Source organism: Nocardia arizonensis (assembly GCF_001310275.1).
GTDB classification, from domain to species: Bacteria; Actinomycetota; Actinomycetes; order Mycobacteriales; family Mycobacteriaceae; genus Nocardia; species Nocardia arizonensis.
The window spans coordinates 1-56909 of sequence record NZ_LGYZ01000087.1; the positions used below are offsets into that span (position 1 = coordinate 1).

A 56909-nucleotide genomic window follows, 5' to 3' on the forward strand; every position below is an offset into this window, starting at 1 on the left:
GTGGTCCTCGGTTGGCCTCACCAGCGGCGTCGTCCTGATCTTCCTCGCGACCCTGTTCGCCATGGGTACCCGGTTCGACGCCCTGGCCATCGGCGACGACACCGCACGCACGCTGGGATTCTCACCGGTCCGACTGCGCGTCTACGCTCTCGGCATCGTCGCGCTCGGCGTCGGCGCCGTGGTGGCGGTGTCCGGCGCGATCGGATTCGTCGGCCTGATCATCCCGCACATCGCCCGACTGTGCGTCGGTGCCACCCACCGCGCGCTCATCCCCGTCTCGGCCCTGATCGGCGCGATATTCCTGGTCGCCGCCGACGTCGTGGCCCGAATCGCCTTCGCCCCGCGTGAACTGCCACTGGGCATCGTGACCGCGGTCGTCGGCGCCCCGCTCCTGCTCGTGCTCATCAGACGCATGCGCGCAACCTCAACATAACCCTCTGTCCAGCAAAGGAAATGACGACAACAGTGAATACCCTCCACCTCCGCCGTCTCCGGCGGCCCGCCTTACTGTCGGCGACCGTCGCCCTCGTCGCGGGCATCACCGCGTGCGGCGGTTCCACATCCTCGAACGCGCCTGTGGCGACCCCGGAGTTCCCCATGACGATCTCGAGCTGCGGACGCGAGGTCACCTTCGACGCGCCACCGCAACGAGCTGTCACCGTCGGGTCCATCGCCGCCCCGATGATCGCCGCCGCGGGCGCCGCGGACCGCATCGTGGCCCGCACCTTCGAAACCTCCTCATTCCCCGGCCAATACGCCGACCGGCTCGCCCACGCCGAATTCGTCACCCCCAAAGCGGAACTGGCGCGCGAGGAGATCATCAACCGCGCCCCCGACGTAGTCGTCAGCTTCGAAGGAGCGGCTGTCACCGCGGATGATTTGGCGCCCATGGGCATTCCGCTGCTGGTGACGCGCGGCTACTGCCAGAATGCCGCGGGCAGCTTCGATGACATTTTCGCCGACATAGAGCTCTACGGACGACTGTTCGGCACCAAACAAGCCGCCGACGCCGAGGCCACGGCACTGCGCGCACGGGTGGCGGCGGTCGCCGACAAGCCGAAGAACGGGTCGGCGTCGCGCCCCGCTGCCGCGCTGATCCTCAGCCGCGACGGCTCGACCCTCAACGCCTACGGCGCCACCAGCACCGTCAACACCCAGATGGGTACGCTCGGGCTCACCAACATCTTCGGTGACGTCGCCAAACGCCAATTCGGAGCCAACACCGAGACGCTCATCCAACGCGACCCCGAAGTCGTCATCCTGCTCACCCAGGGCGACCAGACCCCCGAATCGGCCACCGCCGCGCTGCGCGCCCGCCCCGAACTCGCCTCGGTCGAAGCGATCCGGGACAACCGGATCATCGCCGTCCCCTTCGGCTACACCGGCCCCGGCCCGGTCGCCGTCGAAGGGCTCGAAGTGCTGGCGCGCAAGCTGGAGGCACTGCGATGAGCACGCCGACCCGCCTCGAGGTCGACTACGCGATCCGCGAAGCCCGCGTCGAGGACCTGCCCGCGGCCCGCCGGATCATGCTCGACACCTTCTACAATGTGCTCGGCTGCGGCTACATGCCCGAACACCACGAGGACGTCGTCGACCCCGCCAAGACCTATCTCGAGCATCCCGACCAACGCCTGTGGGTCGCCGTGCGTGACGGGCAAGTGGTGGCCACCACCGCGATTCAGGCACGCGGCCCGAGAAATCCACCCCATCCGGCCTGGCTGGCCGAACAGTTCCCCGACGGCGTCACGGCCCAATTGTTCCGGGTCTACGTCGATCCCCCGCATCAACGACGTGGACTGGCCACCCTGCTCGTGCGGGCTGCCATCGACTTCGTGCGGCACAACCCCAACCTGCGCCGTCTCTACCTCCACACCGACGCCAAATCGCCAGGAGCACTGGAGTTCTGGCGGACCTTCGGCACCATCATCCACGACGCGCGCACACCGGACGCGGTATTCCAGACCGTCCATCTCGAGATCCCACTGGACTGAGCGCAACCGGCGCTCGCACGGGTTGCCACAGCCCCTACCTACAGCGGCCGATATCAGCGACGCCACGGCGATCGGCGCGACTCTGCTGCGCCGTAAGCGGAGAGTTCATCGTGACGGTTTCGATCGGATGGGTGAACGCTCGGGCGGTATCGTTCCCGATATGTCCACCGCGTCTGTCCTTGTCGCGCGTCTGCGCGGCGCGATGACAGGCGCGGCGTCGGGAGCGGCGGCGTTGGCCGCCCACGGCATCGGCGGCGGCATGGTTCCTACCGACAGCACGCTGGTGTTGCTGGTGGCGGGATGCGTACTGGTCGGAGTCGCCGGCGCGGGACCAGCGGGTCGCCGGTGGCTAGTGCTGCTCACCCGTCACGCCGCGACTGTTCCCGATGAACGGTGTCTCGCGGCACCGGGGCAGAGTTCGCCGTCGCCTTCGTCTGCTGCTGAGTTCGGGCCTCGGGAACCGCGGTCCGCCGGTGACCGCCGGCCGCCCTGTGAGGCGGTCCCTGTAGGTCGCGCGGGTTCGCGCGCAACCACATCAGCATGGGGACGAGCCAGATCCACTGGTGCGACCACCCCAGCGGGAACAGGGCCGCCGCGACCGCGGACGGAACCCAGATCAGGACCACGCGATCGTGCCGGAACCGGGCAACGACCAGCGCGGCCGAGCCGAGGAGCGGCACCGCCGCCGCGATCCAGAGGGCCGAATCCGACGTCACCGCCCGCGAATCGACTCAGGACCGCACGAAGGGACTGATTCGCGACGGTGGCGACACCGCCGACCCGAAGGGAATGGCGACCGACCCGTCCCCGGTGCGGGCCGCCGCCTCGTACAGCTGCCCGTCGGCGGCCCAGCCGGGCGAGGACACGAACACCCGCAGGTCGCCCAGGTAGTAGTCGCTAGCGGTGACGATCAGGAAGACGGCCATCGCCGCGAGGGAAAGCAGCAGGACAGCCGCCGCCAAGACGGCTCGCCGCCGATCCGCCGCCGGATCGGGGAGCACACCCGCGTTCCGGCGGCTTGTCGGGTCGACCGGTCGCGGCGTCGGTGCGACCCGGCCGCCGTCGGCATCTGTGTTCGTCATCGAGACCTCTCGTCACGGCGTGACCGTCACTCATTGGTCGTCGGAAGACCGCTGGAGGTTCCCGTGGGTCCGGCGATATCGAGCATCCCGACGGCAACCGCAGTATCATGGATAGCTGCGGCCTCGTCGCTCGGCGATCACCGCACGGAACGTCCGATTCTCAGATGAGGGGAGTGTCGTGTCCGAAACCAAATTCGCTGTGGATGGTCTGCATTGCCAGGGGTGCGTCGGAACGGTCGAGAAGGCGATTTCGACGATCCCCGATGTCCACCGAGTGAGCGTCGACCTCGATATCGAGGGACTGTCGCAGGTCACCGTCGACGCCGATCACGAGCTCGGCGCCGAGGAGATCCGCCGCGCGCTGCGCAGCGGCGGAAATTTCACGTTGGTCTGAATCGGCGCGTCATCGGCGCGACCGCCGGACGGCGCGCGCCGATGACGGGTGCCGATGGACTTCGCCGCGTGCAGCCGCATCTCCCCCGCTTCGGCCACAAGTCCGCGACGGGATCATGGATCGCTTGCCGGTCTTTCAATCACACCGGTTCGACACGCCGCGAAGTCCGCGGGAGTCGCAGGACGACACAGGACCACCGGCGCCCGAGCGAACTCCCTCGTTCATAGTCGCGGCGCGATGGCTCCCGGTTCCCGATGGCTCCCGGTTCCCTCGGAATCGAGTCGAATCCGGTCGCCCGGCATCCGAATGCCGGAGGCCCGAATTCAATCGCGAATCCGGCGTTCGCGCGCCCCGAACCGAGCACGGGTGATCCGGCGACCATCGAACAGCCACGACAGCACCGGCACGCGCGACACCACCGCGTAGACGACCAGCGACCCCGACAGCGCGCCGACGATGGTAGACGACCATCGCGGCATCCGCGGCGCGCGCCGCGACGGCGTTCGCACCCGATGCGAGTCTGCTCATCGTGGTTGACACCACCGCTGTCATACCCGCGCCGACCACCGGGATGAGCTGGTGACGGGCAGCGGTGACCCATTCGAGGAGTTGTTCCGCCCCGGCGAGAACCCGCTCGCGACCACTAACAGGTTCGGGGAGTTGGTATTGACTCCTGTTGCAGTGCAGTATGTTTCGTCGTGGCAGTACCGTGGATCGTGGACGACGAGTTGTGGGCAGTGATCGAACCGCTACTCCCGGTGCGCCCTCCGGGGACACCGGGTCCCGCGCGGATGGACGACCGGCTGGTGTTGCAGGGGATCTTGTTCGTGCTGGTCACCGGGATCGGCTGGGAAGACCTTCCTCAGGAATTGGGGTTCGGGTCCGGGATGACGTGTTGGCGACGGCTACGCGATTGGCAGACGGCGGACGTGTTCGACGCCTTGCACGAGACGATGCTCGCCCACTGCCACCGCGCCGGGTTGATCGATTTTGGACCACCTATGGCGGCGCCTGGGCATGGAGACGATCGTGACCCGCCTCGGCCGGCCCCGCCGTGGCCGGCCCCGCGACATGACCACCACCGAACGCGTCCTGTTCGCCCTGGTCGCGAACCGGGTCCTGGCGCCGTCGTCGAAACTGGCCGCCGCGGACTGGATCACCAATGACGTCCACATCGACGGCTTGCCCGAGACCACCGATGATGCCTGCTACCGGGCGATGGACTGGCTGGGTTCGGTGACCGACGACCTCGAACGGCAGGTGTTCGACCATGTCGAGACCCTGCTCAACCTCGAGGTCGTGATCGGGATGGCCGTCACTCGTGACGGGATCCCGGTCCGCTGCTGGTCGTGGCCCGGCAACGCCTCGGATCAGGCCCTGATCCGGCAGGTGAAAGACGATATGCGGGACTGGACGCTGTCGAAGATCGTGTGGGTCACCGACCGCGGCTTCTCCTGCGCCGCGAACCGGCAATACCTCCGCCAGGGCGATCACCACTACATCATCGGCGAGAAGATGCGGTCCGGGAGCGAGGAAGTGCGGGCCGCGATGTCACGGCAAGGCCGGTATCTGGATGTCGCGGACAACATGCGGGTCAGGGAAGTCCGTGTCAGCGAGTCGGAACGGTTCGTGATCTGCTCCAACCCCGAAGCCGCGCAACGGGATGCGGCGATCAGGGAGAAGATGATCGCCCACCTGGCGAGTTGATCGACGGCAGCGACGCGCTCACCGACTTCAAGCGGGGTGAGCTGCGCGGCAAGATCAAGACAATGCCCGGGCTGAACCGGTTCCTGCGGGTCACGCGAGCCGGGAAGCTGCGGGTCGACGCGCGTCGAAAGTGAAGGCGGAAGCCAACTTCGACGGCAAGTACCTGCTGCGCTGCTCGGATTCGTCGTTGTCGGCGGCGGATATCGCGGTCGGCTACAAGCAGCTCCTCGAGGTCGAACGCGGCTGGCGGGACATGAAACAGATCCTCGATCTGCGGCCGGTCTATCACCGGCTCGAGGAACGGATCCGCGCGCATGTCGTGCTGTGCTGGCTCGGGCTGTTGATGATCCGGATCATCGAGACCAGCACCGGCGCGACCTGGTCGGCGCTGCGCCGCGACCTGGACCGGCTACATGTCGGCACGTTCACCGGCCCTGCGGGCACGTTCCGGCGGGCGACGGAACCGACCAAGCCCCAACGCGACGTGCTGACCAAGCTCGGCATCCCAGTTCCGAAGCAGATCGTCGAGCTCACGCCGGCGTCCTGACCAGCAGCGATACACGCGCCTAGAGACACGCTCTCCGGGCGCGTTTCTCCATGTCCGGGCAGGTCAGGGCATAAATCGGTGCTCTAGCCGGACCGAATTATGCGGAACCCAGGCTCAACCGTCTCCACGACCGCGGCATCCCCACTCGCGACACCCACAAACGAACCCGGACCTGACACAGCGAGAATCACACCGAACGGCGACCGCGACGTCCATTTATGCACAAGGTGATGTCCAAAAACCCCAGAAAAAACGGGAGTAAGGAGTAGGACCCATCTGCCCTACTCCTTTAAGTGGGTCTAACGCTCCACAACCCGAACACTTCGACCGTCGAAGGGCCAGCGATTCGGATCGTGCCGGTGGGTACCCGGCGGGGGTGAGAGAACGGCCCGGGTCCGGCCTGCTGGAGTTCGGCGCGGCGCGGGTCAGACACTGCTGGCGCGAAATCGACGCTATTTGTCGATGATTCGCAAGCACTACCGCCTCATTCACCGGACCCTGTCTGGTCGTCGTCGCATTCATCGGGTTGTCTTGTATCGGGAATGGCCTGAAGGGCTGTACGGAAGCGTGGGTGAGCCTGCACGAAGGCGAACCGTTCGTCGTAGATCGGTCGGAATACCACGGGCGCGATACTTCGGCTGGCGAGCCATGCCGCCACACCTATCCCGATGGGGATCGAGCCCGGGAAGAATGCCCACACCAGGGGGCGGACCACCGTCTGAAGGTCGGCTTCGAGCCCCGCCCAGCCCGCGATGATCAGGATCGCCAAGACGAGCAGATTCGCGGCCATCACTGTCGCCAGAACTGCGGCGATACGTCGGTAGCGGCGGCCGGACTGTTCGCAGCGGTCGCAGACCGGCCAGTCGCCGATCAGGATCGTCGACATCGGCGAAAGCTGTCGTGTCGGCCACCTTTTCACCGTGATGCGGGGGAATCGAGGGTGATGGCTGGAATCGTAGAAGCACACTCTGATCGGCGTCCGGGAACGTGCGGGGCGTCCGTGTCGACTACAGAGGTCGGGAAGTTGCTGGGCAACTTCCAATTCCAGTGGTTCGACAGTCCGCGACACCACGTCCTGATACAGCAATTTGGTGTGGGGTAGAGGTTCTCGGCATCGACGCAGCCGAACCGTCGCATCGTCGACACCGGTCCAGGGCCGCTGGTAAGTCATCGGTGGCGCACCGTTATATCGGCCGTCACCAGCGGGATCGCTTGCTCGATCGCGGTGGGTCCACGGTACTTCCTTGTTCATTCCAGCCAGCCGCTCCGGCGTCGGTCCCGATAGTAGCGATCGTCGTCATCGGGTTCGTCGGGGGTGACGATCTGTTCGCGATCGGGTTTGCGGGTTCCTGGAATCACATTGCGAGGTACCACGGGACCATTGCCGTTCGCCGATCCTGCTGTCGGTTCGGCCGGGGTAGTGGACGTGTTCGTCCGGGCCCCCGGCGTGGCCGATTCCGGTGTGCTGTCGGCGGCAGATGATGTGTCGGGGATCTGATTGCGGTAGGTGTCGAGTATCTGTTCCCCGGCTCGCGCGAGTTGCTGCATCTGTTCGGGTGTTCTACTCGCGATATCGGCGATGACCTTGGGCAGTGTGGCCTCGCTGAGGCGGGTGAAGGATTCGTTGTGGGCCAGATCGCGCAGGCTGCCTCGACCGTTCATGATCTCGCGTAACTGCTTTCGCAGGTCGTTGTCGATGCCAGGGCTGTCGACGAGGACTTTCAATGCCTTCGACAGGTGCCGCGACATACCGACATCGCGGCCGACCAGATCGAGCATCGGTTCGTCGTCGCGTGTTGTCATGACACACCGGGGTGATCGTAGGAGGCTGCGGGAAGCGCAGGGAGCTGTGACGCTTCCATCGCCGCGCTGATTCCGCCCGACATCACCCCGACCAATGCCTCCGAGGCGTTCACCATGTGCCCGAGGTTACCGATGACCTTCACTACCCGGGTCGCCATATAGACGGCCAGCGCTGCGGCGACTGCCTCGAGTGCCGCTGCGGCACCGGCACCGACTCCGGTGGAAGCCGACGCGACAGCCGCGGCTTGGGTGACCGCCCATTCGATGGCGAGATCGCCCAGAGTTTGCACGAGGTCGGCGATGCCGTTGGCCATCCCGTAGGAGGCCAGCGCATAGGCGGAGATCTCATCGGCGACCTTGCTCAACGCCCCGGCTTGGCCATCCAGAGCGGCAGTCAGCGACGAGAAGTACGCGCGTGCGCTTTCGGCGGCATTCCCTTGCCAGGATTGCTCCACATGGCTCATCGCAGCGTCGATCGCCTCGTGGTACGCCTGGTTGTAGGCGGCGAGGTTGCCGATAGCGTCAGCGGACTTCTGTAGTGCGACCCAATCTCCGGAGAGGTTGTTGGTGATCGTGGCGATGCAGTTGAAACCTCCGCCGTCCACGAACGGACTGGTCGCCATCGCGATCAAGTTGTTGAGGTGGTAGGTCAAACTCGTACCGTTGCCACTGATGACGAGTTCGACGTAGTCATGGATCGGATCAGAGAAGTCCGGCTCGGACAGTTTCTCGACAGGGTAGGAAGTCGTCGGGGTCATTTGCCGAGCCTTCCGTAGTAGGTGTCCATGTTCTCGGCTTGCACAGCGTCTGTAGTCCGGTACATGCGCGAGGCGTTGGTGAGTTCGCTGGACGAATCGTCGGTCACGACGCCCAAGCGCTCATAGTTCGATTTCAACTGGTCACACACCTGTTGGAGTTGATCGAGTACCGGCGCGAGTACCAAGCCACCGCTGCTCTGGACTTCGAGCCACCTCTGGGCGTAAACGACAGCCTGGCTGTTGTCCTCGGCGATCTTCCACAACCCACGTGCCGCCGAGTCCATATCGTCCGGGCTGACCCGGAATTCTTCGGCCATCAAAACACCTACCGATTCTGCGATCGTTGCGAACGAACAACCACTCCTGCAAGGTATCTGACGCTGCCCCGTGTCATTCGGTTCCATCGACTCGGCACCGGCCTGCCACAACGGGCCTGACCATGAGGAACCATCGACTACCGCACTCGCCACTCCCCTGCGCCCATACGATTTCGACAGAAGCAGGAGAAGTGGCGCATTTACACGACCCGGACGCGAATGCGCGTCACGAACGGACATCCGCTCTCAGAACATGTGACTAGCCGTCCCGGATAGTGCGTGCCCTGACTCACAAGAGCACGTGGACAGAAACGACGCTCATCACTGATCGAACCACTGCCAAGTGTTCGCGCAACGCCCACAAATGCCAAGCCGCAGGTCGATGACCTGCGGCTTCAACAGCGAGTGGACCTTGGGGGACCTTACTACAACCCTAAAAGCGCAGGTAGAAGCCCTGAAACGCAGGCGGAAGCCCTGGAAAACCTGATCCAGAAGCTACCCGACCCCACAACATCGGCCCCACCGCCTGTGGTGAGAATCAGACCCCGGCGGGCACGGCAACTCGACGCCGATGAAGTCGCGGAGCTGATCACCGGCTACCAGGCCGGAGCAACCGTGTATGAACTGGCTGCCCGATTCGGTATCGAACGGCGCACAGTCAGCAATATCCTCCACCGACACGAGGTACCGATGCGCCGCCGCGGGCTGTCCCCCGACCAGGTCGACACCGCCATCCATCTCTACAAGCTCGGCTGGTCACTCGCCCGGGTCGGCAACCATCTCGACGTCAACCACACCACCGTCCTGACGGCACTTCGTCGGCGCGGAATACCCACGCGGGATCCTCATGGGAGAGCGCGAGTGTAATCGGTGGCTACGCTATCGCCTCGTAAGGAGAGGTGTTCCGAGACTGCGGCCCGGATGACCGGTCGGTGGCGGATCGTGGCGATGAGCCCCTGGGGTAGAGATGCCATCGGCCGATGGAGCCGGGCTTTATCGAATGAGACGCGGACGGCCCGGCCAGCTCCGATTCATCGCCGTCCGCGGCTGGTTCGACGGCCGCCGGGCCCCGCCGGAGCACGGCGACCGCCGACGAGAAACCAGAACAGGCGGCTGGCCGAACCACCACCAGGCCGACCCGCTACACCGGGCGCTGTCATCGAAACAGATGTAGCGCCGGACTGCCGTGGCGGGAGAGACTTTCGGCGTGACCGGCACTGAGGGGCTGGTACTGCCCCACGACGCGCCGGAGCATCGCTTCATGAGGTATGTCCGTGCACCACATGGCGAGCATCGGCCGTTGTATCCACTCGTCCCGGCGACGCGGCCCGCTGCGAGTCGGCCTGGATCTGTCGACCCTGGGGGCCGAGCCGCCCGATATCGCCGACTTCGTATCGGTGCTGCGACGGCGCCCGGAAATCGAGCCCGCGTTCCTCGTATTCGGCGAGCAACACGACGATCTGACCGAACCGTGGAGGCAGCGCCTCGATTGCGCGATCGTGCATGTCGTGGACTATCACAGCTTCGGCGAACTGGAAAAGATCGCCGACGCGTCGCAGGTCTGGGTGACCACCTACACCGCAGGCGAGCAGACCTTCGGCGGCTGGTGCCCGTTCTTCGGCGTCTACGCCAACCTCGACGCCCTACAGTCGGCAGAATCCGACCTCACCGAGGAAGACCGCTACCGCGCCGCAGCGCTGGCGGCCGTGGCCCTCAAACTCGGGCTAGACGTTGTGGTGACCGAGGCGCCGACCGCGGGCCGACCCGAAGTCGCCGACAACGATATCGCCGCCATGATCACCCCTCCCGACCTGCTACCGATATTCGGTCACTATCTGCGCATGACGGGAAACCTGAGCCTGCGGTACAACCGAACGGGCGTCATCGTCTACGACGATCTGCGCGCCGGATCGGTCAGCGGGGTCTACCACATCGGGATCGAGAGCCACATCCCGCATCTTCGCCACCTGATGGTGGCCGCCCTGATGGGCAGGCACACCGATGTCGTCTCCGACCTCGGCTCGATCTCGGCACGGGCCCAGCGCGCGCTGCGCGCGCTCGACGAGTTGCTGGCCGCACTGTCGACCCACAACGGGCCGCACACACCTACCGCCGATACCACCGAGCGGGTCAGCGAGGCATTCGACCGCGAACTGCTCTACCTGACCGCAGTATTCGACACATTCGGCCGACTGTTCAGACGGCTGCACGACGGCCGGGGACCGAAGAGGAACGAACCCAAGAGCCTGCACTCTCTGCCCCTAATCACCAGCCACATCGTCGAGAAATACGCCGCCGGTGAGATCGTGGACCGGATCGTCGAATACAGAACCTACGCCTACATCACCTCGACACTGCGCAACTACATCCATGAGGCCGTACTGCCGACTGGGCCGGTACCGAGCCGTGGATACGGCAGCGCTACCACCATCGCCGTAAACCTCGACCTGCTCGACGACGTGAAACTCACCCAGCAACAGGTCGCCAAACTCGGCGTCTGGAAGGCCAGCACCACGGTCCTGTCGGCCGAACCGACGACCGTCGGCGACTTGGCCACCTTCGCGGTCACCTTGATGACCACGGCGCTCGCCTACGTCGACACAGTGATCGAATTGATCCTGTTCCACCACCCCACCGACCCCACCGCAGACGCCCACCCACTCCTCGGATGCGCGCCAAAAGACCTCCATATACCCGAGCCACGCCCGGACGAATTGCTCATCCGCAGCTACTTCGGCTGGTAATCGGAGCAGCGAAACGGCCGGCGCCTGCCGCACGAAGGCCCACCGCTGGAACTCCTTGCGGGTACCCCTGGGCACTGTGACCCCGGTCCGCGAGAGTTGTCAGTGGCGCGGAATATCCTGTCGCGCATGCGGATCCTGCACACGTCCGACTGGCATATCGGGTTCCGGATGCGTGGCATGCCCTTGCTGGCCGCTCAGCGGGTCATACTCGTCGGGGAGATCCCAGCACTCGTAGAGGAGTGGGAAGTCGATCTCGTGGTCGTCGCTGGCGATATATACGACAGAACCGATCCATCTGAGGCCGAGGTTGCTGTGTGTCAGGACGCGTTCGCCGCGATCCGAGCTGCTGGCGCGCAGCTGCTGATAATAGCAGGTAACCATGACTCACCGATCCGTCTGGGAGCCGGAGCAGTGTTCTCTGCCGCAGGCGGGTTGCACTTGGTGACCAGCGTGGCCGGCATCGGCAGGCCGGTGTTGTTCGACGACGAGCACGGGTCTGTCGCGGTGTACGGGGTTCCATGTCTGCAGTTCACTGGATCCGCGCTCGGTTGTGGTGCGGGCCGGTCGCACGCCGATCGCTGGCTTACCGCGATGACGCGAGTGCGTGCGGACCTGGCGGGCCGTCCGGAAGCGCGTTCGGTGGTGGTCGGTCATGTTCCAGTGGCCGACCCCACCGAACGCGGTCCGGAACGGTTGCGGGTCGGTAGCCGTCACACGGTCCCGGTCGAGGTGTTCGCCGGAATCGACTATGTCGCGCTCGGTGACCTACACTGGCCGCACGCGGTCTCCCGCGCGGTCCGCTACTCGGGCTCGCCTCTGCCCTATGTCTACGACTTCGGCCCGCGGCCCATCGATTTCGACCCGCCGAAATCGGTCTGCATGATCGACCTCGGCGCAGACGGGCTGACCTCGACCACCGAAGTCCCTCTACTCATGCCGTCTGGACTGGTCCGGGTCGAAGGCACCCTCACCGAGCTCACGGCCGCCACGCGGTCGCTGGACTACGTGCACGCAACGCTGACAGACGCCTTTCGGCCATCCGGGGCATGGAAGCAGCTACGCAGGCGGTTCCCGTTCCTGGTTCGCGCGGAATGGGTCGATCCCGTCACCGCGAGCGTGACTCCACTTCATCCTGATGAAGCCGAACCACACGCGTCCCTCGCCACAAGCATGCCTGTGACCGGCGAGCTTTGGCGCGGGTTCTACGGCGAAATGGACCAGCCGTGCCTACGCTGCGGCGCGCACCCTGGACGCCCCTGCTTCCAGATTCGCAGCGCCATCGGCGCCTCGACCATCAACACCTTCCATCGCGAACGCGGACTCGACGCCGCCGAACTGGCTCGGCTCGGCTATCAACCCTACGAGGTCGACGACCACGGCACCCACCGCCAGCTGTGGCGCACCGAAAGCCAGTGGCCAGTACACCGGGACGGCTGCCACACCCTACCGCCGACGCCGGCCGAACGGCCCGGCCTTGCCGAAGGTCGCCCGAACCGTCTTGGGATCTGCGCCGCACCGGGGTGCGCGGCGCCACTGAAACAGCGCCGCGGTGGCAGACCAGCACTGTACTGCTCCGGCAAATGCCGTGTTCGCGCCCACCGCGCACGCACACCGGTTCCCGCAACGTGACCAGCACGCGGCTTGAATTCGCCAGCGCAAGCAAGTGTGATGGAGTCCATCGGTGATGAAAGAACAGCAGTCGACGTCCCTGGCCGCCCTGGTCTGCGAGCAGCTCGACCAGGCGGCGGCACCGATCCGGAGCACTGGTGCGATGGTGATTTGCGGATTCCCCGCATCAGGCAAGTCCTCGGCCGCGCGGTGGCTCGCCGCGGGGATGGGCGCGGTCGTGTTGGACAAGGACACACTCGCACCGGCGTTGGAGGAGTCGGTAATGACGCGGCTGACCGGCGATCCGTTCGATCGCGATTCCGACACCTACCGCGAGGTCGTTGCGCCGGGCATCTACGACAGCCTCATCCGTACCGGCCTGACCGTGGCCACCCACCACCCGGTGGTGCTGGACGCACCGTTCCTGTCGACCATGCGTGCGGCAGGCGCCGCAGGACTTCCGTTGGGAGTTTTCATGCGACAGCACACCGAAGCTGAGGCGGACCTGCCGGTCGTGACCGTGTGGATAGACTCGCCCACCGAACAGGTTCGACAGCGGATGATCGCACGGGGTTCTGCCCGCGACGCACCCAAGTTGGCGGACTGGACTGGGTATCGGTCCGGTGTTCTCGATTCCGGAGTTCGGGAACTGGCCCGCACAGTGTGCGATCTCGTGATCGAAAACTGAACCGGATTCTGATCAGTACGCCGGGTTGTCACGGTGGAGTAGCGGAAGTATCGATCTCATGACCGTGTGGATCTCTCGCGCATGTTCGGGTGATGCTGAGGTCAGCGGTGGCCGGACTAGGGTCGGGAACCCGGGCAGCCGGGTCGACACCGCGGCTTTGGCGAAGGCGACATCGCTGATGGGTAGTCGTTTACGGGCGTCGGTGTAGCGGTCGAATTCGTGTTGCCGGGCCTGGGCACGCTCGATGTCACCGGCCGCCACCGCCGCTGCGACCGCTACCGGCAGCTCCGCGACCGGCCCTCCGGCGCCGGTGACCACCCCGGCCGCCCCGATCTCCGCGATCCGGGCCCCGATCCGGTCGTCACCGAGATACACCCGGAAGTCGGGGCCGATCTGCTGATACTCGTAGGTCAATGAGCGGTCCTTCCCGGAGTCTTTGATCCCGGTCAGCTGCGGAAACTCTCCGGCCAGCTGCGCGGCGAGCCGCGGTGGGATTGGTGCCTGGGTGTGGCGTGGGAAGTTGTACAGCAGTGTCGGGCGCAGGCAGTGCGGCAACACTGCGCGGAAGTAGGCCCCGATCCCGGTTTCGGCAGCCTCGGCGAAGAAGAACGGGTTCATCACCGCCAGCGCATCGGCGAAGTCGCTGGCGTGGCGCGCCAATTCCACGGCATCACCGACCGCGCATGCACCCACGTGCACGACCAGGACACCGCTCCACCTGCTTCGGCAGTGCTCGGCGACCTGGATCCGCTCGCGCACCGTCAGACTGGCGAATTCCCCGGTGGTTCCGTTGACCAGGACCGTCTCGACACCCGCAGCCCCAATCAGATCCAGATAGTCGCTCAACGCCGAAAGATCCAGGTGACCGCCACGTTGGTACGGCGTTACCGTAGCGACAATCGGACAGGAGAAGGATTCGGTCACGGCCCCCAGCCTCCCACGCTCTCCGCAGCGCATCGTGCGGACGAGAGGCTCGGCGAACGCCTCGGGACGTACGCCGTGCGGAGCATCTACTGTGCGCGGGCTGCGATGAGGTGGAAGAACCGTGCGGTATGGGTGTACGGAGCGCGGTGGGACAAGGTGAGTTCCAGCCGCTCGAGCTTGCTGTAGAAATCCGGGTCGGACTTGCGGGAGTCGTCGACGATGAGGTCGCAGACACAGCGGATGCCGTACCTCCCGATAACGCTCAGCTCCGCCGTGCGCAGGTCCGCCGCGACCCGGTCGGCATAGCAGGCGTGAGTTCTGGTGTCGTACGCGCCGCTGTACCGGGTGGGGCTATCCAGCAGCCACAGTGCTTCGTCCAGATCCAGGCCACGCACCGCACTCAGCAGTGGGTCGGTGTCAGCGTTGGGTGCTATCAGCGACAGCACCCCAGCCGGCCGAAGCTGGTCCGCCAGCATGGTTGCGGTGCGTTCCCTCTCCGGAAGGTACTGAAGCACGTTATGCAGTAGCACGACATCGAAGCCGTCGGTGCCCAGCGTGGCGCCGAGGGAGTCGATATCGGCCGGGTATGTGGTGATGTGGTCGCGGACGCCACGCTCGGAGGCGATCGTGTTCGCTTCGGCGAGGGACTGGGGTGAGGGGTCGGCGATGGTGACGTGGTGTCCGCGTCGAGCGAGTTCAACCGCTTCCACACCATTGCCACCACCGACATCGAGGATCTCCAGTCCTCGCTCGGCGGGCAGGTGCCGGACAAGGTTCGCCATCGCCACCGTGTACCGCAGCCTGCCCCATGGGCTGGCCTGCCATTGCTGGAACTCGCCCAACTTGTCGTCGAACATCATTGATTCAGCTCCTTCTGCTCACCGCGACCACCCCGATCAGGCGGCACCGCGCCGCGTAATTATCGTGCCGTTCCGGCGCCTTCGTGAGCAGGATCGGCGCAGAATCGTTGTCATGGAACGCATCTCGTTCGACATCGACGACTATGAACGGCGGGTTCGCTCGAAACCGTGCTTCATCTGCGCCATCGTCGCGGGACAGCACGACTCGAAGCTTGAGCAGATCGTTGCTGAGGACGATGAGAACATCGCGTTCCTGTCCCGGTATCCGACCCTGCCCGGCTACGTGCTCGTTTCGCCGAAACATCACCATGAGCATGTGGTTGACGACCTGGACGAAGACGAATATCTGCGACTGATGAGAATGGTTCGCCGCGTTGGGAGAGCACTGCAAACGGTGGTCCCCACCGAACGGCTATATATCGCCAGTCTCGGCAGCCAACAGGGCAACGCTCACCTCCACTGGCACGTTGCCGCCCTACCACCTGGAGTGCCCTACCGCGAACAGCAATTCCATGCCCTGATGGCGGAAAACGGAATACTGTCCTGGTCTCTGGAGCAGGCAGTCGAACTCGCCGGCCTCATCCGCGCCGCCTTGGCTGCCGACGGCACGAACTGAACCACCATGCGTCGAAGAATTCATATCCGCAGGTAGCTGAGTAACCGCCAAGTGTAGGACCAATCCCTAAATTGTTTTCCGATGGACTCGCGAAAAATATTGCTGTGGAAATCTTTTCGCTGAATTACCTATTGATGGTCTCCGGGCGCACATATAGCGTCGTATCCGCCAGAATTGAGACGCCCCGGCTGGTGGGCCAACACCAGACCGGGGCAGGTACGGAGAAAGGGCTCCGCAATGCAAAGTGTAATCATCTCGGTCGGGTCCGAGGTCGAAGTCGAGGCACCATACGACCGCCGTTTCCACGACGCGGCGGACGAACTCGGTGGCACACCCACCTCGGATGGTGAAGCGTGGCGCTTCTCCCGCAACGACGAAGAACGTGTCCGCCAACTATGCAGCACAATCTTCGGAGAAGACCAGGGCACGACCCCGGCGACGGACCAGCCGCTCGACCGCTCCGAAGTCGGCACCAGCGAGGCTTCGGAACTGCCTGTTGTGAGCACCCATCAACGGCGGGCGGACCTGCTCGACCGTCTCGACATGCTGCTCGACGAGGTCGCTGAGGTACATACCGCCCTGCAAGCGCTGAAGTAGGGGCTGGCCTGCCACACAGAAATCAGAGGGCTTCGACCGGTGGCCGATCAATCCACCGGCCATCGGTCGTCGGCTCTCTTCTGATGCTTCGTGTTCTTGCTGCTGCTCGGTTGAACGCTCCGGTTTGCATTTGGCAGCAGGTCTACGGTGGCTCGTTCAGGCGGACAGCTCTTCCAGCCGATATCGGGTCCATTCGATGGCGGCACCGCCGCATCGTTCGAATGCCGCGCAGTTGTCGGCGCGGTCGTCGATCAGAAGCGCCTCGCCGAAGGAGAGCCCTGCGGTGGTCAGCCAGGAGCCGAAGAAGGCTTCAGGGTCTTCGGATTTCAGTACGCCGGTGTCGCTCGAGCTGATGATGTCGTCGAATACGGCGGCAGCCTCTTTCAGCGTCTCCGTGCCTGATGGTTGTTCGTTATGACTGGACGTGACGGCGTGAAAGGTGCTGGTGAACGCGTCGATATTGTCGGTCGCCAGGACAACGGTCGAGTGGTACCGGGCGTCACGCAGTGCTCGGAGAAGCGACTGGTTTACGGGCATGTGGGCGATGTCGTGTGCGAGTTGCGTCAGGAGCTGGTCAACATCGAGGCCCGAGTGCGTGGCAGCGAGGTTGGTGAGGATGTCGCGGGAGCTGCGCTTTCCGCACATCCATTCGCGGCCCTCCCGATTGCCTGTCGTGAACAGCCGGTCCAGTTCTCGATTCAGAACAGCGTAAAGGGAGTGATCCGGATCGTCGGTAATGCTGTGCCAGAACGGTTTCCGGCACAGCACTCCGTGCCAATCGCAGAAGACGACGCGAGGAGGGTCCGCACTTCGCATAACGTCTGCGATGGTCTTGATCGCCGGGTGGGCGAGGGTCACTGGGCGTATTCCCGAGCCGCGGTCGCGCGGTCGAGCCTGTCGAGGGTGAGCAGGCCATCGAGGACTCGGTGGGCGGTGATGGCTTGGTCGGTGATGTGTCGAACGGTTTCGTCGCCTTGTTCGGAGAGGTGCACTCCGTCGGCCCACACGCTGGGTGCTTCGGCGGCTGGGGCCGTGGGGGTGGCGGGTGACCATCCGAAGCAGGTGGCGACATAGGTGATGTCGTCCCAGATGTCGACGAAGACCGCGTCGTGGTCGGCGGCGGCGCGGCGGGCGCGCTGGTTGTATTCGGTCAGATCGCCGTTGGCGGCGGCGACGTCGATGGTGGGGTCCCAGCCGATCGGGGGTTCACCGATCACGACGATCCGGCGGGCGCAGGCGCTGAGGAGCCCGAGGGCGGTGCGGATGTTGGTGTCGTATTCGCCGATGCCGACTGCTTCGCTCATCCGGCCTTGGTGGTGTCGCCAGACGTCGTTGAGGCCGACTCCGAGGACGGCGAGGTCCCATCGGCCGCCGGCGTCGACTGCGGCTCGGAGGTTGGTCAGGACGTCGCGGCTGGTTGCTCCTCCTTCGCCGTGGTTGTCGGTGGTGAAGGTGATCCATGGGTAGCGGGTGGACCATCCGGTGGTCAGGACATGGACGTAGCCGCGTTTGCGCCATTCGGTGACCGTGATCTGTTCGCCGATCTCGGGGAGATCGGCTTGGACTGCGAGGCGGGGGTTGTGGGCTTCGTAGTGTTCCATCAGGGATGTTCCGAACCAGCCGATCCGCAGTTGGGGTCGGGGGTGTTCGGGGTCGAGGGGTCCGGGGTGGCGGGCGGTGACGCGGGCGGGCGCGCCGACGGCGGTGGTGTTCGGCGGCACGGATGCGGTGACGACGGCGTTGGCGCCGATGCGGGCGTTTTGGCCGATGGTGACGCCGGCGGTGATCGAGACTTTGTTCGCGACGATCGCGCCGGGCTCGATGGTGACTGGAGCGGTGTCGAATCCGCTGGCCCACGGGGTGATGGGCTCACCCGGGGTGAGGGTGTCGGGGGTGCGGGCGCGGTGGTTGTGGTCGTGGATGTCGACCATGTTGGAGATTCCTGCGCCGCGTCCGATGTGGATGCGGGTCATGGCGGACAGGACGACGTTCTCGCCGAGGGCGGTGTCGTCGCCGATGGTGATGTGTCCGCCGGTGTTGGCTTGCAGGGTCGTGCCGCGGCGAATGCTGACACGGTCACCGATGGTGATGGTGGCGTCGGTGTCGACGACGAAGTCGACGTCGTCGGCGATGTCGCAGTCGGCGCCGATGTGTACCGCGTCGCCGTAGCGGGCGCGGACTCGGTCTGTGAGGGCAATCGAGTCGGTGTCGGTCACGCTGGTCATGATCCTTTTCTCGGTGGTCGGTGCTGTTGATGGGTGGGTGCCGATGGTGGTGTGGTGACGAGGTAGTCGCCGATCACGAGGGCGTCCAGGCCGAGTCGGGCGCCGCTGGCGAGTGCGTCGGCTGGGGTGTCGACGATCGGTTCGCCGGGGCCGTTGTAGCTGGTGTTCAATACGACGCCGATCCCGGTCTCGGCTTCGAGGGCGTGCAGGAGTCGGGCGTATTCCGGTTGGTGTGCGGGGTCGACGTGTTGTGGGCGCAGTGTGCCGTCGGCGTGGACGACGCCGGGGATCTGTTGGCGTGCTCGGGGTGTGGCCTCGTGGGCGACGATCATGAATTCTGCCGGGCCGTCGGGTGTGGTGGTCCAGCCGGTCGGGTCGAGCATGCTCGGTGCGAGGGGCCGCCAGAGTTCGCGGTGTTTGATGTCGCGGTTGATGCGGTCGCGCAGTCTGGTGGTGCGGGGGTCGGCGAGGATGCTGCGGGCACCGAGTGCCCGTGGACCGGCTTCGGCGCGGCCCTGGTGCCAGCCGATGACCTTGCCCTCGGCTATCAGGCGGGCGGCGGTCGCGGCGATATCGGGTGGGGTGGTGAAGTTCGCGCCGGCATCGTGCAGGGCGGTCTCGATGGCGTGGTTGTCGTAGGCCGGACCCAAGAAGGCGTGTGCTTGGCGAGGACCGGGCACTGTGTGGTCACCGCGGCGGTGCGCGACTTCCAGGGCTGCGCCGAGAGCGCATCCGGCATCACCGGCGGCCGGTTGCACGAACAAGGTGTCGGTGTCGGGGGTGCGGGCGAGGATGCCGTTGGTGGTGCAGTTGAGCCCAACACCGCCGGCCAGACACAGCGCGGTCGCGCCGGTTTCCTCCAGAGCGGTGGAGACGACGCTGATCAGGCAGCGTTGCAGCAGGAATTGGGCCGATGCTGCGAGGTCGGCGGCGAGGCTTTGGTGGGCGTCGTCCGATCTTGGTGCTTGGCGCGGGATTCCGGCGTCGGTGAATGCCTTGCGGTAGGCGTGGCGCAGGGCTCGGTAGTAGGTGAGGTCGGTGTAGCCGGCGGTGTGGTCGGCCTCGGGTGCGAGGCCGTAGGGGGTGAGGTCGAGGTGGTAGCCGTCGCGGGTGGGGTGCAGGAAGTTCAGGTCGATGGTCGGTTTTCCGTAGGCGGCCAGGCCCATCAGTTTGCCTGCGTGGGTCCAGTCGCCGAGCCCGGCGTGTTCGGTGGCGAATTGGTAGAACCAGCCCAGTGATTGTGTGAACGGGAAGGTTCGCAGGCATCGCAGACCGGCTCGGGTTCCGTGATGGATGCTGGTGGAGACACCGTCGCCGGAGCCGTCGACCACGATGACCGCGGCGTCGGCGACACCTGCGGGGTAGAAGGCGCTGGCGGCATGGGCGAGGTGGTGGCCGACGATGGTCAGTCGACGTGGTCTTTCCGGGCCGGTGCCGAGCGGTCCGAGGAGTTCAGCGATTAGGTCTGGGTCGGTGATCTCATCGGCGGGGTTCGGCCAGTACGGGTTCCAGGCCACCGCGATCTCGTCGATATCACCGCACCGGATTCCGGCCTGGGCCAGGCACCATGCGGCCGAGGAGGCGGCCGAGCGGGAATCGCGGTGATGCTTGATTCGGGAGAACCGTTCCTCTTCGGCGAACGCGACGGGTTGGCCGTCGGCGACGAGGCAGGCGGAGGCGTCGTGATGGTAGGGGCCGCCGAGCCCGAGCACGTATCCCACGCGGTCAGCCCTCCCGCACGGCGGCTGTGGACAGTGAGTTGCGGACCGCGCCATGGACGTCGGCGACCGTGATGGTGTCCATGCAGCCGCCGATCCCGCCGCAGGTGACCCGGTGTGCGCACGGGGAGCACGGCAGAGTCGACCGCAGCGCGGTGACATTGTCGGCGTGTTTGGGGATGACTTCGGCGCCGTTGCTCGGGCCCAGGAGCAGCACCACCGGCAGGTCGTAGGCGAGGGCGAGGTGGAATCCGAGGCTGTCGCCGGTCACCATCGCGTCGCAGAAGTCCGGGACCGCGGCGAATTCCTGCAGGGTCATGGCGTCGTGACGCACTCGGCCCACTCCGGTGTCCAGTTCTCGTAACAGCTGGTGGCAGGTGCGGGCGTCGGCGGGGCCGCCGGTGATGACCAGCCGGTGCCCGTCGCCGAGCAGTCGCCGCCCGAGGTCGGCCCAGTGACCGGTGGGCCACAGCTTGGTCGTCTTGGAGCCGCCGACGTTAAGGCAGACCCAGCCGCCGCTGGTACCTAGCCGCGCGGCGACGCGGGCTTTGGCCGCGTCCGGCACCGACAGCTGGTAGGGCTCGCCGGTGTAGATGTAGCCGGCGACCTCGAAGTACAGCTCGGTCCACGTCTTACTGTTTCCGCTGGTGCGGAAGTCGTTCCAGGTGTTCATGGCGAAGAAGTGCCGGGCCGCTGTGCCGATCGGATAGAGGCTGTTGTTCTCGCCGCCGTAGGCGAGGCCGGCGTGGTGCTCGGCGCTGATCCGGGGCACGAGCCCGGCCACGGCGGGGTGGCGTTCGAAGCTGTAGACGGCGTCGTAGTGTTCGGCGAGCACTGTGTGGGCGGTCTCGGTCTCCCAGGTCAGGACGCGGTCGACGTGCGGGATCATCTCCACGATGGGGGCGGATTCGGCGCCGACGAGCCAGGTGATGTGTGCGCCGGGGTGTTCGGCTTTGATGCGGGCCGGTAGTGGGGAGGCGATGAGCATGTCGCCCATCCGTTTGAGCATCACGATCAGGATGCGGTGGGTCACCGGGTCATACAGTGTGCACCCTGGGCAAGGACGCCAGTGCTTGCACGGCAGGCCGCCGATGAAATGACGACAGTCGGGTCGCCAGAAGAAGTCGCTGGTGGTCAGTGGCAGATCAGTGGCGTTCATGAAGTCCTCTCTTCCTGCCGCCACGCTCGGCGCAGCACCTCCTGCGCCGTATGGTCGGCCGCAGCGGCGTCGCCGATGCCGTAGCGGATGCGCAGGTCTGCGACGTTGCGGGCGACCTGTTCAGGGTGATCGCGGTGGATGAGTACGCGCGCCATGAGCGCGGCGAGTTCGTCGAAACCCGCGGCGTCGAGACCGGCGAAGGTCAGTTCCTGTGCTCCCAGCCGCAGGCCGGGCTCGGGCAGGTAGGGCAACGGGATGGCGTTGACGACGATCCTGGCCTCATACAGCAGCCGTGAGGCAGTATCAGCCGGGCACGTGGGAGCGATGTCGATCCACACCTGGTGTGATCGGGTGTATCCGTGGTCGGCCGCGCACACGGTGAACCCCTCTGCAGCGAGGGCGTAAGCCAGGCGGCGGGCGTGGGTGACGGTCGCGGTCGCGTAGTGGGTGGCATGGGCGGTCATCCATGCCGTCGAGATCGCCAGCGCGGCGACGTCGGCGGGGTGATGGTGCGATATCCATCCGGCGGCGTGGGTGTCGATCTGGTGGGCGAGGTTCGGATCGTTGGTGGCCACGATGCCCTTGCCGACCGGACCGGGCCAGGTCTTGTGGACGCTGCCACCGAGGCTGTCGGCGCCTTCGGTTAGGGGGTTCTGGAACGCGCCGCCCGCGATCAGGCCGAGGGTGTGCGAGCCGTCGTAATGGATCACCGCGTCCTCGCCGACCGCGGCCCGGATGCCGGCGATGTCATGGGGGAACAACGCCATGAACGAGTCGAGGTACACCAGCACGGGCCCGCTGGTCCGGCGGGCCTGGGAGGCCAGCAGCTCGAGGTCGACGCCCATAGTGGCTGGGTCGACGGGCAGGGGCTGCCAGTTCAACCCGAACCTGTGTGCGACGAACTGTGTCGAGCCGTGACCGCCATCGGCTTCGGCGAGGCTGAGCACGGTGTGTGCCGGCCCGGCCAGCGCCGAGAGCGCCACCGTCATCGCCGACAATCCCGAGACGGGTTTGGTGTTCACATGCTGGGCGCCGAGGAGTTCTCCGATGGCGTGGGCCGCTACCGATTCCAGCTCGGCGAGTTCGTCGCGTCCAGGCCACGCCCAGTGCGTGTCCTCGGCGCTGCCGAAGCAGTAGCGGACGGCGGCAGCGCTCACATACGGCAGCCGGGCGTCGGCGGGCATCTGGTTCTCGCTGGCGATCAGATGAAGCCGGGCTGCTGTCGCGGTTTCGAACCGGGCGAGCCGGTCGACGATGTCGTCGATGTTCACCGGCCAGCCACCTCCCTTGTGCGTATGCGGGCTTCGACCGGCCCCGCTGGCGCCCGGACCGGCTGGAATCGGCCGACCTCTGGTCGTCGGGCCGGCAGGTCGATCCAGTGTTCGGCCAGCACAGCCGCCGCCAGCAACAGTGTCGTGGCCTCGGCGAACCCGCGACCTGCACAGGCGTGCGGGCCGCGTCCGAACGCGAGCAGCCCCGCGGCGCGGCGCCTGCCCTCGGCACTGCGAAAGCGTTGCGGGCAAAACGCTTCCGGGTCCGGATATTCCTGCGGTAGAAGGTGGGTGACGGGAGCGCTGTAGGCGACGTGCCAGCCTGCTGGGACCAGATAGCCGCCGAGCGTCACCGGCGTAGTGGCCCGCCGGGTCGCGATCGTGTTGGGTGTATGGACTCGGGTGCACTCGGTCAGCACGTGCCGCAACTGCGGGATAGCGCCGTGCTGGAGCACCTGCAACGGGTTCTCGACCAGACTGCGGGCTTCAGCGGTGAGCGCGGTGGCGAGCTGGTCGTCGAGCGCGCACTCGACCAGCAACCAGGTAACCAGGCTGGCGGTGGTTTCTCGCGCGGCGATCAGCAGGGCCAGCAGATGATCAGCCAAGCTTCCGCCCGGGGCGTGACCGGCGGCGACCAGCTTCGAGGTCACCGACTCGGCCCTGCCCTCTATGCGCACTGCGGGCGATTCGAGCAGGGCGCGCAGTTCCTCGGCGGCGGCGAGTGCGGCGGCGTATGCCGGGTCGCTGCCGGTCGTGCGGGTCGGTGGGAGTTCGGTTCCGGCGACGAATCGGTCGAACAGGTCCGGCACCCGCTGTGCGATGGGGTCGTCGACGGCCAGGCCGATGATCGCGGCCAGGCACACTGCCATCGTGTAGTCGCGCGCCGCCTGATAGAGCTCGATGGTCGGCAGGGTGGCCCATTGGGCGACATGGCGGTGCGCAATAGCGCCGATTGTCGGCAGGTAGGCGGTGACCGCACCGTGGCGCAACCCGGTCGACAGGAAACTGCGCGCCCGCAGGTGTTCGGCACCGTGGAGGGTGAACACCGCTCTGCGGAACAGCGCCTGCACCGCCGCAGTGTTGTACACCCTCAGCGTGCCTGCGCGTTCCTGGTCGAACATCTCCCGCACCGAGTCCGGCCCGATGCAGAACACCGTCGGCGGCCCCGTCGTTGAGCCGACACCAAAGACGGGGCCATGCCGAGCGTGCGCAGCAGCCAGAATCTGCGGCAGGTGCGACCCTGGTGGTGGTTCGGCGATGGTAGGTGGCGGTTTCACGGGGTGGCCTCGCCGACGTCGAGGGATGCCGCGGTGCGGGCAAGGATCGCGTCATGGTCGAGGTCGACCGCTCGTATGTCAGGCCGGCAGTCGCAGGTGACGGGCAAATCGGCGAGGTCACCGGTGACGCTGTAGGACACCAGCCCGTCGACGATGCCGTTCGCGCAGCGCTCGCAGGAGTCCGGGTACACCGAGTCGAAGTCTGTGCCGCGCATGTTGATACAGGCCACCCGCACCGCCGCTTTGGCGTGCGCGCCGCGCACGGCGTCGACGACGGTCCACAGGTTCGGCGCCTGGTAGTGCCCGCGTTGGTAGAGCCACCACGCCACGGTGTTCGGTGCCAGCCTCGTCGGGCACACGGTGACTCCGCCGATGCCGAGCGAGGCCACGTACTCGGTGGAGGAGATCACGTCGGTGATGGCCTCGCCGTCGGTGAGGAACGGGGGCTTGATCATCAGGTACACCTTGGGAATTACGTGGTGTGCCTGCATCAACGCCACCGCGTCTTCGAACGACTCACGGGTGATTCGGGTGTTGACCAGGGTTTCGCGGACCAGCCGGTCGGCCGATTGCAACCCGATTCCCACCTCGAGCTCGACATCGCCGAGGGCCTCGACGAAAGGTGCCAGGGTCTCGGGCGTGAGGAATTGGGGCAGGCTTTCGACGACCAGGCGGCGCACACCAGTGACCGCGACGCGGCGGGCGATATCGAGCTGGACCTCGGCCGGTACCTCGCGGCGGGCGAAGAACGACCCGTCGTTGTAGAGGGCGAGCATGTCGTAGTCCGGCTCGTCATCGGTGCGTGCCAGCAGCGTGGCGACCTGCTCGCGCAAGCCCCGGGGGTTCGCGCCGTGCAGGCCGAAGTTGTTGTAGTTGGTGAACGGACACATGGTGCAGGTCGGCACCGAACAGCCGCCCGACATCAGGATCGCCTTCTTGCGGCCGTAGGTGGTGCCGTCGGCATCGCGGACGGTGTCGTAGCTGATGTACCGCGGCTCTTGGAGGTGCTCGACCGCGGTCACCTCGCGCAGCGACCGCGACAAGGCCGTGAGCCGGTGGCGTAGCGCCTTCTCGCCAGCGAGCACGCCGGTTGTGCTGGTAGACATTGCGTTTCCTCCGATCACAGGGACTTCACAAGCTCGCCGACGCCGAAGGTTTCGGCGCGGGCGTGGTCGAACAGGTCGCGGGCGTACCGGTGGATCACCTCGGTGTCCACCGGCTCCAGGCCAGGCAACGCGGCGCGCAGTCGCCGCATATCGGCGCACGTCCAGTACTGGTAGCGGTCACGGATCGGGTTCGGCACCCCCACCAGCGGCACCGGTGCGCCCGCCCACTCCGTACACCAGCCCAGCAAGGTCTCGAACCGGATCGCGGTCCCGGAACCGAGGTTGTAGACGCCTGCGACCTGCGGGGTATCGAGCAGCCGCACCAGCGTCGACACCAGCACCTGCACCGGCAGGTAGTCCCGCGCGGCGGTCAAGGTGTCGTCGAACAACCGGACCGGCCGCCGCGCCGCCACGGCCGTGACGATCTGCCACAGAATCGAGGCCATCGAGCTTTTGGATTCCTCGCCGGGACCGAAGACGTTCGTGTAGCGCAACCCCACGCAATCCAGGCCGAACACCGCCGCGCGGCGCAGCATCGACTGATCCAGGACGAGTTTGGATTTCGCGTAACAATTCAGGGGGCCCGAGCAGCGCCCACGATCCTCGGTGTCGGATTCGCGGGACGACGCCCCGTGCGGCACCACGCCGTACACGCTGCCCGAGGAGGCATACACCAGTCGTGTCCCGGAGTCGGTGCATGCGCGAGCCAGCCGCAGCGGCACCGTGGCGTTGGCCCACCGCAACCGCTCGTCATCTGCGGCGAGGGTGTCGCTGACCGCTGCCTGGTGCACGACCACCGCGAACTCCCCTCCAGCGATCCGAGCCAGCACAGCTGGGTCGGCAGCGTCCACGGTGATCGATTCCCACGGCCACGCCGTAGCCGCGGGATTCTGGTCGACTCCGGTCACCGTCCACCCGGCCGCATGCAGACCGGTGGCAACATGCCCGCCGATGAACCCGGCCGTCCCGGTGACCAGCACGGAGCGGGTCATGGCTGCATCACCCGCCCGGCGACAGCGCGTTCGATCAGCTCGCTCGTCGACACCCCTTCCAGGTACGGGCCGACGACAACTTGGCCGCCATGACGTTGCACCACGGCCGTTTCGGGTAGTTCGGTCGCTCCGTAGTCGCCGCCTTTGACCCACACATGCGGACGCAACCTTTCCAACAGCGCAGCCGGGGTGTCCTCGTCGAACACCAGCACCGCGTCGACGAAGGAGAATGCTGTCAGCATCGCCGCCCGCTGCGCTTGCGGTACCAGCGGCCGGTTCGGTCCCTTCAAATTGGCCACCGACGCGTCGCTGTTGAGCAGCACGATCAAGCAGTCGCCCATGGCGCGAGCGGCCTCCAGCAGCTGTCGGTGCCCGTCGTGCAGCACATCGAAACAGCCGCCGGTGGCCACCACCCGGCCACCGGCTGCGTGCACCCGATCGGCCACAGCGAACCCGTCACCCGCGCCATCCGGTCGCGGGTGGTTGCCCGCCGTAGCGCGTTGCCCGGCGACGTAGTCGGCCGCCGCTGTGACGGCGCGTTGCACAGCTGTCGACATTGTGCGATTACCGATCAGTTCACCGAGCAGCCTCACGGCGAACCGATCACCCGCCCCGCAGGTATCGCCTTGCTCCCGGCGTGGGGCCGGGAATACGTGCGCGGGATCGGTGTCGGCGCCGACCAGGACAGCGCCATCGGCGCCTCGGGTGACCACCGCGTACTGGCATCGCCATCGTGATCGAAGGCTGCGCGCCCGGCGGACATCGCTGTCGAGGTCGCCGGCCGCTCCGTCCTCGGCGGTGAGCAGATCGGCTTCCTCCGCATTCGGGACGATGACGCTCACCCCGTCGGTCGGTGCCGGGCCGTGACGATGGGGATCCCACACCACCGGCACACGCCGCGCCACGGTGGCCAGCAGTACTCGCAGTCGTGGTTGGGCGGCTACCCCGCGCCCGTAGTCGGCGACGAGTACGCCTTGTGCCTCGACAAGGGCGTGCGCGACCTCTGGGGGCGGATCGCCCACCGGCACCGCCGGATCGGAGTCGTCGACCATGACCAGGGTCTGTCCGCGTGCCCGCATCCGGATCTTCACCGGGGTCGGCGCCTCGATGCCCAGATCGATCACCGACACCCCCGCCTCGGTGAGGTCGCTGAGAATCCGCAGGCCGGGCTCGTCGGCGCCGATCGCGGTCACCAGCGTGACCTCGCAGCCATCGTGGGCGGCAAGGATCGCGGCCAAGCCTGCCCCGCCTGGTCGCCACTGCCGTGACACCGCGCTGAGCACCGGCACTGGCGCTTCCGGCGATACCCGCGTGACCTCACCGCACCAGTCACAGTCGGCCAGCACGTCACCGACAATCACCAGGCGCCGAGCGTGCTCAACCGTCGGCGGCGGGACGGACTCGGCGGTCTCTGCTTCGGTCGGCTGCGACGTCGACGGGGCGGATGCCAAAGCCGCATCGACCGCCGCACACAGTTCGTGCGCGATCAGAAGGTGGCATTCTTGAATGGTTGAGGTCGCCGACGAATCGACTGACACCACCTCGTCGCATACTCGCGCCAATACGCTGTCAGCGGGACCGGTCAAGGCGAAGGTGAGCATCCCTAGCTCGTTCGCCTCTGTGGCGGCAGCGATCACGTTCGTGCTGCACCCGGAAGTGGAAATCGCGATCAACACATCGCCCTCCCGACCGTGTGCACGGACCTGCCGGGCATACAACTGGTCGAAGCCGTAGTCGTTGCCGATCGCAGTCACCACCGCGGAGTCAGTGGTGAGCGCGAGCGCAGCGAGTGGGTTGCGCTCCGTCTCGAACCGGCCCACCAACTCAGCAACCAGGTGCTGCGCCTGCGCGGCGCTTCCACCATTTCCGACGGCTAGCACTCGCCCGCCGCGCCGTAGTCGGCTGGCTACCATCTGGCCCCACGACCGGACCTTGTCCAGATCGGTGCGTTCCAGGGCTTCGGACAACTTCGCGACGCGATCCGCGCCGGATTCGTTCATCTGTCTCCCCGCCTCGATCATGGTTACGGATCTCCTTGTCCATCAGCACATTTGATGCTCATTTGGGTTGGCGTTCGCCGGGGCTCACCTCGTCATCGCAGTCGCCCGACGGCGGCGCGGCAACACAGGTCGTCGGCCTGCGGCGGCTCCCAGCCGAGGTTGCGGGCACGACGCTGGTCGACGTCGTGGGGTGACCACCAACGGTGTGGCGCAACCAGCCCAGGTTCGACGAGGTCATAGCCGGCCAGCAGTGCCGCGACCTCGTCGCGACTGCGAGAACGGAATTCGATGCCGAATCCGGTGTAGATATCGGCCGCGCGGTCGACGGGGCCGGGATCAGCGTCACGTGTGATATGGCTGAGTGCCAGGAACGAGCCGCTCGGCAGCATGGTCGTGACCGCGTCCACGACCATGCCCGGGTCGGGCAGGAATTCGGCGACGAACGACAGACACACCGCGATCGGCTCGCTCGGATCCATGGCAGCGGTGATCTCGGTGACGAGGGCGTCGGTGTCGCTCAGATCGGCGTGGACGAATTCAGTTTGTTCGTCGGCGAGAAATACTCGGCCGTGGGCGGCGACCACCGGGTCGTGATCGACGTAGACCATGCGTGCGGTCGGCGCGCAGTTGCGGGCTACCTCGTGCAGGTTCGGCGAGCATGGGTAGCCGCTGCCGAGTTCGACGAACTGCCGTACCAGCTGTTCACTTGCCAGGTACCGCACGGCCCGCAGCAGCCACAAACGTGTCGCGCGGGCCGCGACCAGAAAGGCGCGGGAGTGGGTGATCAGCTTGTGACCGGCCTCGAGGTCCACCAGATAGGCGTCTTTGCCCGCACCCAACAGGACGTCGTGAATGCGTCCGCTGTGTGCCTGAGACGGATCGAGCACGATCGCCTCATTGTCTGCGCGACGGGGACTAGTCATCTGAGCTCGCCTCTCCGATTTCACTGGCCGCAGTCCCGAGCTGTTCATCGATTCGGTTGCGGACACCGCAGCTCGGTGAGCAGTACTGGTGCAGCGTCTGGGCATGCAGGGCCTGGCCGTAGGTCAGTGCGCCGGGGTCGGCGAAGCAGTCGCCGATATTGGATTGGGTGTGTGTCAAGGTGGCCGGGTTCAGGTGCCCTCGCACCAGGCTGTCGGCCATTACCGGGTACCGATCGGCATGGCGTGCCCGGTGGCCACGGGTCGGGTGTTCCCCGGCTTATGCCCGATCAAGGCGGGGTCGTATCGCATCCCGACCTCGAGAGCATGCTGCACCACCGTGGTGACCCACGCCCGAAACGCCGCATAGTCCGCCGCCACCGACATGGACAGGGCCACACCGTCGGGGTTGTCGTACATGCGCGCGTCCGGCGCCACCGTCACGTGATGGGTGGCGAACTCGACGAAGCCCATCCCGGCCGCAGCGGTCACGGTCAGCGGGTCGGCCGCCATCGACGCGGAACGTTCCCCGGCGAACCATCGGTCGTAGCCCGCAGCGACGAGTTTCGCCCACTTCGGCGCGTTGGCCGCCGCGAGCAGCTGATACACCTCGCTGTCCGCGTCGATCGCGGTCTCGGGGGTGAAGGTGACATCGGAGGTCACCAAGGCTACGTCCAGATCGGGCGCGGTCAGCACCGTCCGGGCGCTTGCGGGGTCCATGCGCAGGTTGTGCGAGGCACGATCGGGCCGTCTGTACAGATGGGCGAAGCCGCCGCCCATCTGCATGATCGTCAGCCGCCGCGCCAACCCCGGTGCGTCGGCGTAGAGGTGGGCCAGGTTGCTCATCGGTCCCTGACCGATCCACGCCGCACGCCCGGTCTCGCCCAGCACCGCGCGCACGGCGTCGATTACCGACCCGGTCACCGGCGCCGAGACTGGCGGGAATCCGGCGGGCACCAGACCGTCGCACACCCATCGCGCTTGCGCGCCCTCGATTTCCGCGCCGGCGACCACCACGACCCCGGTTCGCCCGCACAAGTTCAGCAGGAACCGCGCCAGCCTTGCGCGTTGACCGCCGCCGAATTCGTCACTGGTCACCACCAGCCGCAGCGGCAGCGCCGCCGCAGCGAGGATGAGCGCCAGCAAATCGTCCGGGTCGTGCCCGACATCAGTGCAGATAATGGCGGGCATGCGGTCCATCGGCCGCATGCCAGGCCGCATCGGTGCTCGTATCGAGTCCATCAGTGTGGTCGTCCCTTCTGCTGGGTAGGAAAAGCCGCTGGTACGGAAGTTGTTTCATCTCGTCGGTCGCCAGATCGTCGACCGTCACACGCGCCAGTCCCTGTCGTGTTGCTTCGGCGGCGAATGCCTCTGCGGCACACCGCTCTGCTCGGTAGTGCTGTACCGGCACTCCCGGGATGTCGAAGTCAACGACCAGGCGGCGCTCCATGGCGGATCAATCGGCCGCAGGGTCGCCGGTCCATAGCGGTAATTGCTCAGCGACCCGTCGCATCGTCGCCTCGTCGCACGAGAACGACCGCGCTAGCGGGCCGCCGGACTCGTCTCGGGCGACGATGACCGTTGCCAGCGCCTCGCCCAGCCGCTCGAAATGCGTGGGCAACGTCGCTCCTGGATTACGCTGCGGCAGATCGTCGGTCATCACTGAACCCCTTGCGCATGTATCGAGCGGCCTGGCCGGGCACCGAACCCGGCCCTGCCCTCGGTGGTTTCCATGAACCTCAGAATCGGTGTGCGGGCGCTTGGCCGGAACTGTCGCTTCACGGCGTTGCACTGACGTTTCGCTGACGTTGAGCACCCAGCGCTGCTTCCAGGCAGGCCGGTCGATGACAGACTGGCCCCATGGAACTCAACGGGTCGCCGATCACCGAGTCCGATCTCGCTGCATTGGGTTTGGTCGGGTACGGGCACTTCACGTCCATGCGGGTCGAGAACCACGCTGTTCGCGGACTCAGCCAGCACATGGACCGACTCATCCGCGACTGCCGCACCGTGTTCGACACCGAGCTCGACCCCGACCGGGTACGCGAACTCATCCGTCACGCGCTGCCGGACACGGCGTCTCCGGTGGTTGTTCGCGTCACTGTGTTCGACCCGCACCTCGGGCTCGGCAAACCTGGAGCCGACGCCGACCCGCAGATCCTCGTCACCTCGCGGGAGGCTCCCGCCGTCCCGCAGGCCCCGCTGACTTTGCGGTCGGCCGTCTACACCCGCGACCTGCCCAAAACCAAGCATGTCGGGTTGTTCGGCAGTCTCTACCAGCGTCGCCTCGCGCAACGCGATGGCGCTGATGACGTCCTGTTCACCCTGGCCGATGGGACCATCACCGAGATCGCGACCTCCAATATCGGTGTGATCTCCGATGGCCAGCTGATCTGGCCGCAGGCCGAGGTACTTCCCGGCATCACGATGCGCCTGCTCAGCCAGACCCTCGATGAGGACGTCGTCGTCAAACCCATCACGCTGGCCGAACTGCCGCATGTCGACGGCGCGGTCGCGACCAACGCAGCGGTCGGCGTTCGCGCCATCGCCCGCATCGACAACGTCGACCTGCCCGTCGACCATGAGATGATCGCCAGGCTCCGGACAGAGTACGAATCCATTCCCCCGCAACGCATCTGACCTGCTTTGCGCCACTATTGTGACTAGGCTCGGAACCCACCGCTCGGGGAAGGGAGCACACAGGCGATGGGCATCGTGGTCCGCAGCTGGACCGGCGCCGAAGCGCGCGCACTGCGAGACGCACGGCGAATGAGTATCACCGAATTCGCCGCACACATCGGCGTCAATCCTCGGCTGATCTCCCGCTGGGAGGCCGGCGGCAAGAACATCCGCCCCCGCCCGGTCAACCAAGCAGCACTCGACACCATCCTGGCGCGGCTGGGCAGCGACGAACTGACCCGGTTCGTCGAAGCGATATCCCCGGCCGTCCTCAGCGACGCCCGCGATACCGACGTACCTGAGCAACGCACCGACACCCGCCATCCCGCTGACGGCAAGCTCATGACCTGGATTCCCGAAGGGATCTACCTCGCGGGGCCACAGGACCAACCCGTATGGGTGGCTGGGTACTGGATCGATGTCTTCCCGACCACCAACGCGGATTACGCGAGATTTGTGGCGGCCCAAGGGTATTCCGCACCCCACCACTGGGGCGGTCCGGCTCCGGCCCGTGAGATCGCCGATCACCCGGTGGTCTGGGTGAGCCGGGACGACGCCGCCACCTATGCCCGATGGGCCCAGAAGTCCCTGCCGACCAGCCAGCAGTGGGAGAAAGCTGCTCGAGGTACCCGCGGCAACGTCTGGCCCTGGGGAAACCAACCGACCCCAGCCAAATGCAATATTCGCGGTTCCGGCCCTGGCACGACAACCCCTGTCGCGACCTACGCCAGCGGTGTCAGTCCATTCGGTGTATACGACCTCGTCGACAACACCTGGGAATGGACCGCCACCGAAACCACCAGCGGCCGGTACGAACTCAAAGGCAGTGCCTTCACCAGCCCCTTCGACCGAGGCGAACCGTCGGCATTCAACGACGCCGCGCATTCGATGCTCGACGACGACACCGGATTCCGATGTGTCGCAACCGGCCTCGCGAACGAGGCGGACCAAGTCGACCGATAGCGGATACTCCGTGTGGCCCGCGAGAGATGTCATCGGATCTCCCGCAGGCGATCGGGGCGCGATATCAACCGCGTCCTGCCTTCACCCTGGGGCCAGCACACGCCCCGATCGACCGACCACACCTCAGCTGTGCGCCGGGCGGCGGGAATCCACGCGCCCAAGTGGGCTTCCGACGGAATCATCACCAAATCGACCGAGTCGGGCAGATTCGCGAGCAGCCGGACCAAGCCTTCGCTGGAGTCGCGAAACACGATCTCGTCCAGCTGGATGCGGTGCACGCGCGCCAGCGCCCTGATCCCCGCAGCCACCGTTTCGGCCGCCACCCCCGCGATATCGCGACGGACGATCCCCAATGCCCGCCTCATGATGCTCGCCCCGCCGCCAGCGGTGACTGACCAGGCTCGATCGGCAGCCGGATCCAAGAGATTCGGGCGCCCCCGCGTAGCGAGCGTCGGCCAGCCGCTGCCGGGCCAAGTACGTCGGGACCGATCGGTTCGAGAGAAAGCATCGGCGACCGAAGAACCTGCACCTCCAACGCCGGGCCCCGAAGCAACAGCCACACCGTCAGAACGATCGACTCGGTCAGATTCGGCAGCGTGGCTGTGAGATCGGCGAAGATCGGCGGATTGCCGCCGCTGTCTGCGGGTATGAAGTCGGACAGAGCAGATAGCACGAAGTGTTCGACGTCGTCGACCATGTGCCGCAGCCTGGCTCTCGACAGGGTATTGAGGATGTCCATGCGGGCCTCCTCCACTACAGTCACCGAACCGGTCCGCAGCAGGAGTCGAGCCAACGTGCGCTCACGCGGCAGGACGACGCTGCGGCGAAATCCGCTCAGCACAACCGACCGGTTGCTCAGGTCCAAACACCACACACGCAAGCCGTCGACGGCATCGAGATCGTGGAGGAACTTCGTCCGCTGCTGACTACGGCCCGCAGTCAAATGCGCTTCGGACGGAACGGCGACATCGCGGGCACCGGTCGATTCGATGGCCCGCATCAACTGCCACAACGCACCGGTCCCCGCGCCCGTCTCGCAGAAGAGGGCCGCGATATTGAACCCGTTCAGCCCAGCCAGATCCCGCAGTCGATGTTCGACATCGCTCTGGTGGTCACCGAGCAGTTCCTTGCGCAGGTACCCGTACATCAACGACGGTTCTCGGTCCGCGTTCGACAACACCCGCGCTCACCTCCGCTCGCCCGGTAGCCAGATCCGCGCACGACGCGGTGGGAGATCAGGAATGGTGCAGGTGACACCCAGTACAACCGCGAGTTCATGGACGGTCAGCCCCAGCGCGTCAGCACCGAAGCGGATATCTCTCCAGCGGGGATCGCCGGGTGGAGGCGCAGCCTGTAGTGCCTCACCCGCATGAACAGCCGCATTCGCGGCCAGGGTGTCCACCGTCCTGCCCTGCATCCACGGCAACGTCCACGACTGTTGCCCGACATACCACGCGGACAGCCGGTCAGTATCGGCTCCAGTTACAAGTTGCATGGCTGATCACTCCTGAGATCACTCGAACACTCGCTGAGTGCGCGGTATTGATGTGTTACTCATGCCACGACATTGAGAGTAATGTAGCTGGTATATATACCAGCCGCAAGGGATGGGGCGATCCACCCTGAGAGGCGGGATAGGGTGCTAACGCACGATCGATGAATGGAGGCCGCGATGACGACGCCAGGATGGGACCGGTCAGATCCGAATGCCCTGCGGTTCCTCATCGGCCGGGAGTTACGCGACGCTCGGGAACGAGCCCGCATGTCACAGCGCCAGGCCAGCGAACACCTCGGCTGCACCCAGACAAAGATCAACTACCTCGAATCGGGCCGTAATCAGCAACAACCTGACGAGGTAACTCACCTACTCAAGCTCTATGGCGCCGACGACGTCCACATCACACGCCTCGCCGCGCTCGCGTCCCAGGCCGACCAGACAATCTGGTGGGCGCCGTTCGGCGACGCCTTCCCGAACTGGTTCCGCACCTTCGTCGGACTCGAAGGGCTCGCGACCTCGGTATTCACCTACGAACAGACACTGCTCCCAGGACAGCTCCAGACACCCGAGTACGCAATGGCGCTTCTTCAGGGGAACCTGAGAGTTCCGCCGATCGATGCACCTCAGGTTGTGGAGGCGCGGATGGCACGACAACGCCTCACCGCAGCAAACAACCCGCTGCGGTATCGCGCCGTCCTGGAGGAAGTCGTACTCGATCGCCTGGTCGGCGGTTTCTACGGTGATGCGGCCGCAACTCGAGCGCCTACTCGAACTGCAGGAACTCGACAACGTCGAGCTGCACATCATGCCGCTCAGCGTCACCGTCCACGACGGACTCGACGGCGACTTCATGCTGCTGAACTTCGACAATGCCCAATCGATCGGATATGTCGAATACCCGGCTGGCGCCCTGTACATGCAGGAACAGGACCAGGTGCAGTTGTATAAAATGGCAGCTGACCGGCTCTGTGAGGCAGCGCTGTCGGAGTCCGACTCCGCTGAAGTCATCAGAGCCCGAATCAGCACCCTGACAGACAAGGAGTGACGGTGAACACCGGCACCCGCCTCGAATGGCGGACATCCAGCTACAGCAGCAACGGCGAGAACTGCGTCGAGGTCGCCCCCTCCGCCGGCTGGCGGACATCCAGCCACAGCGGGGCCGGTGAGAACTGCGTGGACGTCGCCCCCCGCGATAGTCGCGTCTACCTGCGGCACAGCAAGCACCCCTCGCACGGCACGATCACCTTCGATCTCCACGCATGGACCGCGTTTATCGACGAATCGCGCAGCGGCTCGCGCAGCGCCAACGGCATCGTCAATGTCCGCAAGGACGGAGCGGACACCCTCGTCCAGACTGCGGATGGCGCGATCAGGCTCCGCTTCGACGATGGCGAATGGACCGCCTTCGTTGCCGGAGCCCGCGACGGCGAATTCGATTTCCTGCCGAACACGAATTGACGGCGGCGGCCCGCGCGGCGGCAGCGGTAACTCATGACGGAAGCTCTGACCGTCTGACAATGACGTCGCGATCCGCCATGGCTCCAGCCGCCTGCGCGGTGCCGGGTCGACGAGTGTCATCCATCCCGCTTCTGCAGCATTTGGTGGACTTCTCGCCAGTCGATTCCGGCTGGAGCTTTCGCCAGGATCGCGGCCAGTAGACCCAGCCGTGCGGTGCGGTCGGCGGGGTCGTCGGCCATGACCAGGACATCGTCGAAAAACGTGGTCAGTGGCTCGATCAGGGTGTGGCCGTGGGGGATCCATTCGGTCAACGGCTTGCCATCGGCAACAGGCACCGAACCCATCACGGTCAGGAGCTGCTGCTCGGCGGGGCCGATGAGCCTAGCGGGGTCGTAGGTGGTGGGCGCGGCGGGAGGCAGGATCCGCATGATCCGTTGCAGTCCTTCCACAAGGTCGGCGAATCGGTTGTCCTCGCTGGCTTCGCTGATCTGGTCGATCAACATGTCCGCGCGATGCGGGGCCTCGGCGGAGGGACGGACTGCGGCGATGAGTCCTGGACCGACTGCTTCGTCGCGGAGTCGCTGCTCGTAGCGGGTGGTGATCAGTTCCTCAGCAGTGGACAGGACCGCGGGGTCGATGGTGAGGCCCTGGCCGCGGAGTTGGTCGGCGGCGGTCCTGAGGCCGATTGGGATGGTGACGTCGGCGAGTTCGGGGTGGTCGCGCAGGATTGCCAGGATTCCGGCTGCCGCGCGGCGCAGGCCGTAGGGGTCGGCGTTGCCGGTGAGTTTGGCGCCGACGGCGAGCATCGCGACCAGGAGGTCGAAGCGGTCTGCCAATGCAAGGAGCGCGCCGGGTGTGGTGGTGGGGAGGTCGTCTCCGGACGAGCGGGGCAGCTCCATTTCCCACAGTGCCGTGGCCACTGGTTCGGATTCGCGGGACTTGGTCGCGTATTCGCGCGCCATAGTGCCGGCGAGGGAGGTCATTTCGATCACCATTTGGGTGGCGAGGTCGAACTTCGCGAGGGCACCAGCGCGGGTCAAGGTGGCCGCGTCAGCAGCAGGGAGGCCACTGCGGGTGCCAAGTATGGAGGCCGCTGTGGCAATGCGGTCGGCGCGGTCAGCCATGGTGCCGACCTTCTCGTGGAACATGAGTGCCCCGAGCCGGGCCCGGAACTGGTCAGGGGCGATGGTCAGGTCGACATTCCAGAAGAACGCGGCATCCTCGAAGCGGGCGCGGAGCACGTTTTCGTTGCCGCCGCGGACGACGTCGGCGTCGCAGTCGCCGTTGGCCATCGTCACGAAGACCGGCAGCAGGTCACCCGCGCCGGAGCGGACCGGGAGGTAACGCTGATGCTTGCGCATCACAGTGATGAGGATTTGTTCTGGCAGGTCGAGGTATTTCGGGTCGAAATGGCCCAGGATACCGGTCGGGGATTCGACGAGGTTGGTGATCTCATCGATCAGGTCGGCGTCGCCGTCGACGTCGATCCGGCCGTTCGCGGCCTCAGCCAGAGCGGCGGCCGAGGACACGACGCGTGCGCGGCGCTCGACCGGGTCGACGACGATTCCCGCGGCCTCGAGTACTGGGAGATAGTGGTCGGCGGCAGGGAGATCGAACGTCGGTGTAGCGGACTGGCGGTGGCCTCGGGTGCTGCGGCCCGCTACCAATGTGCCGGCGGTGATCGGGAGGATCTGGTCGCCGAGTAGCGCGGTGAGCCATCGGATAGGGCGGGAGAAACTCAATTCCGGATCACGCCAGCGCATGTTCTTGTCCGCCCGCAACGACAGGGTGAGCCGGGACAGGACATCGGTGAGTACCACTGCCGCCGAACGGCCGGCGCGAGTGCTCTCGACCGCGACGTGCTCGGCACCGCCGACTTCGATCCGTTGCAGATCATCGGCCGAAACACCCTGCGCACGAAGGAAACCGGCGAGAGCCGGAGTGGATTTACCGTCGGCATCGTAGGCTGCGGCGACCTTCGGGCCCCGGCGCACGTTCACGCTGTCGGGTTCCCTATCGGCGATGCCCTCGACTCGCACGCCGATCCGGCGTGGGGTCGCCTGCACGGTGATCTCACCATGCGGCAGGGCAGTGGAATCAAGGAGTTCGATGAGTGTGGCGCGCACGCTGGAAATGCTCGCGGTCACGACATGCGGCGGTAGTTCCTCGGTGCCGATCTCGAACAGCAGCACCGATCCGGGTGCTGAAGTGATCGTGGCGGGATCGACGGGAGAAGTGGCCAGCGGCGGCGGGGCGTGTACTCCGCGCGGATACCCGGCCTCCGCACGTAAGTCGGTCCACAGGGCGGCGATCTCGCGGGATTGCTTGCGCATCACCGCGAACCACTTCGCGCGCTCGGCTGTACTCACCGCACCGCGCGAATCCAGAATGTTGAATGCGTGGCTGGATTTCAGGACATGTACATGCGCAGGGACCGGCAGCCGGGTGGTGATCATCCGGTCGGCTTCGGCCGAGTACGCGGCGAGCAGGCCACGGGTGGTGTCGATGTCGGCGTCGTCGAGGTAGTAGCGCGACATCTCGTACTCAGACTGGCCGAACACTTCGCCGTAGCTGACGCCGGGCGCGTAGGCGATGTGCTCGAAGTGTGTGACGCCCTGGATCGCCATCAGGATCCGCTCGAGGCCGTAGGTGATCTCGACCGGGATCGGGTCGAGGTTCTGTCCCGCGACCTGTTGGAAGTAGGTGAACTGGGTGATCTCCATACCGTCGAGCCAGACTTCCCAGCCCAGACCCCACGCCCCGATCGCCGGCTGAGCCCAGTTGTCCTCCACGAACCGCACATCGTGGGCATCGAGGTCGATACCGAGCGCGGCCAGCGAACCCAGGTACAACTCCTGCGGATCACCCGGTTCAGGTTTGAGTATCACCTGGAACTGGGTGTGGGTCTGCAAGCGGTTCGGGTTCTTACCGTATCGAGAGTCGTCGGGACGTACGGATGGTTCGACGTAGGCGACGTTCCAGATTTCCGGACCCAGCACACTCAGCAGCGTGGCGGGGTTCATCGTGCCGGCACCGACCTCGGTGTTGAACGGCTGACCCAGCAGGCAACCTCGCTGCGACCAGTACGCCTGCAGACGAAGGATCGCTTCCTGCATCGATACGGGGACGGAGGGGTTGTCGTTGTGGGCAGTTGCCGTGGTCATCCGGAAATCCTATCGGTGGCGAGAGCGGGCATTCCGAGCGCTACTCCGGTCGCTGGAGCGAAGAAGCTGGGCAGGTGGCAGCCGCCGCGGCAGGCGTCGGCGACTGCGCAACCGGTGCAGGTTGGCCTGGTGGCGACCGCTGCGTGCACGGCGTCGGTCAAGGCGGGCCATGCTCCGGCGAGGGGTTCGGTGTGCAGGGAACCGAAGTAGACGTTGGAGTGCGGACAGTTCCGCAATCGGCCGTCGTAGGAGACGCTGCCCCACACCATTCCCGATTCGCAGTGCCCGGATATCTGCGACAGCCGCAATCCGAGGGTTGGGTCGTCGGACCGTAACGGGGTGTCGGTATCGGAGGTGCACACCTTCTGCGCGCAGGGCCACGCCACCGTCATCCCGGGGCATTCGGTGGCAAGGAGGTGGTCGATGCGGGTGATCAGCGGCATGGTGACCGACACCGGAATGCCGTAGCGGTCGTCGTGGCGGCCGGTCGGGACGTAGCGCATGACGCCGAACTCGCGCACCCCGAGCGCATGCACATCGCGGATGACGTCCAGCGCACCGTCGATGTTGCTTTTGACCAGTGTCATCTCCGCGACCACGGTGATGCCGGCGTCGATCAGCAGTCGCATCGCGTCGATCGCGCGGTCATAGGCGCGGGGATGGCCGGTCAGTTCGTTGTGGGTGTCGCGGTCGCCGTGGATCGAGACGAGGACACAGCGCACGTTCGCTGCTGCCAGCCGCTTCGCCCGTTCGGCGGTGAGGAAGTGGCCGTTGGTGAACACCACCTGGTACAGGCCGCGGCGTCCACCGTGTTCGAAGATCTCCATCGCATCGGGGTGCAGCAGTGTCTCACCGCCGCTGTAGCGGATGACGAAACAGCCCCGGTCTGCGCATTCGTCGAGGATCGAGCATGCCAGCTCGGTCGGAATATGCTTTTCCGGCAATGCTTTTACCGCGCGCCGGACCTCGGCGTCGCTCATGTCCGGGTCGATCTTCCACACGTTGTAGCAGAATCCGCACGCCCAGTTGCATACGGCGGTGAGCTCGATTTCCAGCCGCAGCGGGAAGTCCAGCTTCGTGTCGAACCGCTTGTCGACGCCCAGCAACGATCCGCGGCCGTCGTCCTGGACGGCTGCTGGCTGCGGGGAGGTCAGGGTGGCGACCAGGTCGGCGGCGTCGGCGGCGACGCGTGAGGGGGCGGCGTTGTAGCGCTGCGCGATATCGCCGATGACGGTGTCGTCATCGGCGCCGGAGAACATCAGGGACACCATCGATTCGGCGACCGCGTTGCGGAGTCGATGGAAGGTGCCGGTGTGTGGGTCGAACAGCAGGCCGAGGTCGGCACGGTATCTCAGCTGCTGGGTCAGGGCCCGGGACAGGGTGGCGGGCATAGCGATGCTCCTCGCGTCGAGCGGTCAGGCGGGTGATAGCCGCGCGAACAACGTGGTGACGTCGTCGGCAACGCGCTCCGGCGGCACCTCATAGGTTTGGGCGAGCGTCTGCGTGATCTGCTCGAGGTCGAGACCCTGATAGGCCAGCTGTACTGCCTCCGCGGCGGTGGTGTTGACCAGTTGTTCGCAGCGGTCGCGTTGCCAGTCGTGCAGCAATTGCTTGCCCGGGTGATAGCGGTAGTGGCGCAGGATCCACTGCGGCGACCCGGTCGGGGCTTCGTCGATGGCCCGGTAGATCGCGCGGGCCTGGTCGATGTGGTCAGCGACCGACGGTCGTTCCAGCAGTCGACCCGCGTAGTCGCGCACGGTGGGGTCGTCGATGCCGATATGCCAGCCGCGGAGCTGCTGGAAGTAGGTCGACACCATCACATCCGCGAGCCCGAAGTCTCCGACGAGGAACGGACCGCCCGAACGGCGCAACAATCCGGACACTACATCGCACAGCCACCGTGCCTGCTCCACCGCGCCGGGCCCAGGAATGCCGGGGGCGGTACGGAGCGAGCGTGCGTAGGACGCGCCCTCGCGCAGGTACGGCAGGTCGTGACTCGCCCAGGCGGAGATAGAGCGGACCAAGGCCCGTTGGCGTCGCGTGGTGCCCATGAGGCTGGGACCGGAGTCCGGTGCGATTTCATCGAGGTATTCGGCGATCGAGACCACATCTCCGGCAACGGCTCCGGTCTCGGTGTCGGCCAGAATCGGGACCCGAGGCAGCAGCGACATCGCGGAGTCCTCCAGAATGCCTTCGACATCGGCTTCCGCGAGTTCGTCGGCATCACACGCGCAGCCGATACCGGCCTCGCGTTCGTCGGTCCCGTCGCCGGCGAACAGCACCCCGTCCGGACTTTCCCGGATCGGCCAATCCAGCTCCACGATCCTTTCGGCCACTGGAAGGCCCTTCTCGGCCACCGCGACTCGACCGCGCATCGACCATCCCGAAAAGTGGAGATCACCCACGTACAAGGTCAGCATTCGACCACCCCTTGTTGTTGCCGCCGGTCCCTGGCCGACCACACCGCGGCCGACCAGGGTTGTCATCTCAGTCGCACTGGCGGCTGATCATCGATTTCGTCTCCACCTTGGGGGCTTCGTACTCCCCACGCTCGGCCGTGGTGGTGGCGTGCTCCGACATGACTTTTCCCTTCCGTCGGTCTCCTGGACGGTGGCTGGAGTGCACGAATCCTGCTACTTCCGAACAGATTTTCGATCAGCCACGATTCGAGTGTCTGTCCACTGCGCTGTATGTGCTATCCCTGCTGCATCCCGAGTTTCTGGACACCCTGGACTGGAGTGGACATTTTCTGGACACAGGTAGTACGGCCGCTCGGGAAACCCGATGTCGCATTCGCCTTCGCTGGACATAAGGTGGACAGATGCTGGCGCCGCCCTCTATCGACCAGGTGAAGGACAGCTTGAGACGGGTGCGCCGCGGACTCGGATTGGCGCGGCCCACAGCACTGCTCACCATCATCGACGAACCTGTGCAGGCATATCTGTGCCGCGACTCCGACACCGAGCCTGGCTCTGCCGAACACATCGAACATCTCGCCGCAATCCTGCGTCAGGCGATCGGTCAGCTCACCGAGAGCGAGCGGGTCTACGCCGAAGTGGATTTCAACGTTCGACCTGACCACAGTTACCCGACGCTCACCGACAGGCAAGAGTCCCTGGCCCAGCACCTCAAGTGCGCGGTCAAGACCGTGCGCCGCCGTTCCGACCAAGCCCTCGACACCCTGGCTTATCTCCTGGTAACGATCTCGTCGGCTCCTGACGGGGCACAGACGCAGGCCATCGACCGCAGCCCGAGCCACCACGGCCGGGCCAGCAAACAGGATCCCTACGATGCTGTGCGCCGGTTCTGGGGCCTGCGTCCTAGCGGTGGCGTCGACATTGTCTGCTCCGAAATCCCCGTGGACGAACGTCCAGAGTATGCGTCACCACAGGATCGGAACTACCTGCGGTATGCCAAGTTCGCTGACTTGGACACATTGATCTTCGTCCGCACCCAACTGGCGCAACTCGCTCCCACCGCGGTTGTGCGCGACTTCGCGCCCTCGGAGTACTTCGATACCCAGGTCGAGGTTCTCGTGGTGATCGGCGGCCCACCGTGGAACGCCAAATACCGGGAGTTCCTCCCTCAGTTACCCTTCTACTTTGATGCGAATCCGCTCGGTGAGGACGACCCGCTCGTCGTACCCGAACTGGACAACCTCTGTATGGCTCCACGGTGGACACCCGGTGGCGAGCTGATCGAAGACCTCGCCGTGCTCACCCGGCTCACCGTGCAGGGAACCACCGCGCTACTGCTGGGCGGGTGCCTCACCCTCGGGGTCCTCGGCGCGGCCCGCGCACTACTCGATCCACGACGAGGACCCACCAATGTCGAATACCTCTCCGACCACGTCGGTCAGGATGACTTCGTCGTGGTCACCGAAGCCCGTCGCGTCGGCGGCATCACCGACGTCGCCGACCTCACCGTCATGGAGCCCCTGCTGCTCATGTCCCGCCCCCACGGCGCGAACTGGGGAGTCGTGATCGACAACACCAAACGCTTCACCTGCCATCACCGCTGCTCCCCCGGGCAAACGGCGTGACGAATCTGGACGACATCGCCACCTATGTCGTGAATCTGCCACGGCGGAAAGACCGCCGAGCATGGATCAGCGCCCGGCTACCTTCGGCAATGACGGTCACCTACACCTCGGACCTCGACGTGGTCATCGACGGCCGGCAACTCGCCACCAGCGACCTCCAGGCGCTTGGAATCAAGCTGTTCGACTGGCAAATCGACTCCGACAACCCGTGGTGGAATCGACCGCTCAAATACGGCGAAATAGGCTGCACTCTCGCTCATCTCGCATGCTGGAACCACGCCGAGAAGCACAGCGCAGCCCCGTACACTCTGATCCTCGAAGACGACGCGACCCTCCCACCGGAATTCGCACCACGCCTTCTCCAGACCCTGAACCTGATCGACGAAGTCGATATCGCATTCGACATGCTGTACCTCGGGCGCGACCTGCTCCGGCCGGACACCCCTACGCCGGTTCCCGGGATCGTCCACCCCGGCTACAGCCACTGCAGCTACGCCTATCTGCTCACTCGCAGTGGCCTGCGTACCGCACTGTCCACCGAACTCACCGAGGCCATCGTGCCGGTCGACGAGTTCCTTCCCGCCCTCTACACACCACATCCACGACCCGATGTGCGGGCACGGTTCGCACCGCGACTCACCGCGCTAGCGTTCGATCCGCCGCTGGTCACACAACGACCGAAGGACGACGCCGGCAGCGACACCGAGAATTCCGACTTCATTCGGTGGTGATGCGCGGCTTCGATCACCGCATCGGTCGCGGTGCCGTCCAGTGTTCGATCAGCGCCGAAAGACGTTTACCGGGCCACTCGCCGATCGGCGTGTGAACATTGACGCCGGTGACGACGTGCTCACTCGGCACGTTCTTGGTCACGACCGCGCCGGCCGCGACGTAGCTGCGAGGCCCGATCCGGACGCCGCCGACCACTCGTGCACCAAACCCGACCACCGAATCCGCCTCGACCACGGGCGGTTCTTCATCCACTCCCCACCAACCCAGATGCGGACTCGTGTACTCGTGGACCAGCTCGCCCATCACGGTCGCGCGGTCACCGATCACCGTCGCATCGCAAACGAACCCAGCGACACACGCGTCCGCGCCGATCGTGACGCGATCACAGATGTAGGCGCCGTGGACGACCCGGGTCCGGTCGCCGATCACACACCCGTACCCGATCCGTGCCCGGTCTTCTACCACGCACTCCATGCCAAGAGCTGTGCCTTCCTGGATGATGACCTGGTTGAACAGCAGACTCCGATCTCCGATCACGACAGGAGTACCCGCCGACCATCGCCCACGTTGAGCTTCCCGCAGACGCGTTTCCTTCGGGCATCCCAGAACGCAGTGCTCGCCGATGATCACATCATCACCGAGCCGAATCGGCCCGTGCAGGTCCCTGGGAGTCACGAGGCGGGCGCGACCTGGCCGACCAGCCAGTCAACCGTCTCCGAGATCGCCTGATCTTCGCGCTCCCGCGAGTCGAAGCCGTGATCCGAACCAGCGATGGTACGCAGCGCCGTATTCGGCCTCGACATCGCGGCCCGAGCGGAAATCTCGTAGGAGACCGCGGTGTCACGGTCTCCATGGACGATCAGCGACGGCACGGTGCTGTCGAGGAATCGTGCCAGTGGGTCGTAGTGGGCGAACTCGCTGAACAACACGCGGCCGAGTTCGAATTCCCCGTCGACCACCAGGACTCCGGTGTCGTGCAATAGTTTGCGCTGCGACGCGCCGAAGTTCTCTTCACCCCACGCCAAATCCGGCTCCAGGAACGTATGCCGCAGGTCGAGGACAGGATTCCACAGCACCAACCGATCAAGCCCATCAGCAAGCCACGGCAGCGACAGCACCGTGGACACGGCCCCGAAACTAGCCGCCACAATCGAAAACCGGCCCGGAAACCGCCCCTGGAGGAACTGCACCGCAGCCTCCAGATCCAGGCACTCGCCAGCAATGGTCACTCCGCGTTGCGTCCCACCGCTGTTTCCATGCCCCCGGAACGAGAACCGCACGACATCAAATCCCACAGCGGTCAGTCGCTCGGCCAAGCGGACGAACATCCCACCGCCCTCGTCCATATCCACAGTGATCCCGTGCACCAGCAGCACGACCCCCTTGGCCGGAACGGATGCCATATGGACCGCTGCGTCGAGCCGCACACCGTCCACTGATCCCAATGTGACGCTCTCAACCGGCAAGGTTTCCTCCGCTCAATCCCCAGGCTCGGACCACAGTGCGTCCATCGTCTCGTGCGATACGGGCCGCGACAATTCATCCTCCGCCGCGAACGCCATGTTCACAATCGTGCGGCGGCCCCGCCGAATCGGGTGCACCCGATGCAGCGTCGTACTCGCCCGCATGAGATACACCTGTCCCGGACCGGCCTCCAGCCGGTGGATCGCGCGATCACGAAGTACCTGCTCGATGCCCGGCTGCTGCTTATCCCACACCGTGCCCGGGACACACTCGACGAATCCGCCGTCAACGGTGTCCGGGCATTCGGCCACCCACACCAGCGCGAAACTGTAATCGTCCCAATGCCATCCATGCGTGTCACCCACCCGGTCCAGCTGGGTAACCACGAACTGTTCGGGCTCATACGGGCATGAATACACAGCTTGACCGGCCACGGCAGCCACAACCTCGGCGACCTCGGGTGATGCATACGTCTCCCGGATCACAACTCCGCTCTCCGCGATCTGCGCCCGCCTCACGTTCCTCATCCGGCGAGGCGTGAAACCTGTCTCGGCGAAAGCCAAGTCCCGACGGACGCCCAACTGCTCCGCCAACCAGATGGCCTCAGCCGCAATCGCATACCGAACTGACGCGGGAAAGAGCCAGGACACCACCGCGGCACCGTGCCGCTCCAGGTCGTCATGCGCGGCGGCGATCCGCTGCGCATGTTCGACTTCGTACCTCGTGTTCACACCACCGGTCATAGCGGACCGCGCTGCGCTCACTTCCACCCGACCCGCCGCTGCAACCACGCAACCGTTGCGCGACCTGACTCGGCGCGGTGCCGACGCAGAGCCACCGACTGCGACCCTCCAGGCCGACGGCTCTCTCGGATCCAGTACCCCGCCAGCGCGCACACCAGCGCAGAGATCGCATCAGGATCGACGCCCCGGGTGAGGGCGTGCGAGCCCAGGATCGGTTCGGGATCGACCCCATGCAGGGCGAAGGCGGTCGCCAGGAACACCAGATCCACCCACGCCGCACCCACGGATGGCCAGGACCAGTCCACGATCATCACCGTGCCATCGGGGCGCACCAGCATGTTGTCGGCGCGAAGATCGGTATGCAGCAACGTCTGCCCGACCGTGGCACGCTCCCACCCGGATTCGAGAACAGCGAGCCGATCCACGTTCCGGGCCGACCACTCGTCCAAGTTACCGGCCAGCTCGCCGCCGGCCAGCTTCCGCCAACCTGATAAGTCCGATCCGAGATCATCGGCCAGGGTCGGTACGTCCGGTAGTGGGTTCGGTGTCAGCATCCGTGCCATGTCCTCGACCACGGCGAGCACCGCCGCCAATTCCGTAGGCTGGTCGAAACGGGGATGGCGACCGGTGACGTCGTCGAATACCAGGACTCGCCACCCGTCGATTTCCAGCATGAACCTCACCGCTGGTGCCGGGATCTCTGCTGGGAGCTGAGTCGCGGTGTCGCCTTCGATCCGGTACCGGTGGGCGAAACGGTCTCTGATGGGGATTGCTTTGGCAAACACCGTGCGACCGTCCACCATCGCTAGCCGGGATGCCATTCCGCGGCTGAATCCGCCCGGTTGGGTCGATCCCGAACGCACTCCCGCGCCCAAGCGACTCTCGATCTCGCCTCGCACCGAGATGGGCAGCTCGCTCCACGCGATCCGGGACACCGGGATTTCGATCTCGGTCATCGGACAATAGTGCCGCGCGAACAGCGGCCTTCACCAGCTAATTTCCCGCTCGGCAGCCCGTCCGGGATGATCGTCGTCCCGGGCGATAGCGGGTCATAGTAGCCCTGACCGAGTAGGAGGCCGTCATGGTCGTAAGCGACGGTACCGAATCTGGAGGTGCCCACCGAGGTCAGCCAACAGGCGGCCGATCAGGACAGATCAGAACCCAACATCGAATACATGATCATGTCCCGACGCTCCTCGCCGACCAGCTGCCAACTGCGGAGCAGGCCCTCACACTGGAAACCCACACGCTCAGCCGTCCGCTGGGATGCGGCATTCCAGGGCTCGACATATAGGTGAAGGCGGCGGATCTCCAGGTCAGTAAGGGCCCAGGCAGTGACCGCTCGAAGCGCTTCCGCAGCGACCCGCTGACCACGAGCGGACTTGACCACCCAGTAGCCCAGCATCGCACGCCCCTCGTCCAGGTCCCGCAACCACAGACCGACCGACCCGAGCGGCCGACCGTCCTCAACCCGCACGATGACGAACGGATACCCACTGCCGGTCGATACACGCTCCCACTGCCGACGCACGAAGGCTTCGCCTGCTTCTCGCGAGTACACCGCCGGAACGGTCGTGATCAACGGGATGTGATCGTCGCTCGACGCCTCTCGAACCAGAGGCAGGTCGCTGATCTCCCAGGAGCGGAGCACAAATCTGTCGTTTGCAGTCAAACGCGGGATATCCAACGGGGCAACCATGCTCGCATCCTGCCGAGATGCCCACGCAGGCGCACGCCCATTTCACACCCGAGATCTGCGGGTTCGGCCAACGGAATGGCTTCACCGCCAAGGTGCGGGACGGCGGTGGGACCACGATCGAGCAATGGCGCCTCTAGTCGATCCAGTACCGTCGCATCGTGCTGCCGTCGGCCCAAAGCTCGACCCCCTCCAAGACCCCGCCGCAAGCCTCGATGACGTATTGACTGAACTAACTTCGTAATCCTTGCAGGTCAGCTTAGGTTTCTGCTAGCTTTCCTCGCCATGTGCGAAGAGGGCGGCGAGCGATATCTGTCGAGACTCGTTGTGCCGGACGTCGGTCGGCTCCAAAGGACCGGTGACGTGTGGGAGCCATACCAGCTTCTCGACGCGAACGGCGCGGTCATCGAACCCGCGGCGAGGTACTTCGCCGAGCTACAGGCCACCGACAAGCAGCCGTCGACGATCCGGTCATATGGCAGCGATCTGCTTCGCTGGTGGCGGTTCCTCGCCGCGATCGGCATGTCGTGGGACAAAGTAACGCCAATGGAGGGGCGCGACTTCGGACGATGGAGGTTGTTGGCGGACAAGCCGATGAGAGTTCATTGGCGGCACCGGACCGACGGCCAGTTGCCCGGTTTGCCCCGCGGCCGCCCCAGCCAGGTCGTCAATGCCGTCACTGGCAGGCCGAGCCCGGGACCGAAGTACTCGCCAGCGTCGCGGGCGCACGCCGAGACCGTCTGGCGGGCGTTCTACGACTTCCAGCTGGAACTCGGCAAAGGCCCATTGATCAACCCATTCCCGCTGGACCGCTCACGACGCTCAAGGCGGGCTCACGCGCACCACAACCCGATGGATCCGCATCGGAAGGAGCGGGTCGGCCGCTATCGGCCGAAGGTTCCCAAGCGGATCCCGAAGAAGATCCCCGACGAGCAATTCAACACGGTGTTCGCGGCACTGAAGTCGAACCGGGACCGCGCCCTGCTGGCGCTCTGGGTGTCCACCGGCGCCCGCGCCGAAGAACTACTGTCCGCCTGCCAGGGCGATGAGGATCCCGGCCAGCAACTGATCACGGTTACACGAAAGGGTTCTCGCAAAGCTCAGCAGTTGCCGGCTTCGCCTGATGCGTTCGTCTGGCTGCGGCTCTACCAGGAATAACTCTGGCGCAAGGGCGCTTCCCGCGGTCACCGCCATCCACTCTGGTTCACGCTACGCCGACCTTGGCGGCCGCTGTCCTATCACGCGGCCCGAGCAATGTTCACCCGCGCCCAGGAAGCGCTCGGCTCCAACTATCCGCTCCACGCCCTTCGGCACACCGCGGCCTACCGCATGGCCGATGACCCGGACATGGACATCACCGACGTCCAGTGGATCCTTGACCACGCCGATCTGACGACCACGCAGCTCTACACCACCCCTACCCACGGTGAGGTGATCACGGCTGCGCTCGCCCACCACGCGCGCCAGAACGAGCGCGCGGCAGCCCCACCGGAGCCGCCAGCGTCGGGTTACGACCCACGTTCTCTCGACGTCATATTCGGCAGGACGCAGTGAAATCATCGACAACCACAGCGACGGCTGAGGTCGGTTCGACCAGCCGAAAGCAGGAACTGACGCGCGAAGCGCGTGGAGTGCTCGCCGAGACCATCCTGGATCAATTTCCCGCTCGACCAGTGCTTTCCGCTTCGCGTCAGGCCCTGACCGTCGAGAAAACCATTGAACGGCTCGAGGGGTTACGGCTTCCTCCGGTGTCGGACGATATGCGCTTTCGTCGCAGACTGTGTGTCAAGAGGCTGCTCGGCAGGCTGGAGATCTTCCCTGGCGAGACCTGGCAGCAGCGATGGCAGGCCAGCGGTGCCGAAACCGCTGAGCCGCACTGGACTGCGGCCGCCGCGGAATGGCACCGGGCACACGGCCGGGTAGGCGACAAGTCCCAGCTGCTGACCGCGCTGATGCTGCTGTCCATTGCAAGGATCATCTGTCCCAGCCCGACATTCCTGCTTACTATCAACCGAACCGGAACCTGGACGACTAGGATCGCCGAGTATCGCGATCCGTCGGGTTTCGGGCTACTCAAGACGGCGATGACGCCCGAAATCCGGTCGAGCACCTGCCTCCCCGTCATCCGATGGCAGCTCTGTGTCCTGCTGCTGACCAAGGGCGGCGGCGTTCGCGACATCACCGTCGGAGACTGTGTCGAGTTACGCAAGCAGGAGATAGCCATCGGTTTGCCCGGAAAGGGGCGCTATCTGTTCTACACCCTGCTCGAGGCTGCGGGATTCCTTCCGCAGGGTGCGCCGGTGACCCTGCGCGCAATCATGAACTATGGCGGACGATCCAGCATCGAGCGACTCGTGGATCGGTATCACGTCGCTGATCCCGAGGTCCGCAACCTGCTGGTCAGCTACCTGGCGGAACGGCAAGTCGCCCTGGACTACACCACACTCGACTCGTTGTCGCGGGTGCTGGTTATGAATTTCTGGACGGATCTGGAAGCACACCATCCAGGCATCGACTCGCTCGACCTCGACCCGAAAGTGGCGCATGCGTGGAAAGAACGCCTCCGCGTCAAGATCCAGAATAAGCGCCTGCCGGACGGGACCACCGTCGAGGTCACCGTCCCACGGGTGAACTACCTCCAACTCCTGACCACAGTCCGGGCGTTCTACCTGGACATCGCGCAATGGGCTACCGAGGATTCTGCGCGATGGCCGCGATGGGCCGTTCCGTGCCCCATCCGCGCGTCGGAAACCGCGCACTCGACCAGGAAGGTCAATTCGCGCCGAAAGGCGCGCATGGACCAGCGGACCCGCGAACGCCTGCCCTTGCTGCCAGTTCTGGTGCGGACCGCCGAACGCCGCACCGAGGAGGCCCGCCTCCGACTGGACGCAGCGTTGAATTCTGAACCCGGCAAGCCGTTCACCGTCTTCGGCGAGACCTTCACCAGAGTCTCCGCACGCAGAAACGAAAATCAGCGGCTCAGTATGGTTACGGGCGTCTTCGACTCGACCGGCCGCCGCCGCCACCTTCGTGCCGAGGACCATCGTGCCTTCTGGGGTTGGGCAGCAGTCGAGTTTCTTCGGCACACCGGCGTCAGGGTCGAGGAGATGCTCGAAACGAGCCATCACAGCATCATCCAGTATCGACACCCCCAAGCAGGGCAGATCATCCCGCTGCTGCACGTCGCGCCGTCCAAGACCGACGAGGAACGCCTCCTCGTCGTCAGTCCGGAGCTGGCCGATGTCATATCCGCGATCATCGCCCGAGTTCGGCAGAAGGACGGAGCCATTCCATTGGTCCCCTTCTATGACCTCTCCGAACGATGCTGGGCCACGCCGGCTCCGCTGCTGTTCCAGTGGAACAACGGCAGCCATACGCGAGCCATAGCGGCGTCGACGATCCGCAAATGCATCAGGGAAATACTCGAGTCGACGGACATAAAAGACGCCGGCGGCCAACCGCTCTACTTCGTGCCCCACGACCTGCGCAGAATATTTGCCACGGACGCAATTCTGAACGGGATGCCCCCGCACATTGCGCATGCTGCTGGGTCACAACGACATATCCACCACCATGGGTTACAAGGCCGTCTACCCACAAGAAGCAATCAACGGCCACCGCGCGTTCATCACGCGGCGCCGAGGAACGCGGCCGAGCGAGGAATACCGCACCCCTACCGATGCCGAGTGGGAGGAATTCCTGGGCCATTTCGAGCGCCGCAAGGTTGCGCTCGGCGAATGCGGGCGCGCATACGGAACTACCTGCCAGCATGAGCACTACCTGTCGCTCGTCGATGGCCGCTGCGGCGGAGGTGGCGGCGGCGAGTGCGTTGTCCAGGCCGGCCCGGTTCTTGCGGGTGGTCCCGGAGAACCCTTTGTCGATGAAGATCCGCTCGCGCGGCGCTCCGAGCGCCAGTAGTTGTTCGGTTTGGATCTCGACGTCTTGTTCGTCGGTGGAGCAGCGGCAGTATCCGATGCGGAACGGCTCACCCATGCCGAAAGTGTTCCAGATGGCGGGGGTTGACCGGCACAGTTTGCGGAACACCTCTACGGAACACCGGTGTGCTGGGCCGATGTTCGTTCTGCGTGGTGTTCCGGTGGACGATCGGGTTACGGAACAGGTCAGGGGGTGTTATCGGTGTGTGGGGGTTTGTTGTGGGGTGAGGAAGTGGTTGACGTCGACGATGAGGAACAGTGCGGTGGCGGTGGTGACCACGTGGGCGTGGTCGTTTTCGATGGTGGCTTTCAGGTGGAGTTTGCGGCCGTCGCGGGAGTGGATGTGGGCGCGGAGGGTGTAGGGGGTGTCGAGCAGGATCGGGGCGAGGTAGTCGATGGCGAGGTGGCGGGTGACGGCGGGTTCCCCGACGGTGTAGAGCAGGAGTCCGAACAGTTCGTCGAGGACGGTGGCGACCGCGCCGCCGTGGGCGATCGCTGGGGCGCCGACGTGGCGGGAGTCGAAGCGGTGGTGGGCGTAGACGCCGTGTGTGTCGCGTCGGGCGCGTAGCTGGTGGCCGTGGGGGTTGGCCGGTCCGCAGCCGAGGCAGTGGTCGTGGTGGGGCGGCAGGTCGGCGGAGTCGGGTGCGTGTACGGGGAAGGCGGGGATCCAGTCCGGGACCTGGCGGGGCTCGGGTGTGTGGGTGCTGGGTGTGTTCTCGGTCATGGGTGCTTTCTGTGAGTGTGTTTAGGCGGTGATGAGGATGTCGCAGTGGGTTTTGCGGGCGAGCTCGATCGGTGGGGTGGACAGCAGCTGGGCCAGCAGTGGTGACCGGTGGGGGTTGGCGGTGACGATGAGGTCGGCGGCGGTGGCCGCGGCCAGGTGCAGCAGCGCGGGTAGGGCGGGTTCGTCCAGGATGTGGGTGTCGACGTCGGTGGCGCCGTGGGCGAGGGCGTGCTGGTGGGCGATGCGCAGGACGGTGTCGGCGGGGGTGCTGCCGTGCAGCGGGGAGGTCTCGGGTCCGGGCCGGTCGAGGTGGGCCTTGGGTGTGTGTTCGTCGATGCGGTGGCGAGCGCAGACGATCAGTAGCCGGGCGTGGGTGGCGTGGGCGAGTTCTGCGGCGTGCTCGACCACACGGTAGGAGCGGTCGGATCCGTCGGTGTCGACGATGATCGTGTGGTAGGCCGTCATGACGGGCGTCTTTCACGAGGAGAGGCGTGTGAGGAGGGGGGAGAGGTTCTCATGTGCGGGCGTGGCGTGCGGCCGGGGGCCAGGACGGCCAGCACGATCGCTGTGGCGGTGGTGAGGGCGGCCAGTGCGAGCGCGGCCTGGCCGCTGCCGTGCACGAACGCGGCTTGGGCGAACTCGGCCAGCGGCGCGGCTACCGGTCCTGCCTGGTCGGCGACTTGCAGGGCGGCGGCCAGGGAATCGGCGACCGGGCCGCGGGCGGGCTCGGGTAGCCGGGCCAAGGCGGGCTGGATGCGGTGGGTGTAGCCGGCGGCGAGGACGCTGCCGGCCACGGCGATCCCGATCGCGGCGCCGATCTCGCGGGCGGCGTCGTTGACCGCGGCGGCGACCCCGTGTTTGGCCTCTGGGGTGTCGGCGACGATGGCATAGGTCGCCGGGGCGGTGCACAATCCCAGGCCCGCGCTCATGATCAGCAGCGGCCACAGCAGGTCGGGATAGTTTGCGGCCAGGGTCAACCGGCTCACCAGCACCAGCCCGGCGGCGATGGTGAGCAGGCCGGTCACGGTCATCACCCGTAATCCGACCAGGCTCGACAGCCACGGCGCGATCACCGAGATCGCGACCAGCGGCACCACCATCGGTGCCAGTGCCAGCGCCGAGGCCAGCGGCCCGTAACCGAAGATCAGCTGCAGGTACTGCACCAGCAGCAGGAACACTCCGAAGGTGACCAGGAACTGGATGGTCACCGACAGCGACCCGGCACCGAAACCGCGGCGGGTGAACAACCGCACGTCCAGCAGCGGCGCCGCGCTGCGCAGTTCGACGACCACGAACGCCACCGCCGCGGCCACACCGATCCCGGCCGCGGCGGCGACGAGCGGGTCGGCCCAGCCGCGTGCGGGGACCTCGATCGCGGCGAACACGATCGCGGCGACCGCGACCGCCACCGTGCCCGCGCCGACCCAGTCCACCGGCGGATGCTCACGGTGGCGGGATTCGGCGATGGTGCACGCCAGCACCGCCAGCACCGTCCCGGCCACGGTCAACCCGACGAACACCGAGGGCCACGACCATCGTTCGAGCAGCACCCCGGCACCGAGGATCCCCAGCACCGCCCCGGATCCGGCGACCCCGGCCCATATCCCGACCGCCCGGCCGCGATGAACAGGGGCGAACCCCGCGGTCAGGATCGACAGCGTCGAGGGCATCACCAGCGCCGCGCCCGCCCCGGCCAGGGCGCGCGTCGCGATCAGCCACACCGGCTCGTCCAGCAGCAGCGGCAGCGCCGAGGCGGCGGCGAACACCACCAATCCCGCCACCAGCACCACACGTCGCCCGTAACGGTCACCGACGGCGCCGGCGGGCAGCACCAGACACGCCAGCACCAGTGTGTAGCCGTCGACGATCCAGGTCAGCTGAGCTTGGGTGGCCCCGGTCGCGACCGCGATCTGCGGCAACGCCGAATACAACGCCGCCATCGCCGCGACCACCAGCGCCACCGCCAGGCACGACACCGTCAGCATCCACCACTCGGCCCGGGTCCACCGGGCGATCTCGACAGTGTCCGTCCCAGGCGTGTCCACCGGCACCTCCCGACTTTAGAGACCGATAGTCTCTGTGCGAGACCATTCGTATCATAGGGGTCGGGGTGTGGGATAGAGTCCACTCACACCCACAGCCGCACGGCACGAATCCGGAGGAACACGCGTCCATGACCGACCCGCACCCCGCGGACGACGAGCAGGCCGATCCGCGGCTGGCACGCTCACGCAACCGGTTGCTCGACGCGGCCACCCATCTGCTGTCCACCGGCGGTGTCGAGGCGGTCACCGTCGAAGCGGTCACCCGCGTATCGAAAGTCGCGCGCGCCACCCTCTACCGGCACTTCGGCAGCACCACCCATCTGCTCGCGGCGACCTTCGAACGGCTGCTCCCCCACGTCGACGCCCTCACCGGCACCACCCCGGTACGCGAGCAGCTCCTCACGCTGCTCACCACCCAAGCCGACCTCATCGAACAGGCCCCGGTACAGATGACCACCCTGGCCTGGCTGGCCATGGGATCCATCGACGACAACCACACCGACCCGGCCGCGCTCACCTCACTACGCGCCCGCGTCATCGAGCAATACCGCCGACCGTTCGACCAGATCCTCACCAGCCCCGACGCCCGCGCCACACTCGGCGAACTCGACACCACCTTCGCCATCATCGAACTCCTCGGCCCGATCGTGTTCGCCCGCCTCACCGGACTACGCACCATCGACCACGACGACTGCGCCCGGCTCGTCGACAACTTCCTCACCGCTCACTCAACAGCCACCGCATCAACCAGCCCGACCGGCACCGGCAGGCCGTAACCACAGATCGGCCGCGCAGTCAGAACAAGGTGTCACGCACCCGCAGCGGCCGGTACCCGGTCGGGCCCAGCTGGGCCAGCTCGGCGTCGATGTCGACCTCGATCGCGCCGAAGAAATTGATGTTGGCACTGTGGGCCGGGCTGATGTGGGCCAGGACCTCGTCATCGATACGCTGCCCGGCCCGACGCATCTGATCGACAGCGAGCCCGTAATACTCCGTGGTCCAAGCGATCACAGCGTTGGTCGCCAAGGTCAGGCACCAGGCTTGCTCGGTCTGGTCCTCGAGATGGCGTGCCCGAATCATCCCCTTATGGGCATAGAGCAGGTCGCGCCGCAGCGCGTGCAGCGACTCGCCCTTGTTGAGCTGCCGCGAGATCTTGCGCCGATAGTCCGGATCGGAGAGGTACCTCGCGGCGTAGATGGTGCGCCGCAGCGCCCCGTACTCCTTGAGCGCCGCGGCCAGAGTGTTCTGCCGCCCCGACGCCGAGAGCTTGCCGACCAGCAGCGACGCGGTGGCGTGCCCGAACTTCAACGATCCGGCCAACCTGAGCAGATCGTCCCAGTGCTCGGCGATCAAACCCGAGATTCGCTTTGCGGGTCATCAGCGGGCCCGCGTGCGGGAACCGGGCCTCGGCCTGCGCGCGCGGGCCCGGCCGGTACAGGGTGATCCGGCCCAGATCCCGGATCCGCGGCGAGAGCTGCATCCCGAGCAGGTCGAACAACCCGAAGTTGACCAGGGTGACCCCGTGGGTGTCGGTGGCGTGCTCGGTGATCGGCAGATCCGCTGCATTGCCCAGGATCTCATCGAGCACGTAATGGGCTTCACGTTTGGTCGCCACGATCACCTTGGTGCCGTAGGTGGCATGCTGATCGGTGACATGGGTGTAGGTCGACAGGCCCTCGCTGGCGAAATACCGGCTCAACGGCCTGGCCGTGGTTGATTTCCCACGCGTCGGGAACCGCTGCCCATCGCTCGACGACAGCGTTCCGGCACCGAACACCGCGGTCAGCGGCAGCCGCTGATGGTAGCCGATCAACACGAGGTTGGCCGCGCGCAGGGTCTCCTCGCGCACATACCACTCATCGGTCCAGGCCAGGATGTCGTAGGTGATCCCGCACGCCTGCGCCATCCGGGTCAACCCCAGGTTCGTCGAGTGCGCCAGCAGTACCGCGATCAGATTGCGTTTGAGCTCCGGCGTCCGGGTGGCCTGGCCGCCGGCGTGGGTGAAGCAGTCCAGGTAGCCGGTGCGCTTGTCCAACTCGATCAACAAGGAAACGATCGGCGCGAACGGCAGCATCTCGGTCAGCTCGGCCTTGAGCGCGATCGCCTCGGCGGGAACATCTTCCGCGCTCAGCGGCGAGATCACCAGATCCCCGCCCTCGTCCACCCTGACCGGGCCGTCCCCGCCGGCCAGCACCGCCTCCAGCTCACCGACCGCATCGTGCAGTTCGGCGACCACGGCCGCCAGCGCGACGCCCGGATCGGCGGATCGCCCGACCAGGCGGCAGAACTCGCCGCGTTGCGGTTCCCACTGCCCAGTGGTGATCAGGTAGGCGGCCGGGTCGGCGTAGCGGCGCGAGCCGGGCACGAACACATCCCCGCTGCGCAGCCCGTCGCGCAGTCCGAGCAGTACGCACAATTCCCAGTAGTGCCGGTACGCGGTGGCGCTACCGGTCTTTCGGGCC

The 56909-nt window shown here is 65.9% G+C and carries 55 protein-coding genes and 7 pseudogenes (1 of these 62 running past the window's edge); 23 read left to right on the forward strand and 39 right to left on the reverse strand.

Features of this window, described 5'->3' with window-relative positions; all coding sequences use genetic code 11:
• From APZ21_RS19740 to APZ21_RS19750, 3 genes are all read left to right on the forward strand, one after another.
• On the forward strand, positions 1-433 hold a 433-nt coding region (locus tag APZ21_RS19740; protein ID WP_156371213.1), incomplete at its 5' end, for a FecCD family ABC transporter permease.
• 164 nt (positions 434-597) lie between these two features.
• Complete coding sequence (locus APZ21_RS19745) at positions 598-1449, forward strand: ABC transporter substrate-binding protein (protein WP_162240366.1); 852 nt, start codon at positions 598-600, stop codon at positions 1447-1449.
• The gene (locus tag APZ21_RS19750; protein WP_054814832.1) at positions 1446-1991 is read left to right on the forward strand and encodes a GNAT family N-acetyltransferase; all 546 of its coding nucleotides are present in this window, start codon (positions 1446-1448) and stop codon (positions 1989-1991) included. The genes APZ21_RS19745 and APZ21_RS19750 overlap by 4 nt, the downstream gene beginning before the upstream one ends.
• Positions 1992-2350: 359 nt before the next feature.
• On the opposite strand, the gene APZ21_RS34225 is transcribed toward APZ21_RS19750, so the two are convergent.
• On the reverse strand, positions 2351-2707 hold the full coding sequence (locus APZ21_RS34225; protein ID WP_054814833.1) for a hypothetical protein: 357 nt from the start codon (positions 2705-2707) through the stop codon (positions 2351-2353).
• Positions 2708-2722: 15 nt separating this feature from the next.
• Entirely contained in the window at positions 2723-3073 is a 351-nt protein-coding gene (locus APZ21_RS19760) for a hypothetical protein (RefSeq protein WP_054814834.1), read from the reverse strand.
• A 178-nt stretch (positions 3074-3251) separates the two neighbouring features.
• On the opposite strand from APZ21_RS19760, the gene APZ21_RS19765 reads away from it, so the two are divergent.
• Positions 3252-3467, forward strand: coding sequence for a heavy-metal-associated domain-containing protein (locus tag APZ21_RS19765; protein WP_054814835.1), 216 nt, complete (start codon positions 3252-3254; stop codon positions 3465-3467).
• Positions 3468-3790: 323 nt separating this feature from the next.
• On the opposite strand, the gene APZ21_RS34230 is transcribed toward APZ21_RS19765, so the two are convergent.
• Positions 3791-3976 carry a hypothetical protein gene (locus APZ21_RS34230; RefSeq protein ID WP_156371214.1) on the reverse strand — a complete coding sequence of 62 codons (186 nt, stop codon included), beginning with the start codon at positions 3974-3976 and terminating at the stop codon, positions 3791-3793.
• A 204-nt stretch (positions 3977-4180) separates the two neighbouring features.
• Here APZ21_RS34230 and APZ21_RS35705 point away from each other — a divergent pair.
• Positions 4181-4459: pseudogene (locus APZ21_RS35705) on the forward strand (transposase); the annotation flags it as partial.
• Positions 4458-5721, forward strand: a pseudogene (locus APZ21_RS36420) (IS1634 family transposase); the annotation flags it as partial. The pseudogenes APZ21_RS35705 and APZ21_RS36420, both read left to right, overlap by 2 nt.
• Positions 5722-6205: 484 nt before the next feature.
• Here APZ21_RS36420 and APZ21_RS19780 read toward each other — a convergent pair.
• From APZ21_RS19780 to APZ21_RS34800, 4 genes are all read right to left on the reverse strand, one after another.
• The gene (locus APZ21_RS19780) at positions 6206-6607 is read right to left on the reverse strand and encodes a hypothetical protein (protein ID WP_054814838.1); all 402 of its coding nucleotides are present in this window, start codon (positions 6605-6607) and stop codon (positions 6206-6208) included.
• Between the two features lie 362 nt (positions 6608-6969).
• Entirely contained in the window at positions 6970-7524 is a 555-nt protein-coding gene (locus APZ21_RS19785; RefSeq protein WP_054814839.1) for a hypothetical protein, read from the reverse strand.
• Positions 7521-8282, reverse strand: coding sequence for a hypothetical protein (locus APZ21_RS19790; protein WP_054814840.1), 762 nt, complete (start codon positions 8280-8282; stop codon positions 7521-7523). The genes APZ21_RS19785 and APZ21_RS19790 overlap by 4 nt, the downstream gene beginning before the upstream one ends.
• Positions 8279-8599, reverse strand: coding sequence for a type VII secretion target (locus tag APZ21_RS34800; protein WP_054814841.1), 321 nt, complete (start codon positions 8597-8599; stop codon positions 8279-8281). Before APZ21_RS34800 ends, APZ21_RS19790 begins: the two co-directional genes overlap by 4 nt.
• A gap of 528 nt (positions 8600-9127) precedes the next feature.
• Here APZ21_RS34800 and APZ21_RS19800 point away from each other — a divergent pair.
• The 4 genes from APZ21_RS19800 to APZ21_RS19820 all read left to right on the forward strand — a co-directional run bounded on the left by APZ21_RS19800 (position 9128) and on the right by APZ21_RS19820 (position 13639).
• Positions 9128-9466 (forward strand): helix-turn-helix domain-containing protein, encoded by a 339-nt coding sequence (locus APZ21_RS19800; protein WP_043736664.1) that lies wholly within the window; start codon positions 9128-9130, stop codon positions 9464-9466.
• A gap of 401 nt (positions 9467-9867) precedes the next feature.
• Positions 9868-11343, forward strand: a complete 1476-nt coding sequence (locus APZ21_RS19805; RefSeq protein WP_043736662.1) for a hypothetical protein — start codon at positions 9868-9870, stop codon at positions 11341-11343.
• 177 nt (positions 11344-11520) lie between these two features.
• Positions 11521-12972, forward strand: coding sequence for a metallophosphoesterase (locus tag APZ21_RS19815; protein ID WP_228806990.1), 1452 nt, complete (start codon positions 11521-11523; stop codon positions 12970-12972).
• Between the two features lie 55 nt (positions 12973-13027).
• Positions 13028-13639 carry a P-loop nucleotide/nucleoside kinase family protein gene (locus tag APZ21_RS19820; protein WP_051047265.1) on the forward strand — a complete coding sequence of 204 codons (612 nt, stop codon included), beginning with the start codon at positions 13028-13030 and terminating at the stop codon, positions 13637-13639.
• Between the two features lie 12 nt (positions 13640-13651).
• On the opposite strand, the gene APZ21_RS19825 is transcribed toward APZ21_RS19820, so the two are convergent.
• Positions 13652-14596: a dihydrodipicolinate synthase family protein gene (locus APZ21_RS19825; protein WP_082393294.1), complete on the reverse strand. Its 945-nt coding sequence runs from the start codon at positions 14594-14596 to the stop codon at positions 13652-13654.
• A gap of 53 nt (positions 14597-14649) precedes the next feature.
• Positions 14650-15423: a class I SAM-dependent methyltransferase gene (locus tag APZ21_RS19830; protein WP_043736656.1), complete on the reverse strand. Its 774-nt coding sequence runs from the start codon at positions 15421-15423 to the stop codon at positions 14650-14652.
• 112 nt (positions 15424-15535) lie between these two features.
• Here APZ21_RS19830 and APZ21_RS19835 point away from each other — a divergent pair, with 112 nt between their 5' ends.
• Both APZ21_RS19835 and APZ21_RS19840 read left to right on the forward strand, forming a co-directional pair.
• Complete coding sequence (locus APZ21_RS19835; RefSeq protein WP_043736653.1) at positions 15536-16039, forward strand: HIT family protein; 504 nt, start codon at positions 15536-15538, stop codon at positions 16037-16039.
• A gap of 174 nt (positions 16040-16213) precedes the next feature.
• Positions 16214-16636, forward strand: a complete 423-nt coding sequence (locus APZ21_RS19840; RefSeq protein ID WP_169812115.1) for a hypothetical protein — start codon at positions 16214-16216, stop codon at positions 16634-16636.
• A gap of 156 nt (positions 16637-16792) precedes the next feature.
• On the opposite strand, the gene APZ21_RS19845 is transcribed toward APZ21_RS19840, so the two are convergent.
• The 15 genes and pseudogenes from APZ21_RS19845 to APZ21_RS19905 form a co-directional block, all read right to left on the reverse strand.
• Entirely contained in the window at positions 16793-17494 is a 702-nt protein-coding gene (locus tag APZ21_RS19845) for an HAD family hydrolase (protein ID WP_043736648.1), read from the reverse strand.
• Positions 17491-18861 carry a GDSL-type esterase/lipase family protein gene (locus tag APZ21_RS19850; protein ID WP_051047264.1) on the reverse strand — a complete coding sequence of 457 codons (1371 nt, stop codon included), beginning with the start codon at positions 18859-18861 and terminating at the stop codon, positions 17491-17493. Before APZ21_RS19850 ends, APZ21_RS19845 begins: the two co-directional genes overlap by 4 nt.
• Positions 18858-20582, reverse strand: a complete 1725-nt coding sequence (locus APZ21_RS19855) for a carbamoyltransferase family protein (RefSeq protein WP_051047263.1) — start codon at positions 20580-20582, stop codon at positions 18858-18860. The genes APZ21_RS19850 and APZ21_RS19855 overlap by 4 nt, the downstream gene beginning before the upstream one ends.
• Positions 20583-20586: 4 nt before the next feature.
• Positions 20587-21738, reverse strand: coding sequence for a glycosyltransferase family 9 protein (locus tag APZ21_RS19860; RefSeq protein ID WP_043736645.1), 1152 nt, complete (start codon positions 21736-21738; stop codon positions 20587-20589).
• A complete protein-coding gene (locus tag APZ21_RS19865; protein ID WP_051047262.1) occupies positions 21735-23009 on the reverse strand; it encodes a PLP-dependent aminotransferase family protein in 1275 nt (424 codons plus the stop codon). Before APZ21_RS19865 ends, APZ21_RS19860 begins: the two co-directional genes overlap by 4 nt.
• Positions 23006-24130 carry a cytochrome P450 gene (locus APZ21_RS19870; RefSeq protein WP_138456836.1) on the reverse strand — a complete coding sequence of 375 codons (1125 nt, stop codon included), beginning with the start codon at positions 24128-24130 and terminating at the stop codon, positions 23006-23008. Before APZ21_RS19870 ends, APZ21_RS19865 begins: the two co-directional genes overlap by 4 nt.
• 152 nt (positions 24131-24282) lie before the next feature.
• Positions 24283-25392, reverse strand: coding sequence for a hypothetical protein (locus APZ21_RS19875; protein ID WP_138456835.1), 1110 nt, complete (start codon positions 25390-25392; stop codon positions 24283-24285).
• Positions 25393-25406: 14 nt separating this feature from the next.
• Positions 25407-26384, reverse strand: coding sequence for an NAD-dependent epimerase/dehydratase family protein (locus APZ21_RS19880; protein ID WP_043736640.1), 978 nt, complete (start codon positions 26382-26384; stop codon positions 25407-25409).
• Positions 26381-27745, reverse strand: coding sequence for a PfkB family carbohydrate kinase (locus APZ21_RS35710; RefSeq protein WP_232111129.1), 1365 nt, complete (start codon positions 27743-27745; stop codon positions 26381-26383). The genes APZ21_RS19880 and APZ21_RS35710 overlap by 4 nt, the downstream gene beginning before the upstream one ends.
• Before the next feature lie 96 nt (positions 27746-27841).
• Positions 27842-28384 (reverse strand): annotated as a pseudogene (locus tag APZ21_RS36425) (D-sedoheptulose-7-phosphate isomerase); the annotation flags it as partial.
• A 92-nt stretch (positions 28385-28476) separates the two neighbouring features.
• Positions 28477-29271 (reverse strand): SAM-dependent methyltransferase, encoded by a 795-nt coding sequence (locus APZ21_RS19890; RefSeq protein WP_054814843.1) that lies wholly within the window; start codon positions 29269-29271, stop codon positions 28477-28479.
• Positions 29272-29299: 28 nt separating this feature from the next.
• Positions 29300-29527, reverse strand: coding sequence for a hypothetical protein (locus APZ21_RS34805; protein ID WP_043737912.1), 228 nt, complete (start codon positions 29525-29527; stop codon positions 29300-29302).
• Positions 29527-30504, reverse strand: a complete 978-nt coding sequence (locus APZ21_RS19900) for a nucleoside hydrolase (RefSeq protein WP_054814844.1) — start codon at positions 30502-30504, stop codon at positions 29527-29529. Before APZ21_RS19900 ends, APZ21_RS34805 begins: the two co-directional genes overlap by 1 nt.
• On the reverse strand, positions 30473-30754 hold the full coding sequence (locus APZ21_RS34810; RefSeq protein ID WP_068048176.1) for a hypothetical protein: 282 nt from the start codon (positions 30752-30754) through the stop codon (positions 30473-30475). Before APZ21_RS34810 ends, APZ21_RS19900 begins: the two co-directional genes overlap by 32 nt.
• Before the next feature lie 6 nt (positions 30755-30760).
• A complete protein-coding gene (locus APZ21_RS19905) occupies positions 30761-30964 on the reverse strand; it encodes a hypothetical protein (RefSeq protein ID WP_043737910.1) in 204 nt (67 codons plus the stop codon).
• 200 nt (positions 30965-31164) lie between these two features.
• Between APZ21_RS19905 and APZ21_RS19910 the strand changes: the two genes are divergently transcribed.
• Together APZ21_RS19910 and APZ21_RS19915 are read left to right on the forward strand one after the other, a co-directional pair.
• Positions 31165-31944: an aminotransferase class IV family protein gene (locus APZ21_RS19910; protein ID WP_043737908.1), complete on the forward strand. Its 780-nt coding sequence runs from the start codon at positions 31165-31167 to the stop codon at positions 31942-31944.
• A gap of 66 nt (positions 31945-32010) precedes the next feature.
• Positions 32011-32946: an SUMF1/EgtB/PvdO family nonheme iron enzyme gene (locus APZ21_RS19915; protein WP_082393299.1), complete on the forward strand. Its 936-nt coding sequence runs from the start codon at positions 32011-32013 to the stop codon at positions 32944-32946.
• Between the two features lie 29 nt (positions 32947-32975).
• Here APZ21_RS19915 and APZ21_RS19920 read toward each other — a convergent pair whose 3' ends face one another.
• Both APZ21_RS19920 and APZ21_RS19925 read right to left on the reverse strand, forming a co-directional pair.
• On the reverse strand, positions 32976-33269 hold the full coding sequence (locus APZ21_RS19920; protein WP_043737905.1) for a hypothetical protein: 294 nt from the start codon (positions 33267-33269) through the stop codon (positions 32976-32978).
• 38 nt (positions 33270-33307) lie between these two features.
• Positions 33308-34123 (reverse strand): hypothetical protein, encoded by an 816-nt coding sequence (locus tag APZ21_RS19925; RefSeq protein WP_138456834.1) that lies wholly within the window; start codon positions 34121-34123, stop codon positions 33308-33310.
• Between the two features lie 495 nt (positions 34124-34618).
• Between APZ21_RS19925 and APZ21_RS36430 the strand changes: the two are divergent.
• The 3 genes and pseudogenes from APZ21_RS36430 to APZ21_RS19935 all read left to right on the forward strand — a co-directional run.
• Positions 34619-35164: pseudogene (locus APZ21_RS36430) on the forward strand (Scr1 family TA system antitoxin-like transcriptional regulator); the annotation flags it as partial.
• A gap of 22 nt (positions 35165-35186) precedes the next feature.
• On the forward strand, positions 35187-35489 hold the full coding sequence (locus APZ21_RS36035; RefSeq protein ID WP_275426218.1) for a Scr1 family TA system antitoxin-like transcriptional regulator: 303 nt from the start codon (positions 35187-35189) through the stop codon (positions 35487-35489).
• 2 nt (positions 35490-35491) lie between these two features.
• Entirely contained in the window at positions 35492-35902 is a 411-nt protein-coding gene (locus tag APZ21_RS19935; RefSeq protein ID WP_051047393.1) for a DUF397 domain-containing protein, read from the forward strand.
• 116 nt (positions 35903-36018) lie between these two features.
• On the opposite strand, the gene APZ21_RS19940 is transcribed toward APZ21_RS19935, so the two are convergent.
• The 3 genes from APZ21_RS19940 to APZ21_RS19950 are packed head-to-tail and all read right to left on the reverse strand — an operon-like array spanning position 36019 to position 41486.
• Positions 36019-39066, reverse strand: a complete 3048-nt coding sequence (locus APZ21_RS19940; protein ID WP_051047389.1) for a glycine--tRNA ligase — start codon at positions 39064-39066, stop codon at positions 36019-36021.
• Positions 39063-40457, reverse strand: coding sequence for a radical SAM protein (locus tag APZ21_RS19945; protein WP_051047388.1), 1395 nt, complete (start codon positions 40455-40457; stop codon positions 39063-39065). The genes APZ21_RS19940 and APZ21_RS19945 overlap by 4 nt, the downstream gene beginning before the upstream one ends.
• Before the next feature lie 24 nt (positions 40458-40481).
• Positions 40482-41486 (reverse strand): PqqD family peptide modification chaperone, encoded by a 1005-nt coding sequence (locus APZ21_RS19950; RefSeq protein WP_043737901.1) that lies wholly within the window; start codon positions 41484-41486, stop codon positions 40482-40484.
• A 401-nt stretch (positions 41487-41887) separates the two neighbouring features.
• On the opposite strand from APZ21_RS19950, the gene APZ21_RS19955 reads away from it, so the two are divergent.
• Positions 41888-43108: a hypothetical protein gene (locus tag APZ21_RS19955; RefSeq protein ID WP_082393300.1), complete on the forward strand. Its 1221-nt coding sequence runs from the start codon at positions 41888-41890 to the stop codon at positions 43106-43108.
• On the forward strand, positions 43105-43839 hold the full coding sequence (locus APZ21_RS19960) for a glycosyltransferase family 25 protein (protein ID WP_043737899.1): 735 nt from the start codon (positions 43105-43107) through the stop codon (positions 43837-43839). Before APZ21_RS19955 ends, APZ21_RS19960 begins: the two co-directional genes overlap by 4 nt.
• A gap of 13 nt (positions 43840-43852) precedes the next feature.
• On the opposite strand, the gene APZ21_RS19965 is transcribed toward APZ21_RS19960, so the two are convergent.
• The 5 genes from APZ21_RS19965 to APZ21_RS19985 form a co-directional block, all read right to left on the reverse strand.
• The gene (locus APZ21_RS19965; protein WP_232110915.1) at positions 43853-44470 is read right to left on the reverse strand and encodes an acyltransferase; all 618 of its coding nucleotides are present in this window, start codon (positions 44468-44470) and stop codon (positions 43853-43855) included.
• A 41-nt stretch (positions 44471-44511) separates the two neighbouring features.
• Positions 44512-45276 carry an alpha/beta hydrolase gene (locus tag APZ21_RS19970; protein ID WP_232110914.1) on the reverse strand — a complete coding sequence of 255 codons (765 nt, stop codon included), beginning with the start codon at positions 45274-45276 and terminating at the stop codon, positions 44512-44514.
• A 42-nt stretch (positions 45277-45318) separates the two neighbouring features.
• Positions 45319-46035, reverse strand: a complete 717-nt coding sequence (locus APZ21_RS19975) for a HalD/BesD family halogenase (protein ID WP_051047386.1) — start codon at positions 46033-46035, stop codon at positions 45319-45321.
• Positions 46036-46064: 29 nt separating this feature from the next.
• Positions 46065-47003: a phosphotransferase gene (locus APZ21_RS19980; RefSeq protein WP_051047385.1), complete on the reverse strand. Its 939-nt coding sequence runs from the start codon at positions 47001-47003 to the stop codon at positions 46065-46067.
• Positions 47004-47191: 188 nt separating this feature from the next.
• Positions 47192-47746 carry a GNAT family N-acetyltransferase gene (locus tag APZ21_RS19985; RefSeq protein WP_043737892.1) on the reverse strand — a complete coding sequence of 185 codons (555 nt, stop codon included), beginning with the start codon at positions 47744-47746 and terminating at the stop codon, positions 47192-47194.
• Between the two features lie 360 nt (positions 47747-48106).
• Between APZ21_RS19985 and APZ21_RS35715 the strand changes: the two genes are divergently transcribed.
• From APZ21_RS35715 to APZ21_RS19995, 3 genes and pseudogenes are all read left to right on the forward strand, one after another.
• A complete protein-coding gene (locus APZ21_RS35715; protein ID WP_232110913.1) occupies positions 48107-48901 on the forward strand; it encodes a site-specific integrase in 795 nt (264 codons plus the stop codon).
• A 54-nt stretch (positions 48902-48955) separates the two neighbouring features.
• A pseudogene (locus tag APZ21_RS35720) lies at positions 48956-49297 on the forward strand (tyrosine-type recombinase/integrase); the annotation flags it as partial.
• Positions 49294-51516, forward strand: coding sequence for a tyrosine-type recombinase/integrase (locus APZ21_RS19995; RefSeq protein WP_051047384.1), 2223 nt, complete (start codon positions 49294-49296; stop codon positions 51514-51516). The pseudogene APZ21_RS35720 and the gene APZ21_RS19995, both read left to right, overlap by 4 nt.
• Before the next feature lie 94 nt (positions 51517-51610).
• Here APZ21_RS19995 and APZ21_RS35725 read toward each other — a convergent pair.
• From APZ21_RS35725 to APZ21_RS20010, 4 genes and pseudogenes are all read right to left on the reverse strand, one after another.
• Positions 51611-51736, reverse strand: a pseudogene (locus APZ21_RS35725) (recombinase family protein); the annotation flags it as partial.
• 138 nt (positions 51737-51874) lie between these two features.
• Complete coding sequence (locus tag APZ21_RS20000) at positions 51875-52402, reverse strand: PaaI family thioesterase (protein ID WP_051047383.1); 528 nt, start codon at positions 52400-52402, stop codon at positions 51875-51877.
• A gap of 21 nt (positions 52403-52423) precedes the next feature.
• A complete protein-coding gene (locus APZ21_RS20005; RefSeq protein ID WP_043737890.1) occupies positions 52424-52867 on the reverse strand; it encodes a universal stress protein in 444 nt (147 codons plus the stop codon).
• Positions 52864-54387: an MFS transporter gene (locus tag APZ21_RS20010; RefSeq protein WP_210747209.1), complete on the reverse strand. Its 1524-nt coding sequence runs from the start codon at positions 54385-54387 to the stop codon at positions 52864-52866. The genes APZ21_RS20005 and APZ21_RS20010 overlap by 4 nt, the downstream gene beginning before the upstream one ends.
• A 188-nt stretch (positions 54388-54575) precedes the next feature.
• On the opposite strand from APZ21_RS20010, the gene APZ21_RS20015 reads away from it, so the two are divergent.
• Complete coding sequence (locus tag APZ21_RS20015) at positions 54576-55223, forward strand: TetR/AcrR family transcriptional regulator (protein WP_043737888.1); 648 nt, start codon at positions 54576-54578, stop codon at positions 55221-55223.
• Positions 55224-55242: 19 nt separating this feature from the next.
• Here the strand turns inward: APZ21_RS20015 and APZ21_RS20020 are convergent.
• Positions 55243-56909, reverse strand: a pseudogene (locus tag APZ21_RS20020) (Tn3 family transposase) (it continues 1349 nt past the right edge of the window).

What these genes read in the sequence shown, in the direction of transcription:
- APZ21_RS19880 (WP_043736640.1), bottom strand. Translation starts at nt 26,384, where the DNA reads ATGACCCGCTCCGTGCTGGTCACCGGGACGGCCGGGTTCATCGGCGGG.
- APZ21_RS19910 (WP_043737908.1), top strand. Translation starts at nt 31,165, where the DNA reads ATGGAACTCAACGGGTCGCCGATCACCGAGTCCGATCTCGCTGCATTG.
- APZ21_RS36035 (WP_275426218.1), top strand. Translation starts at nt 35,187, where the DNA reads ATGCGGCCGCAACTCGAGCGCCTACTCGAACTGCAGGAACTCGACAAC.
- APZ21_RS19745 (WP_162240366.1), top strand. Translation starts at nt 598, where the DNA reads ATGACGATCTCGAGCTGCGGACGCGAGGTCACCTTCGACGCGCCACCG.
- APZ21_RS19820 (WP_051047265.1), top strand. Translation starts at nt 13,028, where the DNA reads ATGAAAGAACAGCAGTCGACGTCCCTGGCCGCCCTGGTCTGCGAGCAG.
- APZ21_RS19900 (WP_054814844.1), bottom strand. Translation starts at nt 30,504, where the DNA reads ATGGACCGCATGCCCGCCATTATCTGCACTGATGTCGGGCACGACCCG.
- APZ21_RS19790 (WP_054814840.1), bottom strand. Translation starts at nt 8,282, where the DNA reads ATGACCCCGACGACTTCCTACCCTGTCGAGAAACTGTCCGAGCCGGAC.
- APZ21_RS34800 (WP_054814841.1), bottom strand. Translation starts at nt 8,599, where the DNA reads ATGGCCGAAGAATTCCGGGTCAGCCCGGACGATATGGACTCGGCGGCA.
- APZ21_RS19825 (WP_082393294.1), bottom strand. Translation starts at nt 14,596, where the DNA reads ATGCGCTGCGGAGAGCGTGGGAGGCTGGGGGCCGTGACCGAATCCTTC.
- APZ21_RS19955 (WP_082393300.1), top strand. Translation starts at nt 41,888, where the DNA reads ATGCTGGCGCCGCCCTCTATCGACCAGGTGAAGGACAGCTTGAGACGG.
- APZ21_RS19750 (WP_054814832.1), top strand. Translation starts at nt 1,446, where the DNA reads ATGAGCACGCCGACCCGCCTCGAGGTCGACTACGCGATCCGCGAAGCC.
- APZ21_RS19805 (WP_043736662.1), top strand. Translation starts at nt 9,868, where the DNA reads ATGTCCGTGCACCACATGGCGAGCATCGGCCGTTGTATCCACTCGTCC.
- APZ21_RS19830 (WP_043736656.1), bottom strand. Translation starts at nt 15,423, where the DNA reads ATGATGTTCGACGACAAGTTGGGCGAGTTCCAGCAATGGCAGGCCAGC.
- APZ21_RS20010 (WP_210747209.1), bottom strand. Translation starts at nt 54,387, where the DNA reads ATGCTGACGGTGTCGTGCCTGGCGGTGGCGCTGGTGGTCGCGGCGATG.
- APZ21_RS34810 (WP_068048176.1), bottom strand. Translation starts at nt 30,754, where the DNA reads ATGGAGCGCCGCCTGGTCGTTGACTTCGACATCCCGGGAGTGCCGGTA.
- APZ21_RS19860 (WP_043736645.1), bottom strand. Translation starts at nt 21,738, where the DNA reads ATGAACGCCACTGATCTGCCACTGACCACCAGCGACTTCTTCTGGCGA.
- APZ21_RS19760 (WP_054814834.1), bottom strand. Translation starts at nt 3,073, where the DNA reads ATGACGAACACAGATGCCGACGGCGGCCGGGTCGCACCGACGCCGCGA.
- APZ21_RS20015 (WP_043737888.1), top strand. Translation starts at nt 54,576, where the DNA reads ATGACCGACCCGCACCCCGCGGACGACGAGCAGGCCGATCCGCGGCTG.
- APZ21_RS19875 (WP_138456835.1), bottom strand. Translation starts at nt 25,392, where the DNA reads ATGTCTACCAGCACAACCGGCGTGCTCGCTGGCGAGAAGGCGCTACGC.
- APZ21_RS19915 (WP_082393299.1), top strand. Translation starts at nt 32,011, where the DNA reads ATGGGCATCGTGGTCCGCAGCTGGACCGGCGCCGAAGCGCGCGCACTG.
- APZ21_RS19950 (WP_043737901.1), bottom strand. Translation starts at nt 41,486, where the DNA reads ATGCTGACCTTGTACGTGGGTGATCTCCACTTTTCGGGATGGTCGATG.
- APZ21_RS19945 (WP_051047388.1), bottom strand. Translation starts at nt 40,457, where the DNA reads ATGCCCGCCACCCTGTCCCGGGCCCTGACCCAGCAGCTGAGATACCGT.
- APZ21_RS19870 (WP_138456836.1), bottom strand. Translation starts at nt 24,130, where the DNA reads ATGTTCGACCAGGAACGCGCAGGCACGCTGAGGGTGTACAACACTGCG.
- APZ21_RS19835 (WP_043736653.1), top strand. Translation starts at nt 15,536, where the DNA reads ATGGAACGCATCTCGTTCGACATCGACGACTATGAACGGCGGGTTCGC.
- APZ21_RS19940 (WP_051047389.1), bottom strand. Translation starts at nt 39,066, where the DNA reads ATGACCACGGCAACTGCCCACAACGACAACCCCTCCGTCCCCGTATCG.
- APZ21_RS34805 (WP_043737912.1), bottom strand. Translation starts at nt 29,527, where the DNA reads ATGGCCGACAGCCTGGTGCGAGGGCACCTGAACCCGGCCACCTTGACA.
- APZ21_RS19905 (WP_043737910.1), bottom strand. Translation starts at nt 30,964, where the DNA reads ATGACCGACGATCTGCCGCAGCGTAATCCAGGAGCGACGTTGCCCACG.
- APZ21_RS19815 (WP_228806990.1), top strand. Translation starts at nt 11,521, where the DNA reads ATGCCCTTGCTGGCCGCTCAGCGGGTCATACTCGTCGGGGAGATCCCA.
- APZ21_RS19985 (WP_043737892.1), bottom strand. Translation starts at nt 47,746, where the DNA reads ATGGTTGCCCCGTTGGATATCCCGCGTTTGACTGCAAACGACAGATTT.
- APZ21_RS19980 (WP_051047385.1), bottom strand. Translation starts at nt 47,003, where the DNA reads ATGACCGAGATCGAAATCCCGGTGTCCCGGATCGCGTGGAGCGAGCTG.
- APZ21_RS19785 (WP_054814839.1), bottom strand. Translation starts at nt 7,524, where the DNA reads ATGACAACACGCGACGACGAACCGATGCTCGATCTGGTCGGCCGCGAT.
- APZ21_RS20005 (WP_043737890.1), bottom strand. Translation starts at nt 52,867, where the DNA reads ATGACGGCCTACCACACGATCATCGTCGACACCGACGGATCCGACCGC.
- APZ21_RS20000 (WP_051047383.1), bottom strand. Translation starts at nt 52,402, where the DNA reads ATGACCGAGAACACACCCAGCACCCACACACCCGAGCCCCGCCAGGTC.
- APZ21_RS19780 (WP_054814838.1), bottom strand. Translation starts at nt 6,607, where the DNA reads ATGTCGACGATCCTGATCGGCGACTGGCCGGTCTGCGACCGCTGCGAA.
- APZ21_RS19850 (WP_051047264.1), bottom strand. Translation starts at nt 18,861, where the DNA reads ATGACCAGCGTGACCGACACCGACTCGATTGCCCTCACAGACCGAGTC.